We start from the raw sequence: 57,671 nt of genomic DNA, 5'->3' as shown, positions 1-57,671 counted from the left end.
TATGTAATTGTGGATCATGCGATTTTCAGAGCCTTTAATAAAGGCGCGTTAGGAAAAATAAAAGTGACCGGACCGGAAAATCCTACTGTTTACAAAAAAAATCCATAGTTAATAGTGTGTACTGAGGTTTTAATTCCGGAAAGATGAAAGTTCTAATCAGCATATTAAGCGTATTTATGGGTGCCGTATTAACTTCCTGTGGGCAAAACCATATTATTCCTGATGCGAAACCTCAGAATTTTGTACTGAACCCTGTTGACGATACTAAGAAAATGGTGAAGATTCAGGGCGGGACGTATGAAGCTTTCATTGGTAAAGATATAGGGAGAATTATAAAAGTAGAATCTTTTTATATGGATGACAGTCCGGTAACCAATTCGGAATATCTTAGATTCCTGAAAAAAAATCCACAGTGGACAAGAAGTAAGGTTCTGCGGTTATATGCAGACAGTTCCTATCTGAAGCATTGGAAAAGCGATTATCAAATACCTGAACACCTTGATCCCGAAGCGCCGGTAACCAATGTATCTTGGTTTGCAGCGGAAGCTTATGCCCGAAGTGTAGGAAAACGTCTTCCCACCATTGATGAATGGGAATACGTGTCACTGGCCGATCAAAATTCGCCCAACGCATCAAAAAAATCGCATTTTACCGAATACGTGCTGAAATCTTATCAGAAAAAAGATAAAATCAGACAGCTGGTAAAACAGGAGAAGCCCAACTATTATGGTGTTTACAATATGTACGGTATGGTTTGGGAGTGGACCTACGACTTTAATTCGGTAATGATGAGCGGGGAATCGAGAAAAGATAACACCACTAATGAGAATCTTTTTTGTGCAGGAGCAGCAGTTACTTCGTCAGATCTCAGGAATTATGCTGCATTCGTCCGCTATGCATTAAGAGGAAGCTTAAAAGCAAATTACTGTCTCAACAATCTTGGTTTCAGATGTGCCAAAGATTATAAAAATTTTAAACAATGAAAAATATACTATACATTCTGCTTGCGATGACAGTGTTATCCTGCAGTAAAAAAAATGAAGAGATAAGTTCGGATTCCATTTACAATGTCAGTTCAAAATGGCAGAAACAGGACGGTAATGCCATTACTTTTTCCGACTTCAAGGGAAAAGTTATTGTTGCTGCAATGATTTTTACATCCTGTAAAACGGCTTGCCCGAGACTGACTGCGGAGATGAGAACAATTTCAGAAAGAGTGGGAGAAACAAATCCTGAAGATATCAGTTTCGTGCTGATTTCCATTGACCCGGAAACAGATACGCCAGACGTTATGAAAGCCTATCTCGCAGTGAATAGATTTGACAACAGAAAGTGGGTCTTCATCCGCAGCAATGAAGCCGACACCCATGAACTTGCCAATATAATGGCAGTGAAATACAAAGAAATTTCTCCCATAGAATTTTCACACTCCAATATCATCAGTGTTTATTCCAAAAAAGGAACACTTGCTTTTCAGCAGGAAGGGCTGGACACGGATGATGATGCCATCGTAAAAGAAATTAGAAAACAAATAGAATTGTAAACCGTTAAAATTTTAAACAATGAAAAATGTATTTATGACAGCAATGCTGTTATCGCTCACGATCATCTCCTGTTCAGATAAAAAAGATACCGATCCTGTACCTGTTGCCGAATCCAATACCATGCTGGAAGAGCCGAAACCGGTAGACTCAGCAGCCGTTGCCGCAAAAACAGCACCCGCATCTCCTGAGACAGAAGGAAAAGCTCTTGTGGAAGGGGCAGACTGCCTGTCCTGTCATAAAGTAGATTCCAAGTTGGTTGGTCCGGCTTACCAGGATGTTGCTGAAAAATATACGGATGCTGATATAGATCACCTTGCACAGAAAGTTATTGACGGAGGCAAAGGTGTCTGGGGAGAAATTCCGATGACTCCGCATGCAGGACTCAGCAAAGATAATGCACAAAAAATGGTGAAATATATCCTTTCATTGAAAAAATAATGGTTGGAAGGATTAACAATAACCAATTGATGCTGGGTTGTTTTACAGGTAAAAAAATAAAAAAAATTTATAATAATAAAAGATAAAAAAGTATTTAATTATGAGTATCAAAACAGATTTTATAGGAGAGATCGTTGCAGAAGATTTCAGAACCGCAGCAATTTTCAAGAAACATGGTATCGACTTTTGCTGCAAAGGAGACAGAACAATTGAAAATGCCTGTGAAACCAAGAAGCTTGATGCAGACAACATCTATAAAGAGATTGAAAATCTCCCGCAAAATGCTGCACAATCCATTGATTTTAAAAGCTGGCCGCTTGATTTGCTGGCAGACTATATAGAGAAAACTCACCATCGCTATGTAGCGGAAAAGGTGCCCGTCCTTCAACAGTTTTTAGATAAACTCTGCAAAGTGCATGGAGAACATCACCCGGAATTGTTCCGGATCAGAGAACTTTTTTACGTTTCCGCTCAGGATCTGGGTGCCCATATGAAAAAAGAAGAGCTGATGCTTTTCCCGTTTATCAAAAATATGGTTAAAGCAAAGATTGGCGGGAGCGTCATTCAGCAGCCTCATTTTGGTACCGTGGAAAATCCTGTCAATATGATGAAGCACGAGCACACGGCAGAAGGCGAACGCTTGAGTGAAATTGCTGAGCTTAGCGATAATTATACACCGCCTGCGGATGCCTGCAATACCTACAGAGTAACCTTTGCGATGCTTCAGGATTTTGAAAACGATCTGCACCGACATATTCATCTTGAGAATAACATCCTCTTTCCGAAAGCCATCGAATTGGAAAAAGAATTTTCAGTAACATATTAACACGCGGTTTGTTTTTAAGCAAATTTTAAGAATTAAAACAAAAATATATGACACCTAAAAAATTATGGACCTGGCTTGCCGCTGTAATCATAGGTTCCTTTATAGTCCTGATTTTCTACGGCGTGGAAATCTACCGGAAAATTCCGCCCATACCCGATAAGGTAATAACTACCGGCGGGAAAACAGTTGCTACTGCACAGGACATCAAAGACGGACAAAATGTATGGCAATCGATTGGAGGACAGACGGTCGGCAGCATTTGGGGCCACGGAGCCTACATTGCACCGGACTGGAGCGCCGATTACCTCCATCGGGAATCATTGCTTCTGCTGGATGAAATTGCTAAAAAGGACGGTAAAGTATATAAAGATTTACCGGATGATGAGCAGGCAAAATACAAAGTGCTTCTGAAAAAGGAACTCCGTAAAAATACACTGGATGAGAAAACAAATATGATTGTCATTTCTCCTGAACGTGCAAAAGTACAGGCAGAATTAGCCGAATATTATGCTAAAATTTTCATGAACGCCCCTGAAATGGCGAAATTACGCGATGAGTATGCTATTCCGAAAAATACTGTGAAAACAGCGGATAGAATGGCTAAAATGAATGCTTTTTTCTCCTGGGCGGCATGGGTATGCATCACAGACCGTCCGGGTGATGATGTCAGCTATACCAACAATTGGCCACACGATGAAACCATAGGAAATGTTCCGCCGCCATCGCTGCACCTGTGGTCAGGATTCAGTGTGCTGTTGCTTCTTGGCTGCGTCGGCCTGCTGGTATTATACCACGCCAGAAACAAAGAAGAAGAAATCAATGACAGGGAGATGCTGCCTCTGGAAGATCCGCTCAGGAATATGAAACCGACAGCTTCGATGAGAGCAACATTAAAATATATCTGGGTGGTGGCGCTGCTTATTCTGGTTCAGATGCTGGCCGGAGTAGTTACGGCTCACTATGGAGTGGAAGGAAATGCCTTTTACGGAATTCCGCTTGATGAAATTCTTCCCCAGTCCATTTCCAGAAGCTGGCACGTTCAGCTGGCAATTTTCTGGATTGCCACTTCCTGGCTGGCTACAGGATTGTATATTGCTCCGGCTGTTTCCGGATATGAGCCCAGGTATCAGGTATTGGGTGTCAATACATTGTTCGGGGCACTGCTGATTGTTGTTTTTGGCTCGTTGGCAGGACAATGGATGGGAGTAATGCAGAAATTGGGGTATGTTGATAATTTTCTTTGGGGCCACTCCGGCTATGAATACGTGGAGTTGGGCAGAATCTGGCAGATTTTATTACTGGTTGGCCTTATTCTCTGGCTGATTTTAATGATCCGGGCATTGCTTCCGGCACTTAAGAAGAGAGACGGAGACAGACATTTATTATTGCTGTTCACCCTTTCCTCGGTAGCAATTGCGATGTTTTACGGAGCAGGGCTCATGTACGGAAGACAAACTCACATGGCTATTGCAGAATACTGGAGATGGTGGGTGGTTCATCTTTGGGTGGAAGGCTTTTTTGAAGTGTTCGCCACTGTGGTAGCCGCGTTCCTTTTTACAAGGCTGGGATTATTAAGGCTGAAATCAGCAACTCACGCTGTATTATTTTCTACGATTATTTTTCTTGCCGGTGGTATTCTGGGAACATTTCATCATCTGTATTTCAGTGCAACACCAACGGCTGTTTTAGCATTAGGAGCAACATTCAGCGCATTGGAGATTGTTCCGCTGGTACTGATTGGCTTTGAAGCCTGGCAGAATTATCAGCTCAGCAAATCCACAAAGTGGATTAAAGCATACAAATGGCCGATCTACTGCTTTATCGCAATGTGTTTTTGGAACTTTCTGGGTGCCGGAATCTTCGGATTTGCCATTAATCCTCCGATTGCACTTTACTACATTCAGGGACTGAACACCACGGCGGTTCATGGCCACGCCGCACTGTTCGGGGTATACGGAATTTTGGGAATCGGCCTGATGATGTTTATGCTGAGAGGATTATATCCTGACCGGGAATGGAACGACAAGCTAATTGGCTGGGCATTCTGGCTTACGAATATCGGGCTTCTGGTGATGGTGACTATCAGCCTGCTGCCTATAGGCATTATGCAATCTGTAGCCTCCATTAAAGAAGGATACTGGTATGCGCGTTCTGCAGAATTTATGCAGACTGATCTTATGAAAACCTTACGCTGGTTACGCGTGCCTGGTGACATTCTGCTTGCAGTCGGAGAATTACTGTTGGTGATTTTCATCATCGGGCTGAAAACAGGCTGGTCTTTAAAGGAAAAACGATAATCAATTATCTGATTATAGAACTGCCGCTGCAAAACAGTGGCGGTTCTTTTCCTGCTTTTAACAATAGAGAAGGAGCTACCGTAAAAATATCTGTATGAAAAGAAACGAAAATTTAGTGCCTCTATCCCGTGATCATCACTTTGGATTGTTGTGCTGCTGGAAAATCAGACAAGGAATTAAAAAAGATATTCCTTATGAAAGAATTAAAAATTATGTCGCCGATTATTGGGAAAAGAATCTCAGCCGGCATTTCGACATCGAAGACATTGTGCTTCCTGAAGTTAATAATGAGTCTTTGCAGATGCAGATGGAAGATGAACACAAGCAAATCAGGAAACTGATTAAAAGTATCAGTCGGTCCGGCAGCAGGGAATTACTGTCTGATTTTGCCGATGCCTTATATAAACATATCCGTTTTGAAGAACGAATCATTTTCCCTTATCTGGAAGAGCGCCTTTCCGGAGAAGAGCTGGATAACATTGGAGCGCATCTCCTACAATTTCACCGAAAAGAGGAAGATAGCTATCAGGATGAATTTTGGAAGTAATTGAATATATTATCCAATGAGTTGTACTGACATGAATGTATAAAATAAGTTGTCGAAGACCTGAAAATTAAATATGTGAACTTAAAATTTGAATAAAATGAATACCATAATCAAGTCCGAATTGGGAGAATATCTTTATCTGGCTATGGGAGAATGTAATGGCCACAAGGTTGTAATGGGAATAGGATATACCTATGAGTATGCCGACAAAAAAGCAAAACAGTTTGAAGCTGCCAGCTGCGGAGCTGTACAATATCTTGATATTTCGGTTGTAAAAACAGGTGATAAATGGAAATTCAGAACAATAAGCAAAATCCCGGAATAATGAAAACTTCCGGATTTTGAATAAAGCTTTGCGTGTTTAATTTCTTTATCGTATCGGTTATCGGTGTGATGTTGAGGTACGGAATGGCATTTTCTCTTCCTGGAATTTCTCATAAATTTATGCAGGAGTCACATTCTCATTTTGCATTTTACGGGTGGGTGACAGCTGCCATTTATATTTTTGTAGTCAGATACCTCAGCGAGCATACGAATAAAATTAAAATCAGAAAATATGAAATTCTGCTAATTTCCAACCAACTGGGATCTTACGGAATGCTGTTTTCTTTTCTTTATGCAGGCTATTTCTGGCTTTCCATTGTTTTCTCTTCGGTGGTATTGTTTACCGGTTTTGCATATTTTGTATTTCTGATGATGGACACAAAAAAAAACACAAACCCTGAAGTCATTTGGCTGAAAGCAGGCGCTTTTTTCGCAGTCTTTTCTTCAGTAGGAATTTTTGGCCTGGCGTATTTTTCAGGAAAAAAAGATGAATATGATGTGCTGTTTCGGGCATCAACATATTTTTATCTGCATTATCAGTACAATGGCTTCTTTATCTTTTCGTGTATTGGACTGTTTCTGACCGTATTAAAGAAATATAGAATCTGCATCCCGGGAAAACTCAACAGAAACATCTTTTACCTTATATTCGCCGGTTGCTTATTCGGCTATGGCCTTTCCGTACTGTGGATCGCAATGGAAGACATCTGGCGGATATTCTTCAGCTTTATTTCTATTCTTCAGGTATTCGGAATGATGAAGTTGCTGATATGGATTAAAAAAACAAATGTATTTAAGAGCCAGGATTTTATAAAGAAGATTCTTTTGTATGTTTCCGGACTCGCGTTTTTTGTGAAATATATTCTCCAGACTTTGTCGGCAGTTCCCGCATTGGGCACTATAGTATTTAGCAATATTAATATAGTTATTGCCTATCTTCATCTGGCGCTGTTGGTGGGGGTGAGTCTCTTTTTGATTTGGATCATTGTAGAGTTGTACACTATAAAAATCAGTAATATGCTTAAAAAAAGCATTGGAATGTTGATTTTCGGTATTGTTTTAAACGAAATTATTTTAGTATCGGTTGGTGCACTTTCCGCATTTTATATCCCTTTTCCGTATGCATCCTTTGCACTTGTTTTTGTTTCTGTGCTGATCATGCTTTCTATTGCTTCTTTCCTGAAGGAGCTTACACCTGCATCATAACACTTCCGAAATCTTTCAGATCCTTTATCTTATATTCAAACATAAGGACGACTTTCTGCTTTATTTCAGCGGCCAGATGATGAATAGGGCAGGGATTGTCTCCATCGCATTTTTTCAACCCCAGCAGACATGAATCCAGAACTTCTTTGCCCTCGAAATGCTCATAAATATCCCTGATGCTGAGCTTTTCATACTGTTCATCGCTCATATAAAAACCTCCTCCTTTTCCTTTTCCGGAAGATATCAGACCTTTTTTTACCAGATGCTGCAAGATTTTAGACGTAAATGCAGTAGGTGTTCCGATTTTCTCAGAAACATCCCGGATCCCTATCTTTCCTCTTTCCGCAGCGAGAACGATACAGGCTTTAATGGCATATTGGCAGGTATTTGAAAATATCAGCATTCATATGGTTTGTGAATGTAAAGATAATGAATTTAAGAACGAGTACGGATTACTCAGATATCAGGAATCATTATTTCAACCTGAAATTCGGATTGATTTTAAATGCAAGCCAGGTCCAGGTCTGCAGTTTTTTAGGATCAGGATTGTTTTTTAATATTTCCATCGTACTTCCTGCCAGCATAAAAGACTGTCCGAGATTAGCGGTAATGTTTTTTCCTATTTTTTTTGTGAAAATCAAATCCAGCTCAGTTCCCAGATAGGATGATAAATCTTTTCCTGATTTCTCATATCCTGCTTTTCCGTTTGTTGTAAACGTGTGAAGGGTAGCTTTTAAATCCGCATTTGAATTGAAAGTCAGAGTAGAAGTGAGATAATAATCATTCAGACCATACGTGTTGAAATGACTCGTGCCGGAGTAAAAATAGTCCATAAGACCATTGTACAGGTGATTGGTTCCATATAACGGACTGAAGGACTGATTCTTTCTGTGTTCCGTATTATAATTATTCCCCGACAGCCATTCGGCGCCCGCTGCTAGATGAAGTGCTGGCAAAACAGTAAAATCGGCATTTAAAGAAAGTTGGTATGCATTCTTGGTTTGTCCCTCTGTATTTTTGCCGGTCTGATAATGTGCAGCTCCGAAAAATCCTATACCGTACAAATATTTTTTAGAATTAACGCCAACCGTTATCATATCGTAATGCGTTCCGGAAGGATTTTGTAAAACAGTATTCATAGCAATAGCAGAAAACTGGAATTTATGGTGTCCGGAAAACTGATAATGGATAACCTGTAGCGATTTTGTTATTTCTCCGCCGTCTGCAATGCTGTAAACTTCCTTATCAGGAAAATCATTTGTGTCATTGTCATCGTTATTATACGTTAATACAGCCTCAATCTTTGAGTTCTGATTAATTGTATATATTCCTTTTAAGGCATCAAAACTTCTTCCCGGCATGGCCCAATCCAAGGCGCCGATCAGTCTCTCATTGTCGTAAGCAAGGATTTGTCTTCCAAACTTAACCGCAAATTTTTCAGAAAATGCATATTTTACCCAGGCTTCATATAAGGTGAAATTCTGGTTCTTTGCAACAACCGAGTTGGTTTCACCCCAAGTTCTGACATCCTGTGCAGAGGCATACACTTCCAGCTTTTGATAATAGTAATTAATTCCGAACCGGGTCCGCGAAACAACTGTTGTTTCAGCAGATTTTCCTTTTGCAATAAGGGTTTTGACACCATTATCAAGTTCTCCTCTGGTTCTTAGGTCCATATTCATTTTCAGACTGTCGATTTGTGCGTAGGTTAATCCTGACGCAAATAAAAGACCTGCAATAATTGTGTGAGTACACATTATAAAGATTATTCAGTAGTTATTTTGTAAGTTTTATGACATGCTACACAATTGTTAAGCAGTTGATTGAGTTTTTCCTGTGTCTGCTGACGGTTGTAGTTTTCTTTTGCCATTTTTGTCATTTCATCGAAAAGCTCGTGAGTTCCGAATCCCATTTGTTTGAATTCAAACGGTAAAGATTTTATCATTCCCTGGGGTACCCCATTCACTTTACACGTTCCGGATTGATTACCGACTTTGGCAATGATCCCCGGATTGTTTTTAGCAATTCCTTCATTTATTTGCTGGACACTTTCCAGAAAACCGCGCATTTCTCTCATGACAAAAGCCCGGTTCTTTTCCGACATTTTTATTTCCTTTCTTCCGTCTGGACTCACAACTACTTTTTCACCCTTGTAAAAGAACACATACAGCAGTCCAGCATTAAGGAGCAGAGATAGTAGGGATAAGATAAGTAAGTATTTTCTATTTATTGTTAACATGCCTGAAGTCTTTTTACAAAGGTATTATTAAATCGGACAAAGTTGTCCTATTTAGTGTTTTTTTTTACTTTCCGTGTTAAATCATATAAAAAAGAAAATAGAATAGTGATTGGCTGGGCGAAATGCGGATCTAGGCATTAAAGTTGATAACAGCTGCAGAAATAATATACTGGTTAATTATAAAGGATCAAACCAATACTATAAATCAGAAATGTAACAGTTCTGAAATGATAATTGTCTTAAATATATAAAACAATATAACCGGCCGTATGAAGGTCGGAAAGTATTGAACTAATGGTTGACAGAAATTAATAGGAAGCGGTTAACCAGCATTTTACTCATTAATTTCTGATTTTTACGAAAAGCATTATTAATTCTTTAAAAATAATCTCATGAAAGTATCTGCACTTATTTTGATTCTATTGAACTTTCTGCCGGTACAAATGGTGCAGGCTCAACAAACATTGTGGGGTAGTAAGCAGGAAAAGGAAAGTATATACAGTATTCAGGATAGTGTGATGATCCGTACAAGAGATGGAGAGGAGATTTCTGCAATGGTGGTACACAAAAAAAATGACAATATTCCAGGACCTGTCGTATTGCAATTCACAATCTATGTGCGGGATCATGGACGGGATATACAGTCGCTTAAAGAAGCTGCAGATAGAGGATATGTAGGTGTTATGGCATATACCCGAGGGAAGCGCTTCAGTAAATCTGAGATTTATCCGTATGAAACTGATGGAGAAGATGCTTATGATGTTATTGATTGGATCAGCAGGCAGCCATGGTGTAATAGTAAAATAGGAATGTATGGAGGAAGCTACAATGGCTTCACACAATGGGCGGCAGCCAAAAATCTTCATCCTGCACTGAAAACGATTGTCCCTTATGTTGCCAACCGTCCTGGAATGGGCCTTCCTATGGAAAATAATATTTTTATCAATCCTAATTACGAATGGTCTTTTTACGTAGGCAGTAATAAATATCTGGATAATAAAACAGGTGACGACAGAAAGAGATTCCGTGATATGATGTTCAGATGGTGGGAAATTGGAGCAGCCTATAATAAAATGGATAGTATTGACGGTACACCAAACCGTCTTTTTCAACGTTGGATAAGTCATCCTGCATTTGACAAGTATTGGCAGGATATGGCTCCATATAAGGAAGATTTTGCAAGGATTAATATTCCTGTACTGGCATTTGACGGTTATTATAATGATTCTCAGAATTCAGGAATTTATTACCTGCGCGAGCTCAATAAATACAATCCTAAGACACCGGCTTATCTGGTGATCGGTCCTTATGGCCATTTCGGAACACAAATGGGAGGGCAGGAGATTATCAACGGATATACAGTTAGCAAAAATGCTTTATTTCCAATTAAGGAATATACATATCAGTGGCTGGATTATATTCTCAAAGGTGCAGAAAAACCTGCTTTTCTGAAAGATAAAATCAATTATCAGGTCATAGGAACAGATGAATGGCGAAGTGCTTCTTCACTGGAGGCTATGCATAACAGCTATTTGAAATTCTATCTAAGTTCTGCTAAAGTGAACGATACGGAGTATTTGTTGAGCCAAAATAAACCTGACCCCCATAAATATTTGGTTCAAAAAGTAGATTATGCAGATCATACAACCAGCAATAATGATTATTATCCGGATCCCATCATTCGGGAAAGTGTATCCGGTAACGGCTACGTTTTCATAAGCGAACCTTTGGATGCTATGCTGGTGAACGGATCGTTCCTTGGAAATATAAAACTGAGTATTAACAAAAAAGACCTTGATTTGGGAGTAACTCTTTACGAACTCACACCCGAAGGCAAATATTTTCATCTTTCCTACTATATTGGTCGTGCAAGTTATGCCAAAGACAATACTAAAAGACAATTGCTGATCCCCGGTAAAAAAGAAACCGTCACATTTGAAAATACTCACCTGATCAGCAAACAGCTGCAGAAAGGAAGCCGGCTGGCCGTTGTACTGAATGTCAACAAAAACCCTTTCTCAGAACTGAACTACGGAAGTGGAAAAACAGTAACAACCGAAACCATTGCCGACGCAAAGGAACCGTTGATTATCCATTGGTTTAACGATAGTTTTGTTGAGATCCCTGTTTTAAAATAATTAATGTAATTTTCTTTTGGACATCTAAACAAAAAAAGACAGTTCTTATGATTTTTGAGTTATGTTTATAGGACAACCGTGGTAGACGTTCGTTTTCTAACCGTTCAATAATTGCCAGACCAACCAATTGTATTAAATGTTGTCGTAATGGCAGTGTGGGTGACAACAATAAGCGAATGTTTTTTTGCTGTCTTTATTTATTATATTTGCTGTATGGCAGTACATGAAAATCAATGAATTAAGTGCAGTGAGCACCATTACTAAAAAATCACAATTTATTGCTTCTCAACTAAGAGTTTAATCTTGCATTTCGCCAAACCCATGTTTGCTGCAGTATTTATCTGCTAAAATTTCAAATATGATGTCAATTCCTGATTTTGCTGATTTTGAAGATAGATTACTAAAAATAATTACAGCAATTTTTTTTTCTTTAAATATTGATACAGAGGACATATAACCATTTGCATTTCCAAAATTATTTATATAACTATTTCCATCTTTTCCAACTTTGCTGAACCAACCAAAAGAAAAGATGGGAAATCCAAATAGAAGTTGTTCAAAAGTTTCTTTATTAAATTGTTTTCCTTTTCCTTCAATTCCTTGCAAATAATTTTGAATGTATAATGAATAGTCGGGTAAAGTTGTGTTTATATTTCCCGCTGATAACAGCCAATTTAATTTTATATTTTCTTCTGTAATTGGGATTAATAGCTCATTATGTCCGTAAGTCTGTTGCTCATTTTGAGTATTTGGATTACCAAATTTGAAATCAATGTTTAGTTCTTTATTTACGTCGTTGACTAATTCGTTATAATTTTTCTTACTTACTTTTTCTAACATAAGACCTGCTAAAAGATAGCCAAGGTTTGTTAAAAACAAATTATCATTATTTTTTTTTACCGCTTTTTGAGTGAGTAAATATTTTGCAATATTGTATCGTTGTTCCTGATTTGTTCCCGTGGTTATGACAGATTCTGGGATCTGTGTATCATAGGAAAACGGCGAAAGTGGCACTTTAAAATTCAGAAGGTTAATTAGGGTTAGACCTTTACTTTGATTTTGCTTTGTTTCCAATTCTGGAAAGAGATGGAAAAAATTAGTATTCCAATTAATTTTTCCCTGTAATACTAGATTAGCCGCAATAAATGATGTAATTGCCTTTGTATTTGAACCTAAATGAAATCTATTTTTCAATGTTATTTTTAAATTAGAATTAATCTTGTTTGTTCCAAATGCTCCCATTTCTAAAATTGAATCCGATGATATCACAGCAATTTCTAAAGCAGGAATTTGATACTTAATTCTGATATTATCAATCTTATCTGAAAGATTTTGGGCATTTGTGTAGCAAGCTATTAGGAAGATAAAAATGAATTGAAATTTTGTTTTCATTTATTTTAGGTGGGTAATTGTTGAAATATTAAGGTGTACTCCAAATATACAGCATTCCAAATAGATTTGGAATTAACTGCAAGTATAGAAAAATCTTATTTGTCAACAGAATATATCTGGATATTATGTATTTTTTTTAGTATTACTGCAATCTTGTTGTATTAATACTTTTTTTCAGTTTGAATAGATATAATATTATATTCCTTAATAACACAACATGGCATATAAAATTAATAGCATTAACTTATTTAAAAAGTGAAAAACATAGCAATTGATGCTGCAGCCATGAAGAAAAAAGTTGCCCATAATAAACCTTTTGACAGCCACCTGCTTTTGAATTCTCCCATAATGTGTTCACTTGCAGATATCCGGATAATCAAAAACAAGAGAGGTACGGCAGCTACACCATTGAGAACTGCTGTGTAAACAAGGGCTTTCACGGGGTTAATCCCAATAAAATTCATACACAGACCAATAAATGTAGAGATAATAATGACCATATAAAATCCTCTTGCTTTTGTAAATTTCAGGTTTAAACTTGCATTCCAATTGAGAGCTTCGGAAACTGCATAAGATGCAGATCCTGAAAGAACGGGAACAGCAAGCAGTCCCAGACCTATTATGCCAACGGCAAAAATGATTTTTGATATCAACCCTGAATTGGGAAATGATTGTACTAGAGGTTCTAAAGCTTTTGCTGCATCAGCGGCGGTATTAATATCCGTTATATGAGCATGGTGCAAAACAGTTCCTCCAACTAATATAATACACCATGTTGTAAATTCAGAGATAACCATTCCTATATTGTTATCTTTTCTCATCGCATGAATATGACGCCATCCGATTTTGGGTTTTCCATCTTGAATAAGACCTCTTTCATTTTCTTCTTCCACTTCCTGGGAGGCCTGCCAAAAGAACATATAAGGGGTAATCGTTGTTCCAAAGACTCCGGTGATTATGAAAAGAAAATTGAAAGAAAATTCGAAATGAGGAACAATAGAGGCTTTTAATACTTCTTTCCATGGCTGGTCAATAATGAAAGCTGTAAGAGGGTAGGCAAGAAGAGATAATGCCAACCATTTAAGAACTTTTGAATATACCCGATAACTGGTAAAGATCTCTAAAGTAAGTATACTAACAGTAAAAAATAACATTAGTATAACAATATCAGCAGGAATAATTAATTGTGCAGCAGCAGCCATGGCTCCGATATCCGCTCCTATATTAATCGTATTGGCAATGACAACCAATCCTACAGAGCTATAAAGTATTTTTTTGCTATAATGCTCTTTAATTACTCCTGTTAACCCTTTACCGGTAACCATTCCTATTCTTGCACAGGCTTCCTGTACGGCAGTCATAAATGGAAGCATATAGAGTGCTGTCCATAATTGGGCATAGCCAAACTGTGCTCCAGTCTGAGAGTATGTAGCAATTCCCGAAGGATCATCATCGGCAGCACCGGTCGTTAATCCCGGATCTAATAATCCAAAGAATTTTTTTAATTTCCTGGCTCGGGCTTGAACATAACGTTTCGCGGACATATTAAAAATACAGATTTGTTTTTACAATATACTATTAAATGAATAATAATCGATATTTTTTTGAGTTCCAATCAGTAATGTAGCGCATACATTAAAAAGCAAAAATCTTATGCTTCCTCCCGAATAAAGACCTCCCTTTATTGTTGATGTAGGGTAGTTGACAAAAGAAATTATGGCTGGTATTTTATCTTTCATCCCCAATTATACTATTTATTTATAAGGGATATTTTTGCAGTCTTATTTAAAATCATTCTTAATGAAATATTTAATAATTTTGATAGAGTGAAAAAGCTGATTTCCATATTATTGTTATCATTGTATTTGGTTTCTACAACTGAACTGTATCAGCTTTTAAAAATGCCGCTCCTTATAGAGCATTATATACAGCATAAAAGCCTTAATTCGGAAATGTCACTAACTGCATTTCTGAAAACCCATTATGATCACCCTGTGAAAGACAGTGACCACGATCAGGACCAGAGATTGCCATTTGTTTCACATACAAGTCTGCTTTCTGTGGTTTTCACCATTAATCCTTCCTTAGATTTTCATTGTATAGAGAAGGTATTTAATCCTATTGAAATCAAGAAGACCTTTTATAAAAGTGCTCTTTACAATAAAGAAATTCTCAATTCTATCTGGCAGCCGCCAAGATTCCGTCAATCTTAATCTGTTTTTCTCAGTCATTTTTTTTGACTGGGAAGGTATTCTGTTTCTCAGAGAAGTATCTGTATATAATGCAGATGCATTGAATCTATGCGTCAGAATACCGGAGTTTTATCACGATAATTAAGATTAATTAATCATTATATGCTTACAAAAATCATTGAGTTTTCTGTAAAGAATAAACTCATTATTGCATTGTTGGTATTGGGACTTATTGGTGTAGGCGCCTATCAGGTTACCAAACTGCCGATAGATGCGGTACCGGATATTACCAACAATCAGGTACAGGTTATTACCACTGCGCCATCTTTTGGTGCAACAGATATAGAAAGGCTTGTTACTTTTCCTATAGAACAGGCCAACAATAATATTTCAGGATTAAAGGAAATCAGAAGTTTCTCCAGGTTTGGACTTTCCCTGGTTACCATCGTCTTTGAGGATGATGTTGACATTTATTGGGCAAGACAACAGGTTGCCGAAAGACTTCAGCAGATACAGGCCGTTATTCCACAGGGTATTGGAAATCCACAGCTTGGACCTATTTCCACAGGGCTTGGCGAAATTTTCCAGTATGTGGTAAGGCCAGAAAAAGGATATGAAAAAAAGTACAATATCACAGAACTCCGCACCATTCAGGATTGGATTGTAAGAAGACAGCTTTTGGGAGTAAAAGGAGTGGCGGAGGTGAGCAGCTTTGGAGGCAAACTGAAACAATATGAAATTGCCGTAAATCCGGACAGACTTAATGCCTACGGAATAACAATCAATGATGTATTTGATGCATTACAGGCCAATAATCAGAATACCGGAGGTGCTTATATCGAAAAAGGCCCTACTGTTCTATACATCAGGAGTGAAGGGTTAGTAGGAAGTATTGAAGAAATCAATAATATTTCTATTGCGACAAAAACAAATGATGTACCACTGTTTATAAGGGATATTGCGAAAGTGAAAACCGGTTTTGCAACCCGTTATGGAGCTATGACCTTTAATGACCAGGGAGAAGTGTCAGGAGCTGTAGTAATGATGCTTAAAGGCGAGAACAGTAATCAGGTCATAAAAAATGTAAAAGAAAAAATTGCCCAGGTTCAGAAATCGCTTCCGAAAGGAGTGGTGATAGAGCCTTTTCTGGATAGAACCAAAATGGTGAACAATGCCATCGGAACAGTAGAGAAAAATCTTACGGAAGGTGCATTGATTGTGGTTTTTGTATTGGTTTTATTTCTGGGGAATATAAGAGCAGGTTTGCTGGTCGCCTCTGTTATTCCTTTGGCGATGCTTTTTGCAATATGTATGATGAATCTCTTTGGAGTCAGTGGAAATCTGATGAGTCTTGGAGCCCTGGATTTCGGGCTGATTATTGATGGAGCAGTGATTATTGTGGAATCTGTTTTACACCAGTTCAGTCATAATTCAAAGTTTAAAAAGATATTCTCTGTCGGCAAATCAGAAATGGACACTGTGGTTATAGAATCTGCCGGAAAAATGATGAACAGCGCTGTTTTCGGACAGATTATCATTCTGATTGTCTACCTCCCGATTCTTACCCTGCAGGGAATTGAGGGGAAAATGTTCAAACCTATGGCCCAGACTGTAGCTTTTGCACTGCTTGGAGCATTTTTGCTTTCCCTGACCTATATTCCGATGATGAGTGCGGTATTGCTGAGAAAGAGAAGAGATAAACCTACTTTATCAGATAGGATGATGAAAAAAGTAGAGAAGATCTATTTGGCAGTTTTGCTCAAACTTCTCAGAGTGCCCAAAATAGTTTTTGGTGTAGTGGCAATCTTATTTATAACCGCTGTTTTCATTTTATCCAAAATGGGTGGTGAATTTATTCCTTCCCTTGAAGAAGGTGATTTTGCAGTAGATACCAGGGTTTTGCCCGGAAGTAACCTGACAACAACAATTGAAAGCACCCAGAAAGCAGCACATATTCTCAAATCCAGATTTCCCGAAGTGGAAAAGGTGGTTACAAAAATTGGAAGCGGGGAAGTGCCTACCGACCCGATGCCGATGGATGCTTCCGATATGATGGTTATTTTAAAGGATAAAAAAGAATGGACCTCGGCCTCTACTTTCCCGGAGCTTGCTGATAAAATGGGTAAACAGCTGCAGGATGTACCTGGAATTACTGCCAGTTTTCAATATCCTGTACAGATGCGTTTTAATGAATTGATGACCGGAGCAAGACAGGATGTAGTGATCAAAATTTTTGGGGAAGACCTTGATGTACTTTCACAAAATGCCCAAATGCTCGGGAAAATTATTGAGACAGTGGAAGGAGCCCAAAATCTTTATATAGAACCTGTTTCGGGAATGCCGCAGGTAATCATCGAATATAACCGTCCTCTGATTGCCCAGTACCATTTATCAGTTTCAGACATCAACCGGGTGGTCAATACTGCATTTGCAGGACAAAGTACAGGATTGGTCTTTGAAGGTGAAAAACGCTTCGATATGGTCGTACGCCTGGATACCAAAGACCGGAAAAATGTTGCCGATATTAAGAACCTTTTGGTTCCTACACCTTTTGGAAATCAGATTCCGCTGTCCCAGCTTGCCAAAGTGGAAGTGAAGAACGGTCCTAACCAGATTCAGAGGGAAAATGCCCAAAGGAGAATTGTAGTAGGTTTTAATATAAAAGGCAGGGATGTTCAGAGTATCGTAGAAGAACTTCAGCAGAAGGTAGATCAGAAGATGAAACTTTCTACGGGATATTACATGACGTATGGAGGATCGTTTGAAAACCTTAACAATGCCAAACAGCGCCTCATGATAGCAGTTCCCATTGCTCTGGCTCTTATTTTCGTTATGCTTTTCCTGGCCTTTAATTCAGTTAAAGAAAGCTTACTGATCTATACCGCGATTCCGCTTTCTATTATTGGTGGTGTATTTCTGATGGCGCTCAGGGGAATGCCTTTCAGTATCAGTGCAGGAGTAGGATTTATTGCTCTTTTCGGGGTGGCGGTGCTGAACGGGATTGTGCTGATCTCAGAGTTTAACCGTCTTCACAAGAGAGGAATTAAAAATATTGTAAGAATCATTATTGATGGTGGAGAATCGAGGCTTCGTCCGGTTCTGATGACGGCTTTTGTCGCTTCACTGGGCTTTATTCCGATGGCCGTGAGCAACGGAGCAGGGGCTGAAGTACAGCGCCCTCTTGCAACAGTGGTTATCGGAGGACTGATGGTCGCAACTTTTCTTACCCTGTTTGTCTTACCATTATTGTATGTAACTATTGAAAAAGGATTTAAAAATGAAAGATATAAAAAATAAAAAACAGATTTCCGCTCTGGCATTTTTTGTATGCTTCGGTTTTGCGGGGCTGGTAAAATCCCAGACTCCCGTTACATTGCAGGAGGCTGTTGATATTGCTTTGAAAAATAACAGAAACCTTAAAAATGAAAAACTAAAGTCAGAATATACAAAAGCCCTTATCAGGTCATCATCTGATATTCCTCAAACGGGAGTAACAGTAGATTACGGGCAGATCAACAGTGCACTGACAGATATGAAATTCGGCATTTCACAGAATATAGCATTTCCGACCGTATATAAAAAGCAGAAGAACGTATACACCGAAGAATGGAAAAAATCTCTGCTGAATGTTTCTCTTAAAGAATATGAACTGAAGAAAGCCGTGAGCCTTACCTTTTATAATATTCTGTATGGGAAAGAAAAAGAAAAGCTTCTTCTGGAAACATTAAAGCTGTACACTGATTTTCTGGATAAGGCAAACATCCGTCTGAAAGCAGGAGAAAGTAATATCCTGGAAAAAACTACGGCTTCCAATCAGAAATCTTCCATTGAAATTCAGCTAAAGCAATTACGCCAGGAGCTTTCAGTGCTGGGATATCAGCTTCAGTGGCTTTTAAATGCAGAAACAGATTTCCTTCCGGAAGATCAGAAAATTTATCATGGAGGTCTTAAAGAGGAGCTTAGCTTACATCCGGCTGTTAAAGTATTACAGCAGCAGAAAAATATTTCTGAACAGCAGATTGCCCTTGAAAAGGCAAAAATGCTTCCCGGACTTCAGCTGGCCTACAACCTCAACAGCTTCAGAGGGATGGGTGCTGATGATAATGTGTACAACGGTGCACCACAGTTTCATTCTGTACAGCTTGGGGTTTCAGTTCCTGTTTTTTCAGGCGGGCAGAAAGCCAGAATTCAGGCCGCAAAAATTGCTGAATCTGTTGTGGTAAGTGATATTGCCAACATGGAATTCAATCTGCAGAATCAGTACAGAAAGGCATCCGGGATTTATCAGGCTAACCTTGATATTGTTTCCCAATATGAGAGTTCGGAATTGAAAAACGCCGATATCATCACTGAAACAGCTAAAAAACAGTTTCTTGCCGGCGAGATCAATTATCTGGAATTTGTTATCCTGATCAATCAGGCAGTTACTTTAAAAAACAGCTATACCGATGCAGTCTGGAAACTGAATCAGAGTGCTATAGAGCTGGAATACCTTACTTTAAACCCATAACAATGAAACGTAAATTTAAAATTATATCATATTCCCTGTCAATAATAGGATTGCTCATGTTTTATGAGTGTAAAGATCATGTAAAACAGGAACCGCCAGCTGCCAGTCCGAAAGATGAAAACGTTGTAACGCTTACCGATGCTCAACTGAAAAATGCACCTGTAGTAACAACAGTACTCTCTCTGCAGAAAATCTCCTCTGTTTTAAAACTTAACGGAATGATAGATGTACCGCCACAAAATCTGGTTTCTGTCAGTATTCCTTTAGGCGGATACCTGAAATCGAGCAGCCTGCTTCCGGGAAAGCCGGTGTCAAAAGGGCAGGTGATTGCTGTTATAGAAAATCCGCAGTTTATCCAGCTTCAGCAGGATTATTTAATGGCAAAGTCTAAAAATCATTTTGCCCAGTTGGATTATAACCGCCAGAAAACCCTCAACCAAAGTCAGGCTACCAGCGATAAGGTAATGCAGCAGGCCCAGTCTGAAATGAACAGCCAGAAAATCCTGATGAACTCCCTGGCTCAGCAGCTCCGTCTCATCAATATCAATCCTGAATCTCTGAATTCGGGGAGTATTCAGAAAAGCGTACCGGTTTACAGCAGTATCAATGGCTTTGTAAGCAAGGTAAACGTGAATATAGGTAAATATGTAAATCCTTCCGATGTCCTTTTTGAACTCATTAACCCGGATGATATTCATCTTAATCTTAAAGTATATGAAAAAGATCTGGCAAATCTGAAGAAAGGGCAGAGGTTTGCCGCCTATACCAATACCGAGCCTGATAAAAAATACTATGGTGAAATCCTGCTGATCAGCAAAGATGTGAGCCCGGGCGGATGGGCTGAAGTACACTGTCATTTTGAAAAATATGACCAAAGCCTTGTACCGGGAATGTATATGAATGCCGAGATCGAGACCAATACTTCTTTTTCCAATGCTGTTCCTGAAGAGAGTATTGTCAATTTTGAAGGAAAAGACTTTGTTTTTGTCGAAGAAAAAAAGCAGGTTTATCGGTTAACACCTGTAATAGTAGGTGAAACAGAAAACGGATTTGTACAGATCATGAATGCTGATGATTTTAAGAATAAAAAAATGGTCATCAGGAATGCATATACACTTCTTATGAAACTTAAGAACACAGCAGATGAATAAAAAATTATAGTAAAATAAAAGAACCTATAAATAAATACAAATTATGAAAACATCATCTTTAATAAAAACAGGAGCAGGTTTTACAGTCCTGCTTCTGATTGTGATTCAGTTTTTTGGTACTGATAAAAATATAGCGGTGGTTCCTTCAGAAAATGCCATTGAAAAGCATTACCGCGTTCCGGATCATGTACAGAGGGTATTGAAAACGAGCTGTTATGACTGTCATTCCAACACTACAGTTTATCCGTGGTACAATAAAATACAGCCTGTGAAATGGTGGCTGGCAGATCATGTGAACTCGGGAAAACGGCACTTCAATTTTGATGAATTTAACAGCTATTCAAAAGAGAAAAAAATAAAGAAACTTGATGAAGTTGCAGAAACCATCAGAGAGGGTGAAATGCCACTTACATCCTATACTGTTGTTCATCAGAATGCAAAATTGTCTGATACTCAAAAGTCAGAAATAGAACAATGGGTGAGAGATGTGAAGAAACAGATTGAACAGCAGGTTGTTAAAAAATAAAAATAATCATTCGTAATAAAATATTTTATAATTTTGATTTGTGAAAAAGTTGATCTCCATACTGTTGTTATTTTTATATTTGGTTTCCACAACCGAATTGTATCAGGTAGTGATTTTTTCATGATCATATTTTATTATTAGTTCATCCCAAAGGTCCTTAAACAGAATCGGAAATAATATGACCAGCATCACTGTGAAAAATGATGCTGGTCAGTTCATCAATTCAACCACTTGGAAGCATATACTCTAAATCAATTTCCTTAAAATAAGTATTTGGGGAGCTTTGATAAAAGATAGATTAAAGTATAGCTGTATCATTATTTTTAGTGATGGCAGTCATTATTTGACAGGAAGGAAATTTGGAAATTTGTGGTATAAATTTCAGATTATGAAGGCTTTTTTAACATTCACCATTATTCTTTGCTTTGCAATAATCACACAAGCTCAGAATTTAAAAACAACGCAGGAGATCACTTCTTCACTTAAAGACAATGTTACGCTCTCAAAACTGCATTCCCCCCAATCGGTTATTAGGTTTTATGCCAGGAATAATTCTGAATATGCATGGATAACTGCCCAAAGATCAGGTCAGTCTGAAATGGCAATGTTACTTTTGGAATATTCTTATCGATTTGGACTGTCTTTATCTGATTATCATTGGGATGCTATTTCTCTTCAGAAATTAAGAAAATTGCGAGATACTCCTGCTGGAACAAATCAAAAAGAGAAAGCTTTGTTCGATATTCTGATGACGGATGCTCTTATTACTTTCATCAATAATCTGCATTTGGGAAAATACAACCCTTTGTATGATTCATCCTATATTGATTCCAATGATATTAATGGATTTCGATCTGAGGATATACTAATGAATGCAAGGCAGCAGGCAGACTTTCTTAAGACAGTCCTTGAGGTTCAGCCTAAAATAAAAGCTTATGTGGACTTCCAGAACTATTTAAATACTCTCTATGAGGAGAATGACTGTATAGCTCCGGAAAGGGAAGCTGAAAAAATCATGATCAATATGGAGCGCCTGCGATGGATTGATACTAAAGAGACTACCTATATTCTGGTAAATATTCCTTCCTATACATTGAAACTTTATCACCAGAATAATGTGTTTGATTTTAAAGTGATTATTGGGAAACCAACCTCCAAAACACCGATTTTGAAGAGCAGTATTACTTATTTTACAACAGCGCCTGACTGGAAAGTTCCCCAAAGTATTTTCGTAAAAGAAATGCTGCCTAAAATCTTAAAAAATCCTCAATATTTAGAGAACCATCATTATTCAGTCTATGATAGGAATGGTAATCAGGTTGAAATTAGTTCATCAAAATTAAAAGAGATCCGTCAAAGTCCCCATCGATATAGTGTAAGACAATCATCCGGTTGTGATAATGCATTAGGAGCGGTGGTTTTTAGATTTGAAAACTCTTATGGAATATATCTTCATGATACTTCTCAGAAACAATTGTTTAATAAAGAGGAAAGAGCTTTGAGCCACGGGTGCATTCGTGTTGAGAACGCTAAAGAATTCGCATCTCTCATATTAAAAAACGATGGTTCTGCAAACAAGATTCCTGTTCTGGAAAATGCAATGGAAGAGTATAAAAGAGAAGATTTTGTTCTGAAGCAACCTGTTCCCATCATTATAACCTACCTGACCTGTCTTATAATAGATGGAAAGCCTGTATTATATAAAGATATTTATCATTTAGATGATTCATTAGAAATAAAATTTAACCAAAATAAATAATCAGATTATGAGAACCATATTAGTACCCACAGATTACTCGAAGCCAGCGAAAAATGCTGCTTTTTATGCTCTGCATCTGGCCAACGCCCTGAAGTCGAATATTGATTTATGCCATGCCTTTGGCTTACCGATTGAAAGTCCAATGCTTGGACAAACTGCCTGGTCTTTGTATGAATATCCGGCTTTACAGGAAGAAAATACAAAAGAGCTTAAAAAGTTGGCAAAGGTACTGGAAGACAGAGAAAAAGTTGTATGGGGAGATGAAGCTTTTCCTTTTCATCCTTCAATATATTATGGATGTGAGGGAGGTGATGCAGTTTCTGTGATCAACAATATGGCAGCCGATAAAAAACCGCTCCTTATTGTTATGGGCATGCAGGGAGCAGGAATGCTTACCCGTTTTGTTTTCGGAAGCAATAGTATAAAGATGATTGAAAACACAAAGTATCCACTTCTTTTAATTCCGTTAGGCCATAAATATAATGGTCTGAAGAAGATCGCTTTCGCTACAGATCTGAATAAAAAAGATATAAAAACAGCCCAATTATTAATTGAATTTGCCAAATACTTTGATGCTGAGCTTTTAATTACCCATATTATTCAGAGCGATAATGATGTGATCCAGGATATAGATTATGAGCATAAAAAGGAGGTGTTTCTAAAGAACCTTGATGGCAAGATTTGCTACAACTGCATATACAGTGAAAATATAGACTACGGTTTGGAAATATTAAAGCATAAAGACATTGATATGCTTGTGATGGGACATCATGACAAAAGTTTTTTCAAAAGACTATTTCAGGGAAGTCATGCCACAAGACAGGCTTCCGAATTAGAGATTCCATTATTAACCATTCCTGAAAATGGTCATGTTCATTTTTAAATAGTTGAAATTAATTATTAGAAATGGTTGTCTAAAATACAGATAATGTTGAATATGAAAACATTTTTCATAGTTCATGTATATTTCTTATGCTAAAATTTATAACTTTATATGGCTGCATAATACAATAACTATGGAAAGTGCCAAACTGTTACAAGCCATTATTGAAACGGCTATTGACGGTATTGTAACCATTGATGACAGAGGGAGAATAGAAAGCCTGAATCCCTCTGCATTAAAAATATTTGACTACAAAGAAGAAGAATTAATCGGGAAAAATATTTCAGTGTTAATGCCGGAACCGGACAGAAGCCGGCATGACGGTTATTTATTCAATTATCAGACTACCGGCGAAAAAAAAATCATTGGAAAAGGAAGAGAAGTAAAAGGATTAAGAAAAGATGGCACACAGTTTCCTTTCAGGCTTGCTGTAAGTGAGGTTCAGTATCAGGAACGGATTATTTACACTGGATTTATCCATGATCTATCCAAAGAAAAGGAAGCGGAAGAGTTTCTTAAAAATTATACGATTGAGCTTGAAGAATTAGTCGAAGACCGTACAAAATCGCTTAAAAAAATGTTGTATGAGCTGGAAGAGGCAAAGAACGAAGCGAATGTATCGCTGGAAAAAGAAAAAGAACTCAACCGTATGAAAAGCCGTTTCGTATCAATGGCATCTCATGAGTTTCGTACTCCTTTAAGTTCCATGCAGCTTTCTGTTATTTTAATAGAGAAATATCTTCAGGTTTCGGACAGTCTCCAGATCGTAAAACACCTTCACAAAATAAAAACAGCTATTGGGAGTTTGAACGGTATTCTCAATGATTTTCTTTCATTGGAAAAACTGGAGGCAGGAATTGTACATCCTAACCATTGCCAATTTGATATCATTAAATTTTCAGAAGAACTGACGGAAGAACTGCAGCTCATCACCAAAGAAGACCAAATCATAATTTACCAGCACACAGGATCAGAAAGTGAAATAAATTTGGATCAAAACCTATTAAAGAATTGTTTGATGAACCTGATGAGTAATGCTATAAAATATTCCGGAGAACATACACTGATTGAGTTTTCCACAGAAATAAAAGAAAATCAATATCTGTTTTCAGTAAAGGATAACGGAATAGGAATACCTGAAGAAGATCATTCGGCTCTTTTTCAGCCCTTTTTCCGGGCTCATAATACAGGTAATATTCCAGGAACAGGGCTGGGCCTCAATATTGTGCATCGGTATGTCAATCTTATGGATGGCATGATACATTTTGAAAGTACATTCGGTAAAGGAACTGAGTTTACTTTATCATTTCCTAAAAATTTTTAATCATATTCCAATTAGACTGAAATGAAAAAAACACAAATATTGATCATCGAGGATAATGAGGACATCCGTGAAAGTACTTCTGAGATCCTTGAGCTTGCCAGCTACGAAGTATATCAGGCTTCCAACGGTAAACAAGGCGTAGATCTGGCCATAAAACATATTCCGGATATCATACTATGTGATATTATGATGCCGGAGCTTGATGGCTACGGTGTACTGCACCTTTTGAGTAAAAGAGAGGATACTGCACTCATTCCATTTATTTTCATAACGGCAAAAGCGGATAGGATAGAAATAAGAAAAGGAATAGAAATGGGAGCAGATGATTATCTTACAAAACCTTATGATGATATAGAACTACTGAGTGCCATAGAAAGCCGTTTGAAAAAAAGGGAACGCCAGAGAAGTATTTATAGTTCCAATCTTACGCAAATTACCAATTTATTTCAGACATCACACGGACTTGATGAATTACAAAAAGCATTTAATGAAAGGAAAATTAAGTCATTTAAAAAAAAGCAGGTTATATATTATGAAGGAGATGCAGCAAGTACGGTATATTTAATGATATCCGGTTCTGTAAAAACAACAAAAATGACAGAAGATGGAAAGGAATTGATGACAGGAGTATATGGTGCTGAAGATTATTTTGGCATTACTTCATTGTTTGCAGGAAAAGCGTATAAGGAAACTGCGGAAGTTCTGGAAGATGCTACCCTATGCTCAGTTCCCAGAGAAGTTATTGATCAATTGTTTTCCAAATATCCTGATGTGGCAGAAAAATTTGTTAAAATTCTTGCCGGAAATGTTATTAGCCATGAGGAGCAGTTATTGCAGCTTGCTTATTTTTCAGTAAGAAAAAGAATGGCAGAGGTACTGCTTAAACTGTATGGTAAATATAGAGATACTGAAAATTTTGAGATCTCCAGGGAAAACCTTGCTTCTATGGCAGGAATGGCCATTGAAACAGTAAGCAGAATTCTCAGTGACTTTAAAGAAGAAAATTTAATAGATAGAAATGCAGGCAGGATTACGATACTTGATGTTTCACGTCTTCAAAAATTAAAAAACTAATATCTGTCACTTTTTATAATGATTTTATACATTGAATAGTTCTATTGGGTTCAATACATTTGACTATTCAAAAGACATTATGAAAGTGATAGTTTATAATATAAATCAAGAAGAAAAAGAACTTCTTGCGTTGGCTAATCGTAAAATACATAAGATTACCATCATAACAGATCCTTTGAATGAAAATACAGTTCATTTTGCAGAGGCAAAAGATGCTGTCATTATCATGAGTCAGGAAAATCAACTTTCACATAGTTTTATCCTGAAGCTTATTTCATTGGGAATACAATACCTCATTTTAAAATCGGAGGAAGAGTTTTTTATTGATTTATCCATTATTAAAAATTCTGGAATACAATACCATATTATTAAATGTTCTGATTCCAGAATGGCTGCTTCCTTGATCATTGAAACCTTAGATGGCTGGGAAAAAAGTGACCAGGATCATATGAAAACCTAACTGAAATCATGGTCTGGATGCTATTCCCATAATACCTTTGGAGTATTAAACTAAAATAATTTATATTATGAAAACTTTAGAAAAAACCAATCAATCTCCACTGGCTCGTGTAATAGAAGATTTCTGGAATAAGGACGGATTTTTAGATGAATCAATAAAAATGGAACCTACCATTAATATCATTGACAGGGATGGTTTCTATAAGCTTAAAGTATCAGCTCCCGGATTTAAGAGAAAAGATTTTAAGGTAGCAGTGGAAAAAGGATCACTGATTATCAGTGCTGAAAAGAGCATAGAGAAAAAAGAAGAAAAGGAAAGTTTTGTAAGAAAAGAGTTTTCTGCTTCTTCATTTTCTCGCAGTTTCCGTTTACCGGAAAACATCACTTTGGGTCATATAAAAGCCAATTATAAAAACGGATTGTTAAATATTACAATCAGTAAAACTAATCTGGATAAAAGAGACGTAAAAGAAATTAAAATACGTTGATTTCTTTTCATTATTAATTTATTAAACCTGTTATTCATTTTAAATTTATTTGAATGTTTTTGCAGGTTAAAACTTCTTGAAAATTTTTTTTATCTGCTATTTCATATTACTTAACATACAGTATGAGATGCTATAAGTGTATCTCCGTTGAAAATTAATGTAATTACTGTAAAAAAATTGTACACCAGTTATTTACTGTACACAATACAGACTAATTTCTTCAAACGATGGGAAATTGATAAGATTAAAAATATTGTTAATCATCAGCTGTCTTTTCTGAATCTTTGTTAAGAATAATATAACCTATGATCCCACCGATTAAAGAAGCTGCAAAAATACCTATCTTAGCCTGAGTTTGGTACTCTTCATGAGTAAAAGCAAGTGAGGTGATAAAGAGGGACATGGTAAATCCTATGGATGCAACAAAACCTAGACCCAGCAGACTTCTGAAGTTCATTCCGTCCGGAACTTGAGCAATTTTCAATTTTATAAATATAATGCTGAAACCTACCACACCTAGCACTTTACCTAAGAGAAGTCCGAGAGCCACCCCTAAAGCGATATTATTTTGAAGAAGCTGGTTCATATCTACGTGTAAGGAAACACCAGCATTTGCGATGGCGAAAATAGGAATAATAATAAATGACACAGCAGGGTGCATCGAATGCTCCAGTCTTTGCAGCGGGGGTGTAGCGGCCAAGGTAGCCTCATTCATTTTTTCAAGGACATGAAGTTGTTCATTGGTTAAGGTAGGTGTATTTTCAGCGGGATCGATATTTTTGAAGCGTTCAAGATAGGCATTGATTTTTGTTATGAATACATTTTCTTTAATCGAAACATTAGCAGGAATGGTAAAAGCAACCAGTACAGCAGCAATAGTTGCATGAACGCCGGAAACCAAAAAAGTTGTCCATACACCGAAAATTCCAAGAATAGCATAAAAGATGATCGAACGTACTCCAAGCTTATTGCCTAAATACATCATTAGAAGAATTGCCATTCCGATGATCAGATAAACAAAATTAATTTCAGAAGTATAAAAAAAAGCAATCACCAGTACTGCTCCAAGATCATCAACAATGGCTAGTGCAGTCAGAAATACTTTCAATACTAAAGGAATCTTTTCTCCAAGAAGGTATAGAACGCCTAACGCAAAAGCAATATCTGTTGCCATTGGAATTCCCCAACCTTTAAGAGGCTCTCCATGGGGATTGAAAAGAAGATAAATTAATGCTGGAACTACCATTCCACCTATTGCAGCAACAATGGGAAGAAGCGCTTTTTTGGGGTTGGATAACTCTCCGCCGATGATCTCCCGCTTTAATTCAAGGCCTACAACAAAAAAGAATACCGACATCAGTCCATCATTGATCCAATGATGAATACTGTATTCAAAGAAAGTCTCATTATTCCATCTGAATCCAAAGGATTGTGCTAATACCTTATGATAAATCTGGGATAGAGGAGTATTTGCTAGGATCAATGCAATGATTACACTTATTCCCAGTAAAAGGCCTCCCGACTTTTCCTGCTGAATAAATCTCTGAACGGGTGAGATGATCTTATCGATAGGTTTTTGCGGATAGTTACTAAACATAATTTTTTTGTTGTATTGCAAATTTATGAATTCCAAAGCGATCCTATAGTAATTTTAAAATCACACGCATCTCAAGATAATATTTACTGTTGAAAAGTGGCCGATGTAAAAAAAAATTATATTATCATAGATCAAATATTTGAGATAAGCCGATGCTGTAGAACCTATCCACTGGTACGGTTGTAAATTATTATTTGCCTGTCCCGATAGAGTTAATATTTTTCTAGTTAACTGGTTTTAAAACGGATTAGGAAATAAAAAAACCGACATCGAAGAGTAAAATCTTCAAATGTCGGTCTTGTGACCAAGACGAGCGTATCTTCAAACACTTTTATCGATGATTTGGTTCGATTGAGCCACATTAAACAGGAATTGGCTATTTCAGATCTAGTATTAAGTTTATTGTAGTTGTAAGATTTTGTAATATCGTTTTAAATATTTGAAACAATCGAAGTTGAAATAATTTGACTTCATTTTACTTCAATTGGCGTCTGCCTTTTCATAAAGATTTTATGAAGTATATTTAATTTGTATGTAGTTAATAGGATTTATATAACGGAGTTGCTAATTTTGCTAGGGCATAATTCTTATACTCTTTATATTTAAGAGTTTGAAAAGATCAAAAAAAATACCTAATAATACACATTTCAAATTTCTTTTGCTCCTTTTTGTAGTTAAATAAAAACTAGTTTAAACAAGCTCTTTATTAAAGTTAATATTAATCTTTGCTTAATGTAATTTTTTTTAATAATAATTAGCAGCAATTTTTAAATCGCTGTTCATATATAAATTCATTAAAATTTACATTTCCTATTAGAAGAATTTTAATGCAACGCCAAATTCCTGAGATGGTGCACACCTTTGCTAATTGCATAGCTTAAATTGAACTATTCCTTTAACAGCACCATTTTTATCTTTCAAACTGAATTTTTGAAGTCTACATCGTTTTCAAGATAAGTGACTCGTATTCCCGGTTGTCTCTCAGATGTTATCAGTGGATTGGGTGAAGTTATTTGGCCTTCCAGTTTAAAAAAGGTGGTAGGCATCTTCTCTGCAATAATGTAGTAAAATAACAGAATATAGTATATCGCAATAATGTGATATTTTAAATAAAGAGAAATAAATGAAAAATGATTAATAAAAATTAATATTAAATCTAATTAATGTGAAAATTACAGCTACTAAATAGTTTTAAATTCGAACAATCTTAAATTCAAGATAAATAAAACTATATACAACATGAAAAACCTCTACATGAGTGCATTTACCTTATGCATAGGCTTGAGTCTCTCAGCACAAAATATAGTCTGGGAAAAGAATATTAAATCCAGTAGCCAGGATTTTTTAAGCCAAGTAACTACTACAATAGATGGTCAGTATTTGATTACTGGAAGTACTATTCAGGCTAATACTTCGGCAGGCTCAGCGACTGCAAAACAAAATAATGGCTACGATTTTCATTTAGTAAAGTTGAACCAGCAAGGTCAAGAGGTTTGGGAAAAGTTTTTCGTAGGAAACAACCATGACTATTTGTCTGCAACAGTAGCCACACAAGATGGTGGCTTTTTGGTTTCAGGAACTTCATTTTCATCGAAAAGTGTTGATAAGAAAGAAGATTCGAAGGGTGGATCTGATGTCTGGCTAATCAGAATCAATGAGTTTGGTGATGAACTTTGGCAAAAAACATTGGGAACAAGTGCTGATGAAGAAGCCAGATCGGTTATTCAAACTACAGATTTAGGTTTTTTTGTTGCAGGAAATGTACAAAACTCATCTAAAGATTATGGTTCAAAAGATGTTTTAATTATAAAACTTGACAAAAACGGAAAAGAACTCTCTCAACTCATTTTAGGTGGAAAAGGTTTAGACGAAACTGAAAAGATGATACCGACCAGGGATGGGGGAGCTTTGTTGGGGATTTATTCACGAAGTGATATTGGAGGATCAAAGAAAACAGAAAATTTTGGTGAAGGTGATTATTGGATCATTAAACTCAATAAAGATGGGAAAGTAGAATGGGAAAAGAACTATGGAGGAAAAGGAGATGACCATTTAAGAACGTTGGCTTTAACTTCAAACGGCTTTTTAATTGGAGGAGAATCAAGAAGTCAAAAATCTGGGAATAAAACTGCAGGCATTGAAGAAGGAACAGATCTATGGCTAATTTCACTTGATGAGAGAGGTCAGGAGCAATGGCAAAAATCTTATAGCTTCAAAAATAGAGATATTTTAATGGGAATGAGTACTATTCATTCTTCTGATGATAAAACTTCTAAAGGAATATTGTTGGGTGGATATACTCAAACAGAAGGAAGAATAGAAGCAGACGATGAAACCTTTTGGATGCTATATCTGAATCCAGATGGTAATGAGCAGTGGAGAAAATATGTAAAAGGAGAATCAAAAAGGAAAGAAGAAAGATTATCCGATATTAAACTGAACAGAGACGGATCCATTATTTTAGCAGGAACCAGTGCAGAAGAATTAGGAAAAGAGAACTGGAAGATTGTAAAGCTAGGCGACAAACAGATTGATCAATTAATTGAAAAACAAGATATCAAAATTTATCCAAACCCGGTCTCAGATTATGCTTACGTAGAAATCGGCTTTGACTTTAAAGATGCTGATATTACCTTGTATGATATGAGTGGAAGACAATTACAGAATATAAAAACGAAAAACAAAATCACCAAGCTTAACACCCAATCACTTGTAAAGGGCGCTTATCTAGTTTCTGTAAAAACAAATGAGGGTAAAACGACATCTGCTAAACTCATCAAACAATAAATATAATGAAAAATATATATAAAGACTTTTTTATCCTGCTGTTCTTTTTACTATTGGGATTAAGGCAAGGATATGCACAGAGTGGTATGGCATTAGAAAAATCCATTGCCTCGTTATCCAGTTATATAGATGCCCCTGTTAATGAAGCTACGGGACTTCCTAGTATTAGTATTCCTATTTTAAATGTTCCTATGCCGGATCATAGTGTAGATTATCCTATCAGTTTAAGATATAATGTCAGAAATTCTGAAAATACATTCAATGTTAGTGATGTAGGCCAAGGATGGTCATTATTCGGAACAAGTGTTATTTACAGGGAAGAACGAGGGAATGTAGGAGAATGTGATAGAGTGAATTATCCTTCTGTTTCCCAGGAAGATACTTATTATTATAATGTGCTTGACTTATCTGGAAAACTTGCCATCAAAAAGACAGCCGGTGTTTATAAAGTGGTCAATCTAACGCCTACTAACAACATTAAAATAGAAGTTAATAATTCTAATGCGATCCCGGGATTATTTACTCCTATCGACTTTACCATTATTACTGATAATGGTTATAAGTATAACTTTACTAAAATTGATACTTACCAATTTAGATGTTACGCATATGATTATCCAATCACTAGTGGAATAACATCTTCCTATTATCTTACAAAAATTGTGAGCCCATCCAATGTTGAAATCGCAAACCTTGATTATCAGTTACAAAGTAAGACTTTGCCGAACCTAGAAATCAAAAAATATTGCAAGATAAAATCAATAAAGACTTCAAAAGGAGAAGTTAACTTTGATTTTGCTTATGATGATGGTTTAGTAAATACCGTAAATGACCCTCTGCGACTGAATAAAATAAGTCTTAAAAATCCTGCAGGAGAAGTCCTATATTCCTTTTTAATTAACACATATATTTCTTCTTTTCCTTCCAATGATCAGATGAAAAGAAAACGTATACTCAATTTTATAAGAAAAAATGATAAAATTGATCTGAAAATAGAACAAACCGTTTTTGATTATGAAAATAGCGCACAGTCTGGGCAGCAGGAAGGCATTTTAAAGAAGGTAACATTACCTGCCGGAGGAGTTGTGGAATATAATTATGAAGATCATGTGTATCCTAATCATATTTCTCCCGTTGCAAACCTGGCGAAAAGAATTAAAAACATCAACTATTACAAAAATAGTATTGATACTACTCCTGAAAGAACGATAAATTATAATTATAATTTCTTTGGTACGACATCTTCATCAGGATATAAATATTTTGGTGAACTGGATGAGTATTCTGACCAGAAAGATGTTGCTTATATTCTTTATAAAAATGTTAAGATATGGGAAGCAGGTAAAGGATATATACAAAAAACATTTATTACTCCTAATGATTATCCGAAATACCTGACTTCACAGTTATATGTCAATTATTATTATTTCTGGCCTAATTATAATATTACAAGATGGGGGTTACTGTCCAAAGAAGAAGTATATAATGAAGAGAGTGCATTGCTTTCTCAAAAAGAATATAAATATTTCTTCGATCAATATCAGGACAGCCAGTATGATTTCAAAATTACACCGGAATATTCAGTATTTATTTCAGAACATATTTCCAGTAAGATCGCTTACATTCTGAAAACAAACCAAACAGAGAAGGTATTTGATCCTTTTAATAAAAGTATAACTAAAGAATCAGAGGTTAGTATCAATGCCATGAATCTCAAACCTGGTTATTTAAAATCGATTGTCAACGGAAATATAAAAGAAAAATTCATTGCATATCCTATTAATTTATCTGGTTATTCTCATTTGGAAAATGCAAATATGATAGGAGTTCCAGTAATTACCGAAGAAAAGGAAAATGGAAAACTGCTCTCAAGATCAAAAATACTATTTAATAATGGTTCTTTGTTGCCCACTTCTATTCTTACTACCAATATCGCAGATGAGAGCACGAAAGAAAGTGTAAATATGAATCTGTATGACAACAAGGATAACCTTCTACAGTTTTCCAATGCTTCAGGAGTACCAACTGCCATGATATATGGATATAACCAATCTTCTTTAATCGCTAAAATTGAAGGAGCCACTTATAATCAGGTTCAGAATTTGGCACAAGCAATCATTGCTGCTTCAGACGTGGATAATAGTGCAGGAACTCAGGCATCAGAAGATGCATTGCTCTCAGCACTAAATACTTTCAGAAATAATCCTGCTTTATCACAATATCAGATTACTACTTATACATATGACCCGCTAGTTGGAGTGAGAAGCACAACACTTCCATCTGGAGTGAAACAATATTATATGTATGACAATGCGGGCAGACTCCAATTTATTAAAGATAAAAACGGATATATCCTGGAGGATTATCAATACAGATATAAAAACTATAAAGATTAAACTATGAAAAAAACATATTCTAGTATACTGATATTGGTTGGGCTTTTACATTACGCCCAGACTGTTCCTCCAATATTTAATGGACAAAATTCAGATCTTTCAGGAGTTAATGAGAATTACATCTATGTTCGTAACTATCTGGAGCCAACAAGTATTAGTAATCCTCAAGCGAAACAGATTCAGAATATCCTTTTTTTTGACGGATTAGGAAAACCGAATCAAAATATAACAATTCATGCTTCTCCCACAGGTAATGATCTGGTTACTCATATTCCTTATGATAATTTCGGAAGACAGGCTGAAGATTGGCTTCCTGTACCAATGAGCAGTCAAAATGGTAATATCCAGGTTCCACCTTCCACTTCAGGATATTATACAACCTCTTCCGGCAGTGTGGATGCACTGATATATGGCAAAAAGAATTTAGAAAATTCTCCTTTAGATCGTTTGCGGTCTTATGCGGGTCCTGGAACTGACTGGTCTGGTAAGCAGTCTATATATAATTATTATACTAATAATGACGTAGAAGTCTACAAATTTACTACCACCTCAACTTTGAATAACGGAGTCATTTCGTCTGTTTTGAATTCTCAACTCATAAATTATCCTGAAGGCGCTTTATATAAAACCGTTATTAACGATGAAGATGGACATGAGGTTACAGAATTTAAAAATGAGCAGGGACAAACCTTATTGACACGTAAAAAGCAAGGTTTTTCTTACCTTAGTACTTATTATGTTTATAACGAATATAATCAATTAGCTTTTGTTATACCTCCCTTAGCAAGCCAGAAGATTGCAGTAGCTAATGGTGTTACCCCAGATATTCTCGCAGGCTTAATTTACCAATACCGATATGATGGCTGGAACCGTTTGACAGAAAGTAAAAATCCAGGAGTAGATTGGAAATATATGGTGTATGATCAGATGGATAGATTAGTCATGTCGCAGGATATTAATCTACGTTCTCAGGGAAAATGGCTCTTTACAAAATATGATGCTTTGGGTCGTATTGCTTATACGGGGCTTCTCAATAGCTCAGGCGACAGGCAGGCTCAACAGGCTGCAATCAATACAAGTCCTGGTGAAACGAGGAGTAGCAGTGGCTTTACTGATTTAGAAGGTTCCACGATTTATTATACTAACGGGAATACTTATCCTCAAAATAATATGACGGTTTTAAGTGTTAACTATTATGATACGTATCCTCCGGGAAGTCCTTCAAATAGTTCAGGAGTGGTTACCCAATCTAATCTTTTGGCTTCTTTTGTAAAAAATATAGAGAACAATAGCTGGACAAAAAACTACATATATTATGATGAGAAAGGAAGAGCAATAGCAGACCATTCGATCAACCATTTGAATGGTTATACCAAAAAAGAATCTACGCTTACCTTTTCCGGATTGCCATCAAATATTTTGACGTATCATAAAAAAGATGCAAACAGTCAGGAAGTAATAATCAATGAGTTTTTCACTTATGACCATCAAGATAGATTAATAAAGCATACTCATCAAATAAATGGTGGAGCAGAAGAAACTCTTGCTGAATACATTTACAATGAGCTGGGACAGCTTCAGAATAAAAATGTAGGTAATGGTATACAGTCACTGGCTTACCGGTACAATACACGTGGGGCTTTAACTCATGTTAATGATCCTAACAGCTTAAATAATAAGCTTTTCGGATATGAACTTAAATACACAAATCCTCAAAGCAATAATGCAATCTATAGCGGAAATATTGCAGAGATCGACTGGGCCACTCAAAGTGATGGCATATTGAGAAGATACGATTATAGCTATGATGGAGTAAACCGAATTTCAGGCGGACTTTATATGGAACCTAATGCCACAAATCCAAATGCTTATTACTTCAACGAAAGTGCTGAGTATGATGCCAATGGGAATATATTGTATCTATCCAGGTTTAGAAAGTCGCAAAACAGTACTTTTGCTGAGTATGCTGATGGATTAAGCTATACCTATGATAATAACAGCAACAGGCTTGTAAGAGTAAAAGATACCACTAATAATGGAGCAGGCTACCCCATTGGAGGAAATACAATTACTTATGATGACAGTGGGAATATGAAAAATCATTTAGATAAAGGAATAAATACAATAAATTATAATTTCCTAAATCTTCCTAATAATATAAATATAAATCCTGGAACAAAAAAACAGGGAACTATTCAATATATTTATAGAGCAGACGGCACTAAAGTTGCTAAAACATATACAGGTACTTTAAACTCAATAACTACCACAGAGTATATTGATGGATTTCAATATTCTTCTTATGCAGGTTTATTAACTCCAATTACACCCTCAGGGCTTCAATTTGTACCAACAAGTGAAGGATATTATGATTTTACCAAAAGTAAGTATATTTACAATTATACAGATCACCTTGGAAATGTAAGGGTAAGTTACCTTAAAGGAACCAGTGGAGCAGCAGAGATCATTGAAGAAAACAACTATTATCCTTTTGGATTAAAGCATGAAGGATATAATAATATAGGATTAGGTAATCCTAATTATAAATACGGCTATCTGGAGAATGAATTGCAGGAAACAGGAATGTATGATATGAATGCCCGTTCTTATATGCCTGATCTGGGAAGATTCATACAGCATGATCCTTTAAGTTCTTTGTCATTAGATGCTTATGGATATGCTTTTAATAATCCTATAGCTATTAAAGATCCCACAGGGCTGTTTGGAGAAAGTGCAAACTGTCCTCCTGACTGTTCAATTCCTCCTAATTCTCCGGGCGGTGCCAATAATCCACGCCTTATCGAAGAAGTGGTAGTAGGTAATAATCCTGGCGGAAGTTATCTGCCTGCTGGCTTTTACTATTATCCTTGGGGTGGCTATGGCTATGGCGATTATAGCGGAGGATCCAACAGCGTGGGACCTGTATATAACATTACAAATGCACCAGGAGAAGATCCGCTTGCATGGTTGCGCACAAGGAATATGCCTAGTTTCCAGGATATGTATACCTGGGGGAGTAGGGGAAATTGGTTTTTTGGAGCAGCAGCAGCTTTATCAGTAATAAAAGGAGGTTTGAATGCAGAAAGAATGTATGGACAGGGAATCAGAAGGGGAATAACTGCCAATTATCAATTAACAGGAAGAAACCTGAGCCAATTTGGAAGCATGGCACCTACAAAAGCATCTTTTCCAACTTCTTCTGTAGCAAAATGGGGAGGAATTGCCGGAAAAGTAAGCGTTGGAATTGGTATTGTGTTAGATTATAGAGCACTCCAAAAAGGAGAAATTTCTGAAGGTAAATTTTATTTTAATTCAGGGGTGGGACTTTATGGGTTAACAGCTGTAGGAGCTGTGCCATCTATATTATATTTTGGTGTAGACGCTTTTTATCCGGGAGGTTGGACAGGTAATGCAGAACATCCGGGAGCATTTAATGATCAATCTCGATTGAATCAAGAAAATAGTTTTAATCCCTATTGGCAAATTTGGCCAGGAGCAATGAAACAATAAACAAATTCTATGAACAAAATAAAAAGAGCATATTATTACTTTTTCTATAAAATATATAAGGCAATGATATGGACATCATTTCCATTTAGAAATTTTTTGAACGGGTTTAGAGCTGGTTTGGTAATGATAGTTCTTGAATTCTGGATCGCTTTTTCTATTCAAAATTATTATTATATAATTAATAATATAAATCCAAAATCAATTTCAGACTTATCATTGTATATCGTAGGTTTTATTATAATAATATTCAATTATATAACACTTGATCATAATAATAATGTTTGGAAAAAGTATAATTTGGAATTTGATAATCTGCCTAAAAGAAAGAATATAATAGGAGGTATAATTGTTTGGTCAATAGTTTTATTTATAACTATTAATTTTTTTACATCTATCCATTATTCCCAAAAAAAGTTTTCTATTCGTTATACTCCAGAATTTATTGCAAAAGAAAGAAGAATAGATTCTTTACAGAAAGCTCAGCAAATTGAAAAACTTAAAAAAATCTATGGAGAAGATAAAAAAAAAGACAATGAATAAACCTGCTGCAAAAAGAATCCCTTCATATAGTTATAGTATCTTATTTAATTTAATCTCCTGTTGGCGTGAGCGCAATGCCCATATCTAGAAAAAGATTAACAAAGTATATAAATAAATCCGAGAAGACATTAGCTTCTCGGATTTTATGTATAGAATCTAAATGTTAAATGGAATCTGAAAGTATTTTTTTTGTAGAACTTAATTACTGAATCATTATTTGTGATCTAAGGTTTTCAAGAAAGTAGCAAGTAAAGAATTGGAGTTGCTAACACAAAGAGTATACTAATCAAGTATTTTCAATAAGGGGTTTGATCTGAAACTTTATTAAAAAAATGGCGCCAGCTGAAGACAGCTGGCGCCATTTGGCTTTTGGTGACCTCGACAGGATTCAAACCTGTAACCTTCTGAGCCGTAATCAGATGCGCTATTCAGTTGCGCCACGAGGCCTTTTGTTATCTTGCTGTTTAACGGTTGCAAATATACCACTTTTTTCCGTTCTTTGAAACATGAAACAGAAAATTTTACTTTTATTTACGGTCTTCTCGCTAATTGCCTGTAAAAGAGAATCAAAAAATTCATCCTCAGATTGGACAAATATCTCTGCCCGTACCCAATTTAAGGAACATGATGGTACCCTGGAGCTAAAATCAGGGAATTTTACTTATGATTTCAAACAAAATCAAACTCCTTTTAAGAGAATTATCCTGCTGAACGCAAGTATGGCGGGATATATTTCAGAGCTTGGAGCGGAAAGTATAATTATAGGAGTTTCCAGTCCGGAATATATTTATTCAGGAAAAATTCAAAATCTGATTAAAGAAGGGAAAATCCAAAACGTAGGAAGCGAACAGAAATATGACGTGGAAAAGATCATCTCTATGAAGCCTGATGCTATTTTTACCAATCACATTGCCAGCTTCGACAATACTTATGAGCTTTTAAAAAACAACGGTATTCAGGTTATATTCCTTGATGAATACTTGGAGCAGAAGCCTTTGGAAAAAACAGCTTATATTAAACTTTTCGGAGAATTTTTAGGAAAAGAAAAAGAAGCGGAAGCTAAATATCAGGAAGTAGAGAAAAACTACAGTAATCTGAAAAAGCTTGCGTTAAAAGCAAAAGAAAAACCTGTTGTCCTGGCGAACGAAATGTATGGTAATGTATGGTATCTTCCAGGTGGAAATACTTCCGTAGCCCACTATATTTCGGATGCCAATGCGAATTATATTATGAAGGATAATAAGGATGAAAAAGCGCTGACAATGAGTTTTGAAGAGGTATATGCCAAGGCAGGCGAAGTTCAGTACTGGGTGAATGCAGGAAGCCACGCTTCGAAAAAAGAAATGCTGGGCATGAATCCTTTCTACGGAAAGCTGGATGTATTCAACAAAGGAAAAGTATATACTATTGCAGGAAAAGAGAAACTGAAGGCAAATGATTTCTTCGAAAGCGGTGTGGTAAGAGCAGATCTTATCTTAAAAGATTACATAAAGATCTTTCATCCTGAACTTCTACCGGATTATCAGCTTACTTATATGAAAGAATTGCAGTAACTCGTACTATTTGCTTATTTTTGCCTTTCCTTTTATAACGTTATGTGGAAAAAAATTAAACAGCTTATCTTCATCATTCTTGTTCTGAATGTAGTTTTTATCATCTGGGGTAGATTCTTTAATCCACCAATTACTATTACCCAGATAGGAGGACTTTTTGAATACGGAAAACTGCACAGGGATTATATTTCCTATGATGAAATGGGGAGCAATGTGAAAAAAGCCGTAATCGCTTCAGAAGATCAGAAATTCTTTGTTCATGATGGTTTCGACTATACAGCGATCGAAAAAGCCATGAAATATAATGAGAAAGGCAAAAAAATAAGAGGAGGAAGTACCATTTCACAGCAAACTGCAAAGAATGTGTTTCTCTGGCAGGGCAGAAGCTGGGTAAGAAAAGGACTGGAAGCCGTCTATACCTTCATCATCGAAAAAGTATGGACTAAAGATATTATTCTTGAAAGATACCTGAATTCTATTGAAATGGGACAGGGGGTATTTGGTGTGGAAGCTGCAGCTCAGTATTATTTTGGGAAATCATCGAAGGATTTAAGTGTCTCAGATGCAGCCTGGATTGCCGCTGTATTGCCTAATCCGAAGAAGTATGATCCTAAAAATCCATCGCCGTATTTAAGAAAGAAGCATAATTGGATTATGAGACAGATGAGGAATGTGAGTTTGAAATAGTATCTTTGTACTAATGAAATTCTTTAATTCCAGCACAAATTTTGAGTCAGTTCTTAAAAAATATTTTTCTTTTAAGAACGAAACCCTTTCTTTAGAACCTTTTGCAGAGTTTTTAGAGACTATAAAAGAGGCAGATTTCACAGATGTGCTCAATTTTTTCAGAAGCAATCCGAATTTTGCTGAGAACTTTAAATATTATATTCACAATATTTTTAAAGGAAGACCTTTCAACCTTTCTCTGACAGAAGCTAATATTCTTTCAGAAAATGCCTTCTTTCCGGAACTTAAAAAAAGAATCCTGAATAAGGTTTTACCACCTGTTGAAAACGAAAAAACAGTGTGGTATATGATTGATAACGTCAGTCTGAGACCGAAAAAGGATCTGAAATACCTCCATAATCTTCCTGAAAATGAAATTGATGAGTTTTTAAATATATTGGGAGCTTCAGATTTTATTCTGAAACCCAATGTAAAAAAAGAGCTTATTTTCTCAATGAACATTCTTTCCTGGAGGGTTACAGGAATGGCTATGGAAGTGGAGGTGGTGCGCATGGCTCCGCAGTACAGGAATCTGGATAATCCGTTTCTTGCTCTTCAGAATGAGCTGGAAACATTGGCTGAAGACCTTATAAAAGATCCGCAATTACAGTTACATTCCAAAGACAGCAGATATAAGCAGATTAAAATCTATTCAGAACAATGCCTGGAATTTGTGAATATTGCTTTTAAAAATTCAGCTAAATATGGTATTTCAGGGAAGATTAACCAGTCTCTTCTGAAAATCCGCCAGCAGACCGAAAGAATTTATGATATTGTACAATTGCTGGTTATTGATACCGATGAAGATGTTCAGGTAAAATCCAAACAGCTGGTTTTTAATATTCTGAACTATAAGTCTCATAAAAATAATATTTCAGACCTGATCAATGACAGCACGAGGCTGATCTCACACCTTATAACCAACCACACCGCAGAAACCGGAACTCACTATATTACTTCTACCCGAAAGGAATATATGACGATGTTCTACAAAGCAAGTGGCGGCGGAATCATTGTAGGAGCACTTTGTGTGTTGAAAATGCTGTATGGATATATTCCCGGGAGTGATTTTTCTCACGCCTTTTTATATTCCATGAATTATGCAATGGGATTCGTGATGATTTACCTGATGGGATTTACCCTGGCGACAAAACAGCCGGCGATGACGGCAGCTACCATGACAAAAGTATTGTCTGAGGAAGGAAATGCCCAAAGAAATAATACGGAATTTGCCCATCTTGTCTCCAAGTTATTCAGGAGCCAGTTTATTGCCTTTGTAGGAAATGTATTGCTTGCATTTCCGGTAGCTCTTGCCATTATTTACGGGCTGGATGTGTTTTTCTCCCAAAATCTTGCCGTAGAAAGATCAGATAAATTGTTGAAAGACCTCGATCCTTTTAAATCAAAAGCGATTCTGCATGCCAGTATTGCCGGATTTTATCTTTTTATTTCAGGGATTATTTCCGGTAATATCGGGAACAACTCTGTCTTTTATCAGATTCCGGAAAGAATTGCTAAAAACCTTTCAATCAGAAGCTTTTTTGGAAAAAAATTCGCCAAAGGACTTTCAAAATATTATGCTAAAAACTGGCCGGGAATTATCTCTAATTTCTGGTTTGGTGTTTTCCTGGGTGCTACAGCGCCGGTCGGGATGTTTTTCGGTCTCGATCTCGATATCAGACACATTACCTTTGCTGCCGGTAACTTTGCATTAGGATTGTATGGAAAAGATTTTTCAGTAGATTCCTACACATTCTGGATGTCTTTCTTAACAGTATTCCTGATCGGTTTCTTCAATTTCCTGGTAAGTTTCAGTTTATCCATGTTCCTGGCATTCCGGTCCAGGAAAATGAATTTCGGACAGGTAAGTGAGATCTATAAGGAAATATTCAGATATTTTATCAAGCATCCGTTGAAATTCTTCCTGCCATTAAGCTCAGGGCTGGATAAAAAAGCAGACGACCTGATGAGCAGTACCATTTCTAATAAATCAGAAGAACATTAATATAAAATAAAAAATGCTGCCCACGGGCAGCATTTTTCGATATACGTTTACTTTTATAATATTTGCAGGTCATTAAACTTCTCTGCTCCGAATTTATCCTGAAACTTTTTGAGATAAAAGCTTTTACGCATTTTAAAATCATGCTTCAGCAACGGAGAATTTATGGTGATAATAATACATTCTTTTTCAATATTGACACTTCTTATTTCTTTAAAAAGGCTTTCGTCAAGATACTCTTCAAGGAAATCCTTAATGTCAAATGCAATAAGCTTATGTTCAAAGCCATAAATTCTGGCAAAAGATTTTACCAGTTCGGAGGATTGATATTCACGTTTTTTCTTCTTCATAGTTGGGACGGGTTTCGGGTTGCGTGATTCGGGTTATGGAATTCAGGTTTTGGGTTTCGAGTTTTGGTTCTGTTTTTTTATTGTAAATTGTTTTTATTCCAATTTTCTATGACCCATTTTTTATAAATATTGATCTTTCCACCTAATATGTTGTATTCATTTCTTAAAGTTTAAATTCTAAGGTAAAATAGAATATAATATCATAATTTTTTCCAAATGATTAATTGTTTCATCATTACTTGCATGGTTATAAATCAGGAAGCGAATGTAATCATTTTTATAGGATGATCTTCCATAGCCTTCTACAATATTCGTAATCACTGAATCGGAAGATCTTCTCAGCTGGCTGCCTAATTCAAAAAGTTCATATTTAGGGAGAAAAAGTGATTCCGAATTACACCTCAAAAATGATACTTTCCTCATTAATCTTCTTCACTACACTTTCAGTTCTTTCCCTATGAGTATCCGTAATGAAAATCTGACCAAAGCTTTCTTTATTCACCAATTCAATCAATTGTGAAACCCTGGTATCATCAAGTTTATCAAAAATATCATCCAGTAAAAGGATAGGTGTTTTTTTGGTAAGCTCCTTCACAAGACTCATTTGGGCCAGTTTCAACGAAATCAGAAAAGATTTCTGCTGCCCCTGGGAACCTGTTTTTTTGATTAAAATATTGTCCATTTCGAAAAGGAGATCATCCTTATGAATGCCTTTTGAAGTATAGGTCAGCATACGGTCTTTTTCGAGGCTTTCCTTTAAAAGATTTTCAAAAGAATCTTCCAGTAAATGGGATTCATAAATAACAGAGACGATTTCTTTACCACCGGAAATAATCTGATAGAAATTCTTAACAATAGGGTTGAGCTGTTCTACAAACTCTTTTCTTTTCTTAAAGATTTTAGTCCCGAATCTGGTGATCGGGTCATCATAGATTTCCAGTGAATCTTTATCCCAGGTTCTGTTCTTGGCAAAATACTTAAGCAAAGCATTTCGCTGCTGAATGGTCTTCTGATATTGGATCAGGTCAAAAAGATATTCAGAATCTGTCTGGGAAATCATAGAATCCAGAAACTTCCGTCTGCTCTCCCCGGAATCTGAAATAAGATTGGAGTCATAGGGCGATATCATTACGCTGGGAAGATAGCCGATATGATCCGCAAGCCTGTCATAGCTTTTATCATTCTTTTTGATTACCTTTTTAGCTTCTTTGGGCTGGGTAATTCTGATCATATCTTCGCTGTCTTCATTCTGAATTTCAGCATCAATGGTAAAAAAGTCTTCCTCTTTTTTTATATTGTTAAGATCTGTATTTCCTAAAAAGCTTTTTCCTACCGATAAATAATGCAAAGCATCCAGAATATTGGTTTTTCCTACACCGTTATTACCCACAAAACAGTTGATCTGCGGGGAGAATTCAAATTTTTTCTCAGAATGGTTTTTGAAATTGTAGAGGGAAAGCTTCTTGATAATCATTCGTCAAAAATACTTCATTATTAGTAAAAATAAAAAAGGAAGTGCGGAACAAGTTTCCACCCCGAACGAAAAATAGGCGTCATCTCTTTTATTTTCAGAGAAATAAATAAAAATATAAGTTATAATGCCTGCCATAAAAAAAGCAAGCGCATATTGAAATTCGAGATAAAAAATTGAGATTATACTGCTGATGAAAACAAGTGCGTAGGCAATATATTTGGTATTCTGTACCCCTATCAGCATGGGAAAGGTTTTTACCGTATCACTGTTCATATCCCGGATATCAAAAGGAAGAACAAGTGCGGTGATAAAGAAAAAACTGATCAGAAAGATAGGCATACTGAAATCCGGCAGCGTAAGCCAGCAATTGACCAGAGCCCAAACCAATCCTACGTAAAAAACCTTCAGTAAAGGGATTTTCCGGATATAGACATCGAGAAAAAAGCTGTTGTAAAGCAATCCCAGCACAACAATGATAAACCATTTCAAAAGCCTTATTTCATTATGATTGTGAATGATCAAAAAAGCACAGGCAATTCCTGCAATGGCATTTAAGACCAGTATTTTGAAAAAATGCCTGGTATATTGGTATTTAGTATACAGATAACCACTGAAATAAGTAATGAAAATAAGTGCAAAAGTAGGGAAACGGAATGTGTTTTGCTCTTTCATGAAAAATACCGCAAAAAGAGTTCCCATAAGGGAAACATACACCTGGCTGTCGATGACAGTTTTTTTCAGTATTTTTAAGAAGTTCATTTATCAAAATTAATATATATGAAAAGATTTTCCAAGATTTTTCTGCTTTTGCTTATAATGCTTAGCCTTTCAACGGTATCTGCACAAAAATATTACGATACCCAATGGAAAAAAGTGGCTGATAATAGTGCAAAAGGGGCTTATAAATCTAATCTTCCCATTATTTTAGACATACAAAAACAAGCCATGAAAGAAAATAATGCCTTCGAGCTGATCCGTTCCCTGAAAGCGGAATTCAGTATTGTAAACCAAACGGTGGATGATGATCAGAATGATTCCGCTTCTCAATTTTTCAAAAAACTTAAAGAGTCGGAAGGAAAAGTGAGCGGAGATGGAAAGTTGGTATACAAAGTTCTGCTGAATGGCTTTTTCATGGATTATTACAACCAGAATTCATGGAAAATAAACGGAAGAACCAATATCAACTCTCAGGACATTTCACAGATTGAAACCTGGAGTAAATTAGATTATAAAAACTATCTGACAAAAAGTTTCGGGGAGCTTGATCAGGAAAAGCCTGAAATGAAAAAGGTTTCTTTGGAAAAATATAAGAACATATTTTCAGGACCGGGTGATATAGCCTATTTTCCAACATTGTCGGATTGGTATGCATTGAAAAAAATAGAATTTCTGTCTGAAAACAATATTTTCACCAAAAATGAACTGGCAGCCAACCGTACGGTAATCAACACAATTTATGAAGAACTGATTGCTCAGAATACCGGAAATTCAAAGCTGTACTTCATGAAGGAAAAGATTACAGAGAACTGTAACTTCAATCATTGTAAAGATAAACTTGAGCAGCTTCAGAATCTTTTGAAATCTGATGTAGAAGGAGATTATAAAGTGGTGGTCATGGGAGATATCATGGATGAGCTTGTTAACAGGAAAAAACCTAAAGAAGCCCTTGCAATAGCTGCTCAGGCTAAAAGTGAATATCCTAAATCTCCTTTCCTGGAGAATATCAAAAGCAGAGAAGCTCAGATTGTCAATCCATATCTGACTCTCAAATACGAATCTCAGACACAAAATAATCTGCCGGTTCATTTTGTGGCAGAATATCAGAATGTATCAGAATTTACCCTGAATATTTATGAAGTGAAAGACGATTTTACATCATTGCTTCAATATGTTGCGAACTCCTATTCCAATACCTTCGGAAAACTGAAAAAGAATCTGGTAAGGAAAGAAATATTCCAGCTTCCTGATCCTAAGGATTATCAGAACCATAAAACTTCACTGGAAGTTAAACCGCTTCCGTCGGGAATATATGTGGCCGAATTCATGGTGGCAGGAGCTGATATGAAAGATATGGATTCCAGGCAGAATTTTTACTTTCTGGTTTCAGGAAACAGGATTATTTATCAGTCTAAAACAGACAGAAATCCTCTTTCCGATGAGCTGAAACTGGTTAATAGTGAAACTGGAAAAACTTTAGCGAATGAAGGAATTAGATTTTATGAATTTGTCTCCAATAAAACGCTAAATACAATAGAAGGAACAACCAATGCAAACGGTGTGTTTAAGTTTCCTTCCACAGACAGCAAAGATTATTACAGAACTTTCCTGATCCAGCAGCCTAAGACAAATGATTTCCAGATCATGCAGGTCTATGGAAACAGAGGATTTGCTGAAGATTATAATCCGAACAAACAAACCCGATCAACTGCTCAGATTTTCATTGACAGAGGGATTTATCGTCCCGGGCAGACTGTTTATTTCAAGGTGATCAATACCAGAATGAATAAAGAAGTGGAAGCCGTTCTTTCAGGATTTAAACAAAAAATAACGTTATTGAATACCAATAGTGAAGAGGTATCTTCACAGGAGTTTACCACCAATGAATTTGGATCTTATCATGGAAGCTTCATTCTTCCGAAAGGAAAGCTGAACGGTAATTTTTACCTGAGAATAGAAGGAGAAAGCCAGGGATATAAAAATTTCAGGGTAGAAGAATACAAAAGACCTAAATTTGAAGTAACCTTTGACCCTGTAAAAGAAGAATACAAATATGGCCAGACAATAGAGCTGAAAGGAAAAGCGGTTATGTTTTCCGGTGTTCCGCTGAGCAATACCACGGTGAACTACGAAATTAAAAAACAGAATATCAGATGGAGATATTTCAGCTGGTATCCGCAGAATGATGATAATGAAAACTCAATGCTGGGTGAAGCAAAAACCAATGAAAAAGGAGAGTTTACGATTCGTCTGGAACTTAAAAAAGATGAACAACTGGAGGGAATTCAGATTGATAACTATGCTGTCAATGCTTCTGTGACAGACATCAATGGAGAGACACAAACAGCCAATACACAATTGAAAGTGGCCTCTGTTTCACACTATATTCAGGCTGAAAATATCAGCAATACTTTTGTGAATGAAGATGTAAAAATAAAAGTTGAAACCAAAAATTATAATGACCAAAATCTTAAAAAGCCGTATCAGGTTAAACTATCGAAGCTAACCGCTCCGGACAGGATTTTCAGGAATAACTTTAAGTCTGATGTTCAGAACCTTCCGAAATATTCAAAAGAAGAATTTATCAGCAAGTTTCCGCATGATCTTTTTGATAAAAATGATGAGATCAGAAACTGGAAAACAGAAAAAGTGCTGCTAGAAAAGCAACAGCAGCCATCCACTGACAATGCTCAACTTGCAACAGTCCTTGATTTAGGAAAACTTGAAGCGGGAGATTATCAGCTGGAACTGTTCAATAGAGAAGGAAAAGACACCATAAAAACGTCTCAGTATTTCAGTGTTTGGGATAAAAAAGCTTTACAGCCAACCCAGAAAACTTTCCTTACGGTGATCGCTCCAAAAGAAGAATTGTCAAGAGAAACAAAAGCTAAAGTCTATGTTTTCTCAGCAGTTCCTGACGCATTAGTGAATGTTTTTGTGCAGGATGGATCCGGGAAAACCGTTTCAGAAATTCATCAGATGAAAAAAGGAATATTGGAATACACCGTTGAAATTCCTAAGGATAAAAGTGTATCAGATCTGAACCTTCAGTTTCAGCTGGTGGCATTCAATGATGTAAATACACAGTCTGTTTCATTAAAAATAAAAGACACGGAAAAACCTTTGAAAATCGAAACGGTAACCTTCAGAGATAAGCTTGAACCGAACGCTAAGGAAAAATGGACAGTAAAAGTAACCGGAAATGATAAGGAAAAGATCAATGCAGAGGTATTGGCCAATATGTACGATATGTCCCTGGATCAGTTTGCTTCCAATAGCTTTAACTGGAGAAAACTATACACTCCATTTGTAATGATGACTTCTTATGGGATCAGCAATTACCTGCAGCAGCAAAGTTATCAGAAAAGATTAGGATATTTCGAAGACAGATATGTGCAGTTGCCACAGTTTAATTGGTTGGATGGAAGGTTTGGTATGGAATGGGATTCTGATGGCGATGGTATTACTGATAAAGATGATGCTTGTCCTACTGTTCCGGGATCTTCTCAATATAATGGTTGCCCTAAACCTAAGAGTGTAACTGCTTCAGAAGTTACAAGCTACAGGGCTATGAGAAATGCGAAGGTGGCTCTTCCAGCTGCTCCTATAGCGAAAGAAGAAGCTACGGAAACAGATGCAGTAGCTTCTAATGCAGGCGGAGTGTTGGATGGTGTAGCAAAAGAACTTGATAAAGTGGCAGTTCGACAAAATCTGAATGAAACAGCCTTTTTCTATCCGGATCTTAAGACCGATGTCGAAGGAAATGTAAGCTTCGAATTCACCTCTCCGGAAGCACTGACAAAATGGAAACTGATGTTCCTTGCCCACACCAAAGATGCAAGAGCAGCTACGTTGGAAAAAGAAGTGGTAACCCAGAAAGAATTCTCTGTAACACCCAACTATCCGAGATTCCTGAGAGAAGGAGATGAGTTGAACCTACAGTCGAAACTATCCAACCTTACTGATAAAAAGCTGAACGGTTCTGCCGAATTACAGATTCTGGATGCCTTTACCAATGAAAATATTTCTTCAAAATTTGGCGTTACTTCCGGAGTACAAAACTTCAGTTTGAATGAAAACGGAAGTAACGCACTGACATGGAAATTGAAAGTTCCTGACAATGTTTCTTCAATTATTTTTAAAGTGGTTGCCAAAGCAGGAGCTTATTCAGATGGTGAACAACAGGCCGTAGCTGTATTGCCCAACAGAATGCTGGTTACAGATGCCGTTCCGGTTTTTGTGAAAGAGGGCGAAACCAAAACATTTGTACTGGATAACCTTAAAAATAATACATCTGCAACAGCTTCTAATGTTTCCAATACGTTAGAACTGACGACGAATCCGATCTGGGAGATCATGTTTGCCCTTCCAGGTCTGAAGAATGATCAGAATAATTCTGCGGATGTCATCTTCAATAAATGGTTTGCGGATGTGCTGGCGTCAGAAATATTCAAAGCCAATCCGAAAATGAAAACGATTTTTGAAGAATATCAGAACAAAGGATTATTAAATTCAAATCTTGAAAAAAATCAGGAGCTGAAACAGTTGCTGCTGGAAGAAACTCCTTGGGTGCTGGAAAGTAAAAACGAAGGCGAGCAGATGCAGAAACTGGCATTATTATTCGATGTCAATACAATGAAGAACTCTATCAATCAGGATTGGGATGATTTCAAAAAACTGCAGAATCCTGACGGCGGATTCTCCTGGTATCCTGGCTACCCAAGTTCTTACGGAACGTCATTATATACCCTTAAAAATTTAGGGAAAATCAATTCCTGGTTGAAAGATCATGTGAAAGACTATCAAAGTGCAGATCAAAAAGATCTGGTGGCTAAATTGGTCCAGTATCTAGACAATGAGGTGAATAAATATTTTGATGTGAAGAAAGGGAATGTCTGGAACAATTGGGCTATGGATTATTTGGACACCAGAAACTATTGGGAACAGCAATATCCTTTGAAAGGAAAAGGGGCTACCCTGAAAACACGGGTAAAACAAAAAGCAAAAACAGCGAAGATCACAGATTTCACATTCTTCGGACTTCACCGTGCAGCATTATTGATGAATAATTATGGACTGAAAGATGTATCTGATAAATTAATGACCTACCTGAAGGAAACTTCCACAGATACGAAAACACAAGGAGTCTATTGGAAACAAAACCTCAACGATTGGGGATGGTTCGGTTCAAAAGTGGTCAACCATGCCGGAGCATTGGAAGCTTTCAATACATTAAAACCTAACGATCAAAACTTTATTGAAGACATGAAAATCTGGCTGGTCACCCAGAAAGAAGTTAATTCATGGGGAAGCTCAAGAGGTACTGCGGAAGTGATCTTTACGATTTTGAATTCAGGAAAATCATGGACCGGGGCAGAAAGTGATAAAGCTACTATCATTTGGGGCGGAAAAGAAGTGACTCCTCAGACACAGGCTACAGGCTACGTAAAATCAACTTTGAAACCAGAGGCTGTAGATAAAAACTTAGCAACCGTAACCGTTACAAAACCAGGTCCCGGAATTGTTCAGGGAGGATTATTCTGGCAGTATTATGAAGATCTTGACAAAATCAAATCTTCAGAAAACTACATTTCTGTAACGAAAGAACTCTATAAAAAAGTGAAAACCGTAAACGGAGAAGAACTTCAGAAAATTTCGGCAGAAACACCGTTAAAAGTAGGAGATAAGGTAACCGTTAGAATGATTCTGAACACAGACAGAGCTATGGAATTTATCCATATTAAGGATATGCGGGCAGCAGGATTTGAACCTGTAGATGTATTGTCAGGATACCAGTGGAAAAATAACCTTGGATACTACCAGTCAACCAAAGATGCTTCTACCAACTTTTATATTCAATACATGCCGAAAGGAAAATATGTTTTTGAGTATGATGTAGTAGCGAATGCATCAGGGAAATTCTCTAACGGAATTACAACCATGCAGAATTATTATGCGCCACAGATGAATGCCCATACAAAAGGAACTCATGTGGTAATTTCAGAATAATTTATAAAAGCTGCAGTAAAAATAACTGCAGTTTTTTGTTTATAGATTTCAAGTAAAATAGAATTAAATCGAAAAATCAAACAATTGTTTAATTTTGGAATAGTTTTTGGAATTAAGACAATATAAATTAAAAAAATTATTAAAAGATGAAATTTTCTAAAACTTTAATTACAGGATTGGTATTGATGGCTGGAGTAAATGCTTTTGCACAAAAGAAAGCAGAAAAGTTTGAAAAACTACAGATTGAAATGTTCCCAAAAGCAAAAGAAGGATATAAACAAGTATATATTCAGCTTCCCGTAGCAAAAAACGAAAACGATTTAAAAGTTGAACTTTTTGTAGGAGCAGAAAAAATGTTAGACTGTAACAATTATTTCCTGATGGGAGAAATGAAAACTCAGGATCTTCAGGGTTGGGGATATAACTATTATGAAGTGGAATCCAAAGGAGAAACAGGAGGCACTCTGATGGCTTGTCTGGATAAAAAACTGACTAAAAAGTTTGTTACCTTAAAGCCTGAGATAGTAAGATATAACAGTAAACTTCCGTTGGTATTTTATGTACCGAAAGATATCGAAGTTCGTTACAGAATCTTACGTCCGGATGCTGCCATGAAAAAAGCCGTTCAAAAGTAAATCAGCTTATTATAATAATAGTAAACTCCTCACAGCGATGTGGGGAGTTTACGTTTTTGTTCAGAATAAGAGAACTCGTCATGACCTTGCTGAGTGAAACGCCCTTGAGAACGAATTAAAGCTACCCATAGTGATTTTGAGAACATTGCGTTGTAATATAAGTTTCGGCTGAAGCCAATTGATATTTTAATCTTATTAAACGGACTCCCTTCGACTATGCTCAGGATAATAATCCGTTCCTATTGAATATGATCTCTCACGGATTTTGCTGATTGTACAGCTCGTTTTTTCAAAGTTTATCCACTCCGTTTGTCATTCCGCAGGAATCCAGCCTCCAAAATTTAAAATATAAAGAGAATAAGTCCAATTTTATTCAATAGAAATGGCTTTAGCCCATTTATTAAATAATGTAAATTCCTTTGGCTTTAGCCTAAACTTACACTCCGTTTTACATTGTCGTTCTACAGAAACCAGCTTCCAAAATTCAAATTTGGTTTTTCAAATAAAATATTGTTTTATGCCTTTATTCCTTCAAAAAACCACAATAAAAATACCGTAAAAAAAATAGAGTTACCTGCTTTTTCAAAATTTTTTAGGATTTAATAACATTTAAACGCTTCGTCCAAAACTTTATTTTTAAAGGGTTAAAACTTAAACATATTTTAAACTAAGTTTAAATTCACTACTTTGTAGAATTATCTTTAAGGATTTTATCTTTTTTTGCATTATATTTGTTATAAACATAAACCATGAAAAACAATTTATTGATTTTTACGTTTAGTTTTTTTGCTTTCCCCGCTTTTGGCTGGGCACAGTCTGCGCCGGATTTTAAAGAACTTCTGGATAGTGCTATGGTTCGGGATTCGAACCTTAAAATGCAGATTACCCAAAACAAACTTACCGATCTTGACGAACACAAGCTCAAAGATATCTTTCTTCCAACCCTGGAACTGAGTGGTAAGGCTGGTTATCTTAACGGAACAGCAAGACTTACGTCACCGGAATTCAATCTCGCACCCTTTATTACTATTCCGGAAGGGGCATTCAACAACAATTTCAATGTATCCGGATTTTCAGGTATTGCAAAAGCAGATGCCAAAATGCTTCTGTATTCAGGAGGAAAGGTTAAATACATGAAAAAAGCGGTGGAAGAAAAGAAAAAATCTGAAGATATCCTTTTGGAGAAAACAAGAGACGAAGTTATTGCAGCTATTTCTAAAGCGTATGACCAGTTAGCCCTGATTCATCAATCTAAAAAGGTGCTGGATGAAAGTAAAAAAAGACTGGATATCAACAGGAAAACAGCAGATAAAGCTCTTGGTTACGGATTGATTACTCCTTACGACCATAAGAAAATTGAACTGGCTCAGGCAACCCTTGATGCTAAAATGGTAGAATATGAAGGGAAAAAAGAACTTCTTCTCACCCAGCTTTATATTTTAACAGGCATCAACAGGGACAGGCTCAGAATGATAGATCCGGTACTTTCTCCGGTAGAGCTGCTTGCTGCAGAAAAAGGAATAGAGCAGAGAGCTGAAATCAGGGCGCTGGAACATGGAATCAGTGCTGCAGATTATAAAATAAAAGCCGAAAGAACATGGATGATCCCCAAGGTACAGCTGATGGCCTCCGCCTATTATATCGGATTATACGGAAACAGAATCAAGTCTTCAGAAAATATTATTCCGGCAGTTCCGATACTTGGATATGAAGGAAAAAAACTGGACTGGAGGCCTAATAATATCAATGTATTTCCATTGATTACGGCAGGTGTAGGGTTTAAATGGGAGATTTTCGATGGTAAGGAAGGAAAACACGCCGAAGAAACAGCCAAAGTTGGAAAAGAAGTCCTTCAGAACCAGAAAGAAGATGCACTGAAAAAACTGACGCTGAATCTGGCTAATAATCAGACCAATTATGATATTGCTTCCGCACAGATTACGTTGAAGGCTAAAGAAAAAGAACTCGCAAAAAATGCACTCGTACAGGCAGAAAAAGAATTCAGATACGGAATGAGTAAATCTTCACAGCTCATTGATGCGGAAAATGACCTTGAAGCGGCTGAACTGGAATATCAGAATGCCATTTTCAACCAGAGAAGAGCGGGAATAGAACTGATGAGGTCTACCCAGGAGCTGGATATCACCAAATTTTATTTAATCCCTTAAAAATTTAAATGATGCATAAAAATATATCTATACTCTTCGCTGCTCTGTTTTTGTTGGGGAGCTGTGACAAAAAAAATGAAAAAATCAAAGAACCTGAAGGAAAAACCAAAAAAGATGTAATCTCTTTTGCACCCAAAGTTACCGGAAGGATTTTAAAAATATACGTTACCGAAGGTCAGACCGTGAAAAAAGGTGACACGCTGGCACAGCTTGATGTACCGGAGGTTTCTGCAAAAATAGCGCAGGCTCAGGGAGCTGTAAGTGCTGCCACAGCTCAGGAACAAATGGCTAAAAACGGCGCTACAGCCGATCAGCTGAGACAGCTTCATGCCAAATATAAAGGATTGAAAGAACAATATGAGTTTGCGCAGAAATCCTACAAAAGAGCAAACAATATGTTCCGCGACAGCTTGATGTCACCGCAGGCTCACGATGAAATCTATGCAAAACTGCAGGGTGCAAAAGCCCAATATGATGCTGTAGTGGCAGAACTGGATGATGTAAAAAGAGGAACGCGCTTTGAAAAAGTGGAAATGGCAGCCGGACAGGCATCACAGGCCAAAGGAGCTTTGCAGGAAGCCAATGTTGCCTACTCTGAAAGATACATAATTGCTACCAACGATATGGAGATAGAAACCATAAGCCTGAATACCGGTGAGCTGGCGACGGCAGGTTTTGCCCTGTTCAACGGATATATTCCGGAAAGCACTTATTTCAGGTTTACCATCCCGGAAAGTGCTATTTCAAGATACAAAAAAGGGCAGGAGGTGACGATGCAGGTGGTTTATAATAAAGAAAACATTACAGGAACTATCGTATACATCAAGCAGCTGACGAAGTATGCGGATATTACAACAGCTTACCCAGACTACCAGCTGCAGGATGCAATTTACGAGATCAAGGTAAAACCCAAAGACATGAATAAGGCTAAAAGTATTTTGGTCAATGCCAATGTAATCCTTAAATAAAATGAAACAGAACGGATGGAGCTTCAAGTAAGTTTCATTTTGTTCTTCAAAACATAAAAATATACAGATGAAAGAATTTTTCCGTCTTTTAAAACGAGAGTTCAAACTTTTTATCGGCAATTCTACCTTAAGGACGGTGTTCTTTTTGGCACCGGTTTTCTATGCAACCTTGCTGGGATTTGTCTACAAAAGCGGAAAAGTTGAAAATACGCCCGTATTGGTAGTCGACAGGGATAATACGCCCTTATCCAACCAATTGACGGAAATGCTGGATGATAATAAAAGCATCAGGATTATCAGATATCTGCAGGAACCTTTAAGCATCAAAGATGAAGTGATCAGGCACGAGGCGGCGGCTGTAGTCATTATTCCCTCAAGGTTTGAAGGGGATATGCTTCAGAAAAAATATCCTGAGCTGAATGTTTATATCAATACAGGGAATGTTTTAACGGCAAATTTTGCTTCCAAAGCACTCCAGCTGACCATAGGAACATTCTCTGCCGGAGCTTCCATTAAAGCGCTTCAGAAAGCAGGAATGCCTGCAGCAAAGGCTGCTACACAATATGAACCATTCAAAGCCAATTATATAACCCTCTTCAATACAACAGGAAACTACCTTATCTTTATGTGGCCCGCAATGCTGGCAGTAGTATTACAGCAGGTAATTCTGTTGGCGATGGCGGTAAGTTTTGCTGCTGAATTTGAAAGAGGATCTTTCGTAAAAGAATACCTGAAAATGAAAAAATGGGCTTTTCCAACAATGCTTATTAAGGTCATTCCGATCTGGGTGTTTTCTATTCTCATAGTCGGTATTTATTACTTTATGCATATGATTTTCAGGGTTCCGATGCCGGAAGGGATTCTCAATTTTATTCTTCTGACTGCAGTTTTCGTGGGATCGGTTTCATTTTTGGGTGTATTTATCAGTATCCTGATTCCTGATGCGTTGAAGGCTACACAGATTCTTATGGTCATTGCTTCACCGGCTTTCATTATCAGTGGTTTTACATGGCCTTTGAGTGCAATGCCAGCCTTTGTACAGTTTATTGCGAATATTATTCCGTTAACTCCCTTCTTACAGGCTTTCAAAATTTTATTAATTCATAAAGGGTCTGTAGAACTTACATTTCCATACCTGAAACACTTAAGTGTTCTTTTAGTGGTATATGCCATTATAGGCTGGATTGCTTTAAAGATCAAACTTTGGTTTATTTTTAAAAAATCTACACCACAGGAAATCGAGGTTGAGAATACTTCTCTGGAGGAGGGCGAGTAGTTTTTGAGTTACTTGTTAATTTGTTGCTGGTTACTGGTTTTTTCGTTTCTAGTTGTTAGTTGCTGGTTTCTAGTTTCCGGATGGTTGGTTATTGGTTATGAGTAATTATATTAAATCATTCAAAATAATAACAACAAAAAATAAGTCCAAAAGGTAATCCATATCATCTAAACTCACATTCTCAAACCCCACATCCCCGCATTATTTCTCAATCTTCATCCTTACAATTAATCACATTTCCGCAACTAGCAACCCGTAACCAGCAACCAATAACCCGGTAACTCAAATATCGTACCCCATACCCCTCAATTTTTTCGCACAACAATAAAATCAAGCAAAAAAACTGATATATTTGTCTAGTAAAATAGAAATTATATGGAAAATGTATTTGATGCAAAAGATGCTCAAAACTATATTGATAGAATAAACAGATTGGTGGAAGATACCCATGGCTTATGGGGAAAAATGACGGTAGACCAAATGCTGGCACACTGCTGTATAACCTATGAAATGGTTTATGAACCCGAAAAACATAAAAAACCGGGATCTATTGCAAAATTTATATTGAAGACTTTTGTAAAACCTAAAGTTGTAGGAGAAAAAGCATACCCGAGAGATTCTCCTACAGCACCGCAGTTTTTGATAACTACCAGGAAGAATTTTCATGAAGAAAAAGTAAGACTGATCGGTTTTATTCAGAAAACACAGCAATTGGGAGCAGATGCTTTTGATGGCAAAGAATCTTTCTCTTTCGGGAAATTAAGTGCTCAGGAGTGGAATAATATGTTTGCCAAACATCTGAACCACCACCTTGCACAATTTGGCGTTTAAAAATCACACCATATGAAAAAACTTTTATTACTTCTCATTCTTGCTGCCAATTTTGTATTAGGACAGATGCCGGATATTTCAAATACCTGGCTGAACAACAGCAAGCCTTACATAGGAACTATCGGAAATAAAGGGCAGGAGCTGAAACTGAAAATCAATATTTCTGAACAGAATAAAAAAAATGACCAGGAGTATTTTGTTTCAGGATATTCTCTTGTGGATACCAGTTATGCAAAATTTGAAGGAAAAATTATCATTTCAAAATATAAAGATTCCAAGAAGCAGGGAACCGTATTTGGGGAATATGAATTTGCCGAAGAGAATAAAGGAAAACATTCCGGACTTTTTAAAGGAAAGTTTGTCTATAACTTTAAATGGAACAAGAAAACAGAAAAAATTGAAGGACAATCTATTGGGTTCACTGGCAACTGGAAAAGTTATGACGGAACTCTGGAGTTTACCACCCAATTAAAAAACCAATAATCATGCTGAGAAGAATACTGGCAGTATTGGCAGGTCTTATCACGGGATCCATTTGTATTACTGTGGTGGAAAAAATCGGGCATTCATTATATCCTCCACCTCCGGAAGCAGCGGCCGGAGATATGGAAGCATTGAAAATATATGTAGGTCAGGCCCCTTTTATGGCTTTGTTTTTTATCATCATTGCTTATGCTTTGGCAGCTGTGGTTTCCGGGTTTACAGCAACAAAAATTTCAAATGATGGAAAACTTACCGCAGCATTAATCTGCGGGATTATTTTCTTGCTAATGACCCTTTATATGATGATCTCTTTACCGGCTCCAATCTGGTTC

General features: G+C 36.6%; 44 protein-coding genes, 1 tRNA gene and 1 pseudogene (2 of these 46 only partly in view). 35 read left to right on the top strand and 11 right to left on the bottom strand.

The window, feature by feature from the left end; genetic code table 11:
* The 9 genes from nirK to ACP3T3_RS06655 all read left to right on the top strand — a co-directional run.
* Nucleotides 1–108, top strand: the end of a protein-coding gene (nirK, locus tag ACP3T3_RS06695; protein WP_426479132.1) for a copper-containing nitrite reductase. 930 nt of this gene lie to the left of the window's left edge; 108 of the gene's 1,038 nt are visible here — the last part of the coding sequence; the start codon falls outside the window, past its left edge; its stop codon occupies nucleotides 106–108.
* 35 nt (nucleotides 109–143) lie between these two features.
* Nucleotides 144–983 carry a formylglycine-generating enzyme family protein gene (locus ACP3T3_RS06690; RefSeq protein WP_426479131.1) on the top strand — a complete coding sequence of 280 codons (840 nt, stop codon included), beginning with the start codon at nucleotides 144–146 and terminating at the stop codon, nucleotides 981–983.
* Complete coding sequence (locus ACP3T3_RS06685) at nucleotides 980–1,543, top strand: SCO family protein (protein ID WP_426479130.1); 564 nt, start codon at nucleotides 980–982, stop codon at nucleotides 1,541–1,543. Before ACP3T3_RS06690 ends, ACP3T3_RS06685 begins: the two co-directional genes overlap by 4 nt.
* A 19-nt stretch (nucleotides 1,544–1,562) precedes the next feature.
* Nucleotides 1,563–1,982, top strand: a complete 420-nt coding sequence (locus ACP3T3_RS06680) for a c-type cytochrome (RefSeq protein WP_426479129.1) — start codon at nucleotides 1,563–1,565, stop codon at nucleotides 1,980–1,982.
* A gap of 100 nt (nucleotides 1,983–2,082) precedes the next feature.
* Nucleotides 2,083–2,808, top strand: a complete 726-nt coding sequence (ric, locus tag ACP3T3_RS06675) for an iron-sulfur cluster repair di-iron protein (RefSeq protein ID WP_426479128.1) — start codon at nucleotides 2,083–2,085, stop codon at nucleotides 2,806–2,808.
* 47 nt (nucleotides 2,809–2,855) lie between these two features.
* Nucleotides 2,856–5,105 carry a nitric-oxide reductase large subunit gene (locus ACP3T3_RS06670; protein WP_426479127.1) on the top strand — a complete coding sequence of 750 codons (2,250 nt, stop codon included), beginning with the start codon at nucleotides 2,856–2,858 and terminating at the stop codon, nucleotides 5,103–5,105.
* 94 nt (nucleotides 5,106–5,199) lie between these two features.
* Nucleotides 5,200–5,652: a hemerythrin domain-containing protein gene (locus ACP3T3_RS06665; RefSeq protein ID WP_426479126.1), complete on the top strand. Its 453-nt coding sequence runs from the start codon at nucleotides 5,200–5,202 to the stop codon at nucleotides 5,650–5,652.
* A 97-nt stretch (nucleotides 5,653–5,749) separates the two neighbouring features.
* Entirely contained in the window at nucleotides 5,750–5,977 is a 228-nt protein-coding gene (locus ACP3T3_RS06660; RefSeq protein ID WP_426479125.1) for a hypothetical protein, read from the top strand.
* 32 nt (nucleotides 5,978–6,009) lie between these two features.
* Nucleotides 6,010–7,182 (top strand): hypothetical protein, encoded by a 1,173-nt coding sequence (locus ACP3T3_RS06655; protein ID WP_426479124.1) that lies wholly within the window; start codon nucleotides 6,010–6,012, stop codon nucleotides 7,180–7,182.
* On the opposite strand, the gene ACP3T3_RS06650 is transcribed toward ACP3T3_RS06655, so the two are convergent.
* The 3 genes from ACP3T3_RS06650 to ACP3T3_RS06640 form a co-directional block, all read right to left on the bottom strand.
* Complete coding sequence (locus tag ACP3T3_RS06650) at nucleotides 7,166–7,585, bottom strand: RrF2 family transcriptional regulator (RefSeq protein WP_426479123.1); 420 nt, start codon at nucleotides 7,583–7,585, stop codon at nucleotides 7,166–7,168. The genes ACP3T3_RS06655 and ACP3T3_RS06650 overlap by 17 nt on opposite strands.
* 70 nt (nucleotides 7,586–7,655) lie before the next feature.
* Nucleotides 7,656–8,939 carry an alginate export family protein gene (locus tag ACP3T3_RS06645; protein ID WP_426479122.1) on the bottom strand — a complete coding sequence of 428 codons (1,284 nt, stop codon included), beginning with the start codon at nucleotides 8,937–8,939 and terminating at the stop codon, nucleotides 7,656–7,658.
* Nucleotides 8,940–8,947: 8 nt separating this feature from the next.
* Entirely contained in the window at nucleotides 8,948–9,421 is a 474-nt protein-coding gene (locus ACP3T3_RS06640) for a hypothetical protein (protein WP_426479121.1), read from the bottom strand.
* Between the two features lie 392 nt (nucleotides 9,422–9,813).
* On the opposite strand from ACP3T3_RS06640, the gene ACP3T3_RS06635 reads away from it, so the two are divergent.
* Nucleotides 9,814–11,559 carry a CocE/NonD family hydrolase gene (locus ACP3T3_RS06635; protein WP_426479120.1) on the top strand — a complete coding sequence of 582 codons (1,746 nt, stop codon included), beginning with the start codon at nucleotides 9,814–9,816 and terminating at the stop codon, nucleotides 11,557–11,559.
* 297 nt (nucleotides 11,560–11,856) lie between these two features.
* Here the strand turns inward: ACP3T3_RS06635 and ACP3T3_RS06630 are convergent, their stop codons facing one another.
* Both ACP3T3_RS06630 and ACP3T3_RS06625 read right to left on the bottom strand, forming a co-directional pair.
* Nucleotides 11,857–12,951, bottom strand: coding sequence for a serine hydrolase domain-containing protein (locus ACP3T3_RS06630; protein WP_426479119.1), 1,095 nt, complete (start codon nucleotides 12,949–12,951; stop codon nucleotides 11,857–11,859).
* A 248-nt stretch (nucleotides 12,952–13,199) separates the two neighbouring features.
* A complete protein-coding gene (locus ACP3T3_RS06625) occupies nucleotides 13,200–14,495 on the bottom strand; it encodes an NRAMP family divalent metal transporter (protein ID WP_426479118.1) in 1,296 nt (431 codons plus the stop codon).
* Between the two features lie 282 nt (nucleotides 14,496–14,777).
* Between ACP3T3_RS06625 and ACP3T3_RS06620 the strand changes: the two genes are divergently transcribed.
* From ACP3T3_RS06620 to ACP3T3_RS06575, 10 genes and pseudogenes are all read left to right on the top strand, one after another.
* Nucleotides 14,778–15,164 carry a hypothetical protein gene (locus tag ACP3T3_RS06620; protein WP_426479117.1) on the top strand — a complete coding sequence of 129 codons (387 nt, stop codon included), beginning with the start codon at nucleotides 14,778–14,780 and terminating at the stop codon, nucleotides 15,162–15,164.
* Between the two features lie 141 nt (nucleotides 15,165–15,305).
* Nucleotides 15,306–19,653, top strand: a pseudogene (locus ACP3T3_RS06615) (CusA/CzcA family heavy metal efflux RND transporter).
* A gap of 2 nt (nucleotides 19,654–19,655) precedes the next feature.
* Nucleotides 19,656–20,804: an efflux RND transporter periplasmic adaptor subunit gene (locus tag ACP3T3_RS06610; protein WP_426479116.1), complete on the top strand. Its 1,149-nt coding sequence runs from the start codon at nucleotides 19,656–19,658 to the stop codon at nucleotides 20,802–20,804.
* 43 nt (nucleotides 20,805–20,847) lie between these two features.
* A complete protein-coding gene (locus tag ACP3T3_RS06605) occupies nucleotides 20,848–21,330 on the top strand; it encodes a heme-binding domain-containing protein (protein WP_426479115.1) in 483 nt (160 codons plus the stop codon).
* Nucleotides 21,331–21,718: 388 nt separating this feature from the next.
* A complete protein-coding gene (locus tag ACP3T3_RS06600; protein ID WP_426479114.1) occupies nucleotides 21,719–23,089 on the top strand; it encodes a L,D-transpeptidase family protein in 1,371 nt (456 codons plus the stop codon).
* 7 nt (nucleotides 23,090–23,096) lie between these two features.
* The gene (locus ACP3T3_RS06595; RefSeq protein ID WP_426479113.1) at nucleotides 23,097–23,972 is read left to right on the top strand and encodes a universal stress protein; all 876 of its coding nucleotides are present in this window, start codon (nucleotides 23,097–23,099) and stop codon (nucleotides 23,970–23,972) included.
* A 133-nt stretch (nucleotides 23,973–24,105) separates the two neighbouring features.
* Nucleotides 24,106–25,296 carry a PAS domain-containing sensor histidine kinase gene (locus tag ACP3T3_RS06590; protein WP_426479112.1) on the top strand — a complete coding sequence of 397 codons (1,191 nt, stop codon included), beginning with the start codon at nucleotides 24,106–24,108 and terminating at the stop codon, nucleotides 25,294–25,296.
* Between the two features lie 21 nt (nucleotides 25,297–25,317).
* Nucleotides 25,318–26,370, top strand: a complete 1,053-nt coding sequence (locus ACP3T3_RS06585; RefSeq protein WP_426479111.1) for a response regulator — start codon at nucleotides 25,318–25,320, stop codon at nucleotides 26,368–26,370.
* Nucleotides 26,371–26,449: 79 nt separating this feature from the next.
* On the top strand, nucleotides 26,450–26,830 hold the full coding sequence (locus ACP3T3_RS06580; protein WP_426479110.1) for a hypothetical protein: 381 nt from the start codon (nucleotides 26,450–26,452) through the stop codon (nucleotides 26,828–26,830).
* Nucleotides 26,831–26,897: 67 nt separating this feature from the next.
* A complete protein-coding gene (locus ACP3T3_RS06575; protein WP_426479109.1) occupies nucleotides 26,898–27,317 on the top strand; it encodes an Hsp20/alpha crystallin family protein in 420 nt (139 codons plus the stop codon).
* Between the two features lie 256 nt (nucleotides 27,318–27,573).
* Here the strand turns inward: ACP3T3_RS06575 and nhaA are convergent, their stop codons facing one another.
* Nucleotides 27,574–28,914: a Na+/H+ antiporter NhaA gene (gene nhaA / locus ACP3T3_RS06570; protein WP_426479108.1), complete on the bottom strand. Its 1,341-nt coding sequence runs from the start codon at nucleotides 28,912–28,914 to the stop codon at nucleotides 27,574–27,576.
* Between the two features lie 1,239 nt (nucleotides 28,915–30,153).
* On the opposite strand from nhaA, the gene ACP3T3_RS06565 reads away from it, so the two are divergent.
* From ACP3T3_RS06565 to ACP3T3_RS06550, 4 genes are read left to right on the top strand one after another with little or no spacing between them, the layout of a single operon-like run.
* Nucleotides 30,154–31,701: a T9SS type A sorting domain-containing protein gene (locus tag ACP3T3_RS06565; protein WP_426479107.1), complete on the top strand. Its 1,548-nt coding sequence runs from the start codon at nucleotides 30,154–30,156 to the stop codon at nucleotides 31,699–31,701.
* A 5-nt stretch (nucleotides 31,702–31,706) separates the two neighbouring features.
* A complete protein-coding gene (locus ACP3T3_RS06560) occupies nucleotides 31,707–34,097 on the top strand; it encodes a hypothetical protein (RefSeq protein WP_426479106.1) in 2,391 nt (796 codons plus the stop codon).
* A gap of 3 nt (nucleotides 34,098–34,100) precedes the next feature.
* Nucleotides 34,101–37,607 carry a DUF6443 domain-containing protein gene (locus ACP3T3_RS06555; RefSeq protein WP_426479105.1) on the top strand — a complete coding sequence of 1,169 codons (3,507 nt, stop codon included), beginning with the start codon at nucleotides 34,101–34,103 and terminating at the stop codon, nucleotides 37,605–37,607.
* A gap of 9 nt (nucleotides 37,608–37,616) precedes the next feature.
* Nucleotides 37,617–38,147: a hypothetical protein gene (locus tag ACP3T3_RS06550; protein WP_426479104.1), complete on the top strand. Its 531-nt coding sequence runs from the start codon at nucleotides 37,617–37,619 to the stop codon at nucleotides 38,145–38,147.
* Nucleotides 38,148–38,517: 370 nt separating this feature from the next.
* Here the strand turns inward: ACP3T3_RS06550 and ACP3T3_RS06545 are convergent.
* Nucleotides 38,518–38,594: transfer RNA gene (locus tag ACP3T3_RS06545), tRNA-Arg, on the bottom strand.
* A gap of 59 nt (nucleotides 38,595–38,653) precedes the next feature.
* Here ACP3T3_RS06545 and ACP3T3_RS06540 point away from each other — a divergent pair.
* Genes ACP3T3_RS06540 through ACP3T3_RS06530 form a run of 3 tightly spaced genes read left to right on the top strand, consistent with a single transcriptional unit; the run spans nucleotide 38,654 to nucleotide 42,431 of the window.
* On the top strand, nucleotides 38,654–39,700 hold the full coding sequence (locus ACP3T3_RS06540; RefSeq protein WP_426479103.1) for an ABC transporter substrate-binding protein: 1,047 nt from the start codon (nucleotides 38,654–38,656) through the stop codon (nucleotides 39,698–39,700).
* A gap of 42 nt (nucleotides 39,701–39,742) precedes the next feature.
* A complete protein-coding gene (gene mtgA, locus ACP3T3_RS06535; RefSeq protein WP_426479102.1) occupies nucleotides 39,743–40,387 on the top strand; it encodes a monofunctional biosynthetic peptidoglycan transglycosylase in 645 nt (214 codons plus the stop codon).
* Between the two features lie 13 nt (nucleotides 40,388–40,400).
* On the top strand, nucleotides 40,401–42,431 hold the full coding sequence (locus ACP3T3_RS06530) for a recombinase (RefSeq protein WP_426479101.1): 2,031 nt from the start codon (nucleotides 40,401–40,403) through the stop codon (nucleotides 42,429–42,431).
* Nucleotides 42,432–42,484: 53 nt separating this feature from the next.
* Here the strand turns inward: ACP3T3_RS06530 and ACP3T3_RS06525 are convergent, their stop codons facing one another.
* From ACP3T3_RS06525 to ACP3T3_RS06510, 4 genes are all read right to left on the bottom strand, one after another.
* Complete coding sequence (locus ACP3T3_RS06525) at nucleotides 42,485–42,778, bottom strand: hypothetical protein (protein ID WP_426479100.1); 294 nt, start codon at nucleotides 42,776–42,778, stop codon at nucleotides 42,485–42,487.
* A gap of 177 nt (nucleotides 42,779–42,955) precedes the next feature.
* Complete coding sequence (locus ACP3T3_RS06520) at nucleotides 42,956–43,201, bottom strand: four helix bundle protein (protein ID WP_426479099.1); 246 nt, start codon at nucleotides 43,199–43,201, stop codon at nucleotides 42,956–42,958.
* Nucleotides 43,173–44,252, bottom strand: a complete 1,080-nt coding sequence (gene recF / locus ACP3T3_RS06515) for a DNA replication/repair protein RecF (RefSeq protein WP_426479098.1) — start codon at nucleotides 44,250–44,252, stop codon at nucleotides 43,173–43,175. The genes ACP3T3_RS06520 and recF overlap by 29 nt, the downstream gene beginning before the upstream one ends.
* A gap of 3 nt (nucleotides 44,253–44,255) precedes the next feature.
* Complete coding sequence (locus tag ACP3T3_RS06510; protein WP_426479097.1) at nucleotides 44,256–45,011, bottom strand: hypothetical protein; 756 nt, start codon at nucleotides 45,009–45,011, stop codon at nucleotides 44,256–44,258.
* An 18-nt stretch (nucleotides 45,012–45,029) separates the two neighbouring features.
* Here ACP3T3_RS06510 and ACP3T3_RS06505 point away from each other — a divergent pair, with 18 nt between their 5' ends.
* The 8 genes from ACP3T3_RS06505 to ACP3T3_RS06470 all read left to right on the top strand — a co-directional run.
* Nucleotides 45,030–50,978 carry an alpha-2-macroglobulin family protein gene (locus ACP3T3_RS06505; RefSeq protein WP_426479096.1) on the top strand — a complete coding sequence of 1,983 codons (5,949 nt, stop codon included), beginning with the start codon at nucleotides 45,030–45,032 and terminating at the stop codon, nucleotides 50,976–50,978.
* 146 nt (nucleotides 50,979–51,124) lie between these two features.
* Nucleotides 51,125–51,613, top strand: a complete 489-nt coding sequence (eco, locus tag ACP3T3_RS06500; protein ID WP_426479095.1) for a serine protease inhibitor ecotin — start codon at nucleotides 51,125–51,127, stop codon at nucleotides 51,611–51,613.
* A 749-nt stretch (nucleotides 51,614–52,362) separates the two neighbouring features.
* Nucleotides 52,363–53,781, top strand: a complete 1,419-nt coding sequence (locus ACP3T3_RS06495; protein ID WP_426479094.1) for a TolC family protein — start codon at nucleotides 52,363–52,365, stop codon at nucleotides 53,779–53,781.
* 11 nt (nucleotides 53,782–53,792) lie between these two features.
* Nucleotides 53,793–54,749 (top strand): HlyD family secretion protein, encoded by a 957-nt coding sequence (locus ACP3T3_RS06490; RefSeq protein ID WP_426479949.1) that lies wholly within the window; start codon nucleotides 53,793–53,795, stop codon nucleotides 54,747–54,749.
* 67 nt (nucleotides 54,750–54,816) lie between these two features.
* Nucleotides 54,817–56,025 carry an ABC transporter permease gene (locus tag ACP3T3_RS06485; RefSeq protein WP_426479093.1) on the top strand — a complete coding sequence of 403 codons (1,209 nt, stop codon included), beginning with the start codon at nucleotides 54,817–54,819 and terminating at the stop codon, nucleotides 56,023–56,025.
* 375 nt (nucleotides 56,026–56,400) lie between these two features.
* Nucleotides 56,401–56,856: a DUF1569 domain-containing protein gene (locus tag ACP3T3_RS06480; protein ID WP_426479092.1), complete on the top strand. Its 456-nt coding sequence runs from the start codon at nucleotides 56,401–56,403 to the stop codon at nucleotides 56,854–56,856.
* A gap of 12 nt (nucleotides 56,857–56,868) precedes the next feature.
* Nucleotides 56,869–57,339 (top strand): hypothetical protein, encoded by a 471-nt coding sequence (locus ACP3T3_RS06475; protein WP_426479091.1) that lies wholly within the window; start codon nucleotides 56,869–56,871, stop codon nucleotides 57,337–57,339.
* A 2-nt stretch (nucleotides 57,340–57,341) separates the two neighbouring features.
* A protein-coding gene (locus tag ACP3T3_RS06470; protein ID WP_426479090.1) for a hypothetical protein crosses the window boundary here: on the top strand, nucleotides 57,342–57,671 show its 5' portion. 66 nt of this gene lie beyond the right edge of the window; only the first 330 of its 396 coding nucleotides appear in the window; the start codon lies at nucleotides 57,342–57,344; the stop codon falls past the right edge of the window.

It is taken from the genome of Chryseobacterium sp. CBSDS_008 (assembly GCF_049959325.1).
Lineage (GTDB): Bacteria > Bacteroidota > Bacteroidia > Flavobacteriales > Weeksellaceae > Chryseobacterium.
The sequence above is the reverse complement of the archived record's forward strand: the minus strand, read 5'-3'. Positions and strand labels throughout refer to the sequence as shown.

Coding starts and splice junctions, on each gene's coding strand:
- ACP3T3_RS06690 (WP_426479131.1), top strand. CDS start 144: ATGAAAGTTCTAATCAGCATATTAAGCGTATTTATGGGTGCCGTATTA.
- ACP3T3_RS06685 (WP_426479130.1), top strand. CDS start 980: ATGAAAAATATACTATACATTCTGCTTGCGATGACAGTGTTATCCTGC.
- ACP3T3_RS06680 (WP_426479129.1), top strand. CDS start 1,563: ATGAAAAATGTATTTATGACAGCAATGCTGTTATCGCTCACGATCATC.
- ric (WP_426479128.1), top strand. CDS start 2,083: ATGAGTATCAAAACAGATTTTATAGGAGAGATCGTTGCAGAAGATTTC.
- ACP3T3_RS06670 (WP_426479127.1), top strand. CDS start 2,856: ATGACACCTAAAAAATTATGGACCTGGCTTGCCGCTGTAATCATAGGT.
- ACP3T3_RS06665 (WP_426479126.1), top strand. CDS start 5,200: ATGAAAAGAAACGAAAATTTAGTGCCTCTATCCCGTGATCATCACTTT.
- ACP3T3_RS06660 (WP_426479125.1), top strand. CDS start 5,750: ATGAATACCATAATCAAGTCCGAATTGGGAGAATATCTTTATCTGGCT.
- ACP3T3_RS06650 (WP_426479123.1), bottom strand. CDS start 7,585: ATGCTGATATTTTCAAATACCTGCCAATATGCCATTAAAGCCTGTATC.
- ACP3T3_RS06645 (WP_426479122.1), bottom strand. CDS start 8,939: ATGTGTACTCACACAATTATTGCAGGTCTTTTATTTGCGTCAGGATTA.
- ACP3T3_RS06640 (WP_426479121.1), bottom strand. CDS start 9,421: ATGTTAACAATAAATAGAAAATACTTACTTATCTTATCCCTACTATCT.
- ACP3T3_RS06635 (WP_426479120.1), top strand. CDS start 9,814: ATGAAAGTATCTGCACTTATTTTGATTCTATTGAACTTTCTGCCGGTA.
- ACP3T3_RS06630 (WP_426479119.1), bottom strand. CDS start 12,951: ATGAAAACAAAATTTCAATTCATTTTTATCTTCCTAATAGCTTGCTAC.
- ACP3T3_RS06625 (WP_426479118.1), bottom strand. CDS start 14,495: ATGTCCGCGAAACGTTATGTTCAAGCCCGAGCCAGGAAATTAAAAAAA.
- ACP3T3_RS06610 (WP_426479116.1), top strand. CDS start 19,656: ATGAAACGTAAATTTAAAATTATATCATATTCCCTGTCAATAATAGGA.
- ACP3T3_RS06605 (WP_426479115.1), top strand. CDS start 20,848: ATGAAAACATCATCTTTAATAAAAACAGGAGCAGGTTTTACAGTCCTG.
- ACP3T3_RS06600 (WP_426479114.1), top strand. CDS start 21,719: ATGAAGGCTTTTTTAACATTCACCATTATTCTTTGCTTTGCAATAATC.
- ACP3T3_RS06595 (WP_426479113.1), top strand. CDS start 23,097: ATGAGAACCATATTAGTACCCACAGATTACTCGAAGCCAGCGAAAAAT.
- ACP3T3_RS06590 (WP_426479112.1), top strand. CDS start 24,106: ATGGAAAGTGCCAAACTGTTACAAGCCATTATTGAAACGGCTATTGAC.
- ACP3T3_RS06585 (WP_426479111.1), top strand. CDS start 25,318: ATGAAAAAAACACAAATATTGATCATCGAGGATAATGAGGACATCCGT.
- ACP3T3_RS06580 (WP_426479110.1), top strand. CDS start 26,450: ATGAAAGTGATAGTTTATAATATAAATCAAGAAGAAAAAGAACTTCTT.
- ACP3T3_RS06575 (WP_426479109.1), top strand. CDS start 26,898: ATGAAAACTTTAGAAAAAACCAATCAATCTCCACTGGCTCGTGTAATA.
- nhaA (WP_426479108.1), bottom strand. CDS start 28,914: ATGTTTAGTAACTATCCGCAAAAACCTATCGATAAGATCATCTCACCC.
- ACP3T3_RS06565 (WP_426479107.1), top strand. CDS start 30,154: ATGAAAAACCTCTACATGAGTGCATTTACCTTATGCATAGGCTTGAGT.
- ACP3T3_RS06560 (WP_426479106.1), top strand. CDS start 31,707: ATGAAAAATATATATAAAGACTTTTTTATCCTGCTGTTCTTTTTACTA.
- ACP3T3_RS06555 (WP_426479105.1), top strand. CDS start 34,101: ATGAAAAAAACATATTCTAGTATACTGATATTGGTTGGGCTTTTACAT.
- ACP3T3_RS06550 (WP_426479104.1), top strand. CDS start 37,617: ATGAACAAAATAAAAAGAGCATATTATTACTTTTTCTATAAAATATAT.
- ACP3T3_RS06540 (WP_426479103.1), top strand. CDS start 38,654: ATGAAACAGAAAATTTTACTTTTATTTACGGTCTTCTCGCTAATTGCC.
- mtgA (WP_426479102.1), top strand. CDS start 39,743: ATGTGGAAAAAAATTAAACAGCTTATCTTCATCATTCTTGTTCTGAAT.
- ACP3T3_RS06530 (WP_426479101.1), top strand. CDS start 40,401: ATGAAATTCTTTAATTCCAGCACAAATTTTGAGTCAGTTCTTAAAAAA.
- ACP3T3_RS06525 (WP_426479100.1), bottom strand. CDS start 42,778: ATGAAGAAGAAAAAACGTGAATATCAATCCTCCGAACTGGTAAAATCT.
- ACP3T3_RS06520 (WP_426479099.1), bottom strand. CDS start 43,201: ATGAGGAAAGTATCATTTTTGAGGTGTAATTCGGAATCACTTTTTCTC.
- recF (WP_426479098.1), bottom strand. CDS start 44,252: ATGATTATCAAGAAGCTTTCCCTCTACAATTTCAAAAACCATTCTGAG.
- ACP3T3_RS06510 (WP_426479097.1), bottom strand. CDS start 45,011: ATGAACTTCTTAAAAATACTGAAAAAAACTGTCATCGACAGCCAGGTG.
- ACP3T3_RS06505 (WP_426479096.1), top strand. CDS start 45,030: ATGAAAAGATTTTCCAAGATTTTTCTGCTTTTGCTTATAATGCTTAGC.
- eco (WP_426479095.1), top strand. CDS start 51,125: ATGAAATTTTCTAAAACTTTAATTACAGGATTGGTATTGATGGCTGGA.
- ACP3T3_RS06495 (WP_426479094.1), top strand. CDS start 52,363: ATGAAAAACAATTTATTGATTTTTACGTTTAGTTTTTTTGCTTTCCCC.
- ACP3T3_RS06490 (WP_426479949.1), top strand. CDS start 53,793: ATGCATAAAAATATATCTATACTCTTCGCTGCTCTGTTTTTGTTGGGG.
- ACP3T3_RS06485 (WP_426479093.1), top strand. CDS start 54,817: ATGAAAGAATTTTTCCGTCTTTTAAAACGAGAGTTCAAACTTTTTATC.
- ACP3T3_RS06480 (WP_426479092.1), top strand. CDS start 56,401: ATGGAAAATGTATTTGATGCAAAAGATGCTCAAAACTATATTGATAGA.
- ACP3T3_RS06475 (WP_426479091.1), top strand. CDS start 56,869: ATGAAAAAACTTTTATTACTTCTCATTCTTGCTGCCAATTTTGTATTA.